The organism is Corallococcus carmarthensis (assembly GCF_003611695.1).
GTDB classification, from domain to species: domain Bacteria; phylum Myxococcota; class Myxococcia; order Myxococcales; family Myxococcaceae; genus Corallococcus; species Corallococcus carmarthensis.
Window position 1 is genome coordinate 1 of the sequence record NZ_RAWE01000064.1, and the last position, 44754, is coordinate 44754.

Annotated in this window: 30 protein-coding genes and 1 pseudogene; 10 read left to right on the forward strand and 21 right to left on the reverse strand. The window is 68.7% G+C overall.

What is annotated here, in order from left to right:
* Positions 1-131: 131 nt before the first annotated feature.
* Positions 132-539, reverse strand: a complete 408-nt coding sequence (locus tag D7X32_RS18880; RefSeq protein WP_120603956.1) for an arsenate-mycothiol transferase ArsC — start codon at positions 537-539, stop codon at positions 132-134.
* A gap of 232 nt (positions 540-771) precedes the next feature.
* Here D7X32_RS18880 and D7X32_RS18885 point away from each other — a divergent pair, with 232 nt between their 5' ends.
* The gene (locus D7X32_RS18885; protein ID WP_279635592.1) at positions 772-1548 is read left to right on the forward strand and encodes a TerC/Alx family metal homeostasis membrane protein; all 777 of its coding nucleotides are present in this window, start codon (positions 772-774) and stop codon (positions 1546-1548) included.
* A 3-nt stretch (positions 1549-1551) separates the two neighbouring features.
* On the opposite strand, the gene D7X32_RS18890 is transcribed toward D7X32_RS18885, so the two are convergent.
* Both D7X32_RS18890 and D7X32_RS18895 read right to left on the reverse strand, forming a co-directional pair.
* Positions 1552-2364, reverse strand: a complete 813-nt coding sequence (locus D7X32_RS18890) for a hypothetical protein (RefSeq protein WP_120603957.1) — start codon at positions 2362-2364, stop codon at positions 1552-1554.
* A gap of 106 nt (positions 2365-2470) precedes the next feature.
* Positions 2471-4735, reverse strand: a complete 2265-nt coding sequence (locus tag D7X32_RS18895) for a PAS domain-containing sensor histidine kinase (protein ID WP_120603980.1) — start codon at positions 4733-4735, stop codon at positions 2471-2473.
* 396 nt (positions 4736-5131) lie between these two features.
* On the opposite strand from D7X32_RS18895, the gene D7X32_RS45985 reads away from it, so the two are divergent.
* Entirely contained in the window at positions 5132-5839 is a 708-nt protein-coding gene (locus D7X32_RS45985) for a hypothetical protein (protein WP_167506488.1), read from the forward strand.
* 63 nt (positions 5840-5902) lie between these two features.
* Here the strand turns inward: D7X32_RS45985 and D7X32_RS18900 are convergent.
* The 3 genes and pseudogenes from D7X32_RS18900 to D7X32_RS18910 form a co-directional block, all read right to left on the reverse strand.
* Positions 5903-6343 (reverse strand): annotated as a pseudogene (locus D7X32_RS18900) (thermonuclease family protein); the annotation flags it as partial.
* Positions 6340-8052, reverse strand: coding sequence for a lamin tail domain-containing protein (locus tag D7X32_RS18905; protein ID WP_341868140.1), 1713 nt, complete (start codon positions 8050-8052; stop codon positions 6340-6342). The gene D7X32_RS18905 and the pseudogene D7X32_RS18900, both read right to left, overlap by 4 nt.
* Positions 8053-8094: 42 nt before the next feature.
* Positions 8095-10134 carry a hypothetical protein gene (locus D7X32_RS18910; RefSeq protein WP_120603959.1) on the reverse strand — a complete coding sequence of 680 codons (2040 nt, stop codon included), beginning with the start codon at positions 10132-10134 and terminating at the stop codon, positions 8095-8097.
* Between the two features lie 195 nt (positions 10135-10329).
* On the opposite strand from D7X32_RS18910, the gene D7X32_RS18915 reads away from it, so the two are divergent.
* Positions 10330-11103: an alpha/beta hydrolase gene (locus tag D7X32_RS18915; protein ID WP_120603960.1), complete on the forward strand. Its 774-nt coding sequence runs from the start codon at positions 10330-10332 to the stop codon at positions 11101-11103.
* Positions 11104-11113: 10 nt separating this feature from the next.
* On the forward strand, positions 11114-11692 hold the full coding sequence (locus D7X32_RS18920) for a DUF2378 family protein (RefSeq protein ID WP_167506489.1): 579 nt from the start codon (positions 11114-11116) through the stop codon (positions 11690-11692).
* A 6-nt stretch (positions 11693-11698) separates the two neighbouring features.
* Here the strand turns inward: D7X32_RS18920 and D7X32_RS18925 are convergent, their stop codons facing one another.
* Positions 11699-12859 (reverse strand): ATP-grasp domain-containing protein, encoded by a 1161-nt coding sequence (locus D7X32_RS18925; RefSeq protein WP_120603962.1) that lies wholly within the window; start codon positions 12857-12859, stop codon positions 11699-11701.
* A gap of 130 nt (positions 12860-12989) precedes the next feature.
* Between D7X32_RS18925 and D7X32_RS45480 the strand changes: the two genes are divergently transcribed.
* Complete coding sequence (locus D7X32_RS45480) at positions 12990-13136, forward strand: hypothetical protein (RefSeq protein ID WP_158625709.1); 147 nt, start codon at positions 12990-12992, stop codon at positions 13134-13136.
* A gap of 185 nt (positions 13137-13321) precedes the next feature.
* On the opposite strand, the gene D7X32_RS18930 is transcribed toward D7X32_RS45480, so the two are convergent.
* From D7X32_RS18930 to ettA, 7 genes are all read right to left on the reverse strand, one after another.
* Positions 13322-13540, reverse strand: a complete 219-nt coding sequence (locus tag D7X32_RS18930) for a DUF3349 domain-containing protein (protein WP_120603963.1) — start codon at positions 13538-13540, stop codon at positions 13322-13324.
* 73 nt (positions 13541-13613) lie between these two features.
* A complete protein-coding gene (locus D7X32_RS18935) occupies positions 13614-20645 on the reverse strand; it encodes an RHS repeat-associated core domain-containing protein (RefSeq protein ID WP_120603964.1) in 7032 nt (2343 codons plus the stop codon).
* 93 nt (positions 20646-20738) lie between these two features.
* A complete protein-coding gene (locus D7X32_RS18940) occupies positions 20739-22187 on the reverse strand; it encodes a putative metal-binding motif-containing protein (RefSeq protein ID WP_158625711.1) in 1449 nt (482 codons plus the stop codon).
* 675 nt (positions 22188-22862) lie between these two features.
* Complete coding sequence (locus D7X32_RS18945) at positions 22863-23159, reverse strand: hypothetical protein (protein WP_120603966.1); 297 nt, start codon at positions 23157-23159, stop codon at positions 22863-22865.
* An 88-nt stretch (positions 23160-23247) separates the two neighbouring features.
* Positions 23248-23493: a hypothetical protein gene (locus D7X32_RS45010; RefSeq protein WP_147450188.1), complete on the reverse strand. Its 246-nt coding sequence runs from the start codon at positions 23491-23493 to the stop codon at positions 23248-23250.
* A gap of 77 nt (positions 23494-23570) precedes the next feature.
* Positions 23571-23837 (reverse strand): hypothetical protein, encoded by a 267-nt coding sequence (locus D7X32_RS18950; RefSeq protein ID WP_120603967.1) that lies wholly within the window; start codon positions 23835-23837, stop codon positions 23571-23573.
* Between the two features lie 178 nt (positions 23838-24015).
* A complete protein-coding gene (gene ettA / locus D7X32_RS18955; RefSeq protein WP_120603968.1) occupies positions 24016-25695 on the reverse strand; it encodes an energy-dependent translational throttle protein EttA in 1680 nt (559 codons plus the stop codon).
* A 184-nt stretch (positions 25696-25879) separates the two neighbouring features.
* Between ettA and D7X32_RS18960 the strand changes: the two genes are divergently transcribed.
* The 3 genes from D7X32_RS18960 to D7X32_RS18970 all read left to right on the forward strand — a co-directional run bounded on the left by D7X32_RS18960 (position 25880) and on the right by D7X32_RS18970 (position 29365).
* On the forward strand, positions 25880-26821 hold the full coding sequence (locus tag D7X32_RS18960) for an ABC transporter ATP-binding protein (RefSeq protein WP_120603969.1): 942 nt from the start codon (positions 25880-25882) through the stop codon (positions 26819-26821).
* Between the two features lie 29 nt (positions 26822-26850).
* Positions 26851-27612, forward strand: coding sequence for an ABC transporter permease (locus D7X32_RS18965; RefSeq protein WP_120603970.1), 762 nt, complete (start codon positions 26851-26853; stop codon positions 27610-27612).
* A gap of 130 nt (positions 27613-27742) precedes the next feature.
* The gene (locus D7X32_RS18970) at positions 27743-29365 is read left to right on the forward strand and encodes a serine/threonine protein kinase (RefSeq protein WP_120603971.1); all 1623 of its coding nucleotides are present in this window, start codon (positions 27743-27745) and stop codon (positions 29363-29365) included.
* A gap of 168 nt (positions 29366-29533) precedes the next feature.
* On the opposite strand, the gene D7X32_RS18975 is transcribed toward D7X32_RS18970, so the two are convergent.
* The 4 genes from D7X32_RS18975 to treZ form a co-directional block, all read right to left on the reverse strand.
* Positions 29534-29953, reverse strand: a complete 420-nt coding sequence (locus D7X32_RS18975) for a VOC family protein (protein ID WP_120603972.1) — start codon at positions 29951-29953, stop codon at positions 29534-29536.
* A 67-nt stretch (positions 29954-30020) separates the two neighbouring features.
* Entirely contained in the window at positions 30021-31451 is a 1431-nt protein-coding gene (locus tag D7X32_RS18980) for a M20 family metallopeptidase (protein ID WP_120603973.1), read from the reverse strand.
* A 153-nt stretch (positions 31452-31604) separates the two neighbouring features.
* On the reverse strand, positions 31605-32882 hold the full coding sequence (locus D7X32_RS18985) for a discoidin domain-containing protein (RefSeq protein ID WP_120603974.1): 1278 nt from the start codon (positions 32880-32882) through the stop codon (positions 31605-31607).
* 227 nt (positions 32883-33109) lie between these two features.
* Positions 33110-34957 carry a malto-oligosyltrehalose trehalohydrolase gene (treZ, locus tag D7X32_RS18990; protein ID WP_120603975.1) on the reverse strand — a complete coding sequence of 616 codons (1848 nt, stop codon included), beginning with the start codon at positions 34955-34957 and terminating at the stop codon, positions 33110-33112.
* Between the two features lie 215 nt (positions 34958-35172).
* On the opposite strand from treZ, the gene D7X32_RS18995 reads away from it, so the two are divergent.
* Together D7X32_RS18995 and D7X32_RS19000 are read left to right on the forward strand one after the other, a co-directional pair.
* Positions 35173-36321: an AAA family ATPase gene (locus tag D7X32_RS18995; RefSeq protein ID WP_120603981.1), complete on the forward strand. Its 1149-nt coding sequence runs from the start codon at positions 35173-35175 to the stop codon at positions 36319-36321.
* Positions 36322-36452: 131 nt separating this feature from the next.
* Positions 36453-36830: a DUF5335 family protein gene (locus D7X32_RS19000; RefSeq protein WP_120603976.1), complete on the forward strand. Its 378-nt coding sequence runs from the start codon at positions 36453-36455 to the stop codon at positions 36828-36830.
* 90 nt (positions 36831-36920) lie between these two features.
* Here D7X32_RS19000 and D7X32_RS19005 read toward each other — a convergent pair whose 3' ends face one another.
* The 3 genes from D7X32_RS19005 to D7X32_RS19015 all read right to left on the reverse strand — a co-directional run bounded on the left by D7X32_RS19005 (position 36921) and on the right by D7X32_RS19015 (position 44743).
* Positions 36921-37736 carry a matrixin family metalloprotease gene (locus D7X32_RS19005; RefSeq protein ID WP_120603977.1) on the reverse strand — a complete coding sequence of 272 codons (816 nt, stop codon included), beginning with the start codon at positions 37734-37736 and terminating at the stop codon, positions 36921-36923.
* A gap of 317 nt (positions 37737-38053) precedes the next feature.
* Positions 38054-39448 (reverse strand): MBL fold metallo-hydrolase, encoded by a 1395-nt coding sequence (locus D7X32_RS19010; protein WP_120603978.1) that lies wholly within the window; start codon positions 39446-39448, stop codon positions 38054-38056.
* Between the two features lie 357 nt (positions 39449-39805).
* Entirely contained in the window at positions 39806-44743 is a 4938-nt protein-coding gene (locus tag D7X32_RS19015) for a DNA topoisomerase 3 (RefSeq protein WP_208752477.1), read from the reverse strand.
* Positions 44744-44754 lie beyond the last annotated feature (11 nt).

Below are 44754 nucleotides of genomic sequence, written 5' to 3' on the forward strand. Positions count from 1 at the left end.
GTCCGGGAGGCCCCCCCACCGCGACGCCAGGCATCGCGTTTCCCATCCCCTCCTCACGTGTCCGTCCGTCCGCCCTCGGGCCCGGAACACCCACGGTCACGCGTCAGAAGGGTGCTGCCTCCCGCACCCCACTACTGGGGGCGCTCCCAGCCATGACGGTTCACGAAGTCCGACACCATGGCGGCCGTCGTGTCGCGAATCTTCTCCACGTCCGCCGCGGACTTGCCCGCCGTGTCCTCCATGGGCCAGTCCTCGCGCTTCTGGTCCGCCACCGACGGCGCGTCCGGCAGCCCGCCCAGCGTCACCAGGATCTGCGCGCTCTTCGCCAGCTCCGGCGTCAGCCGCTGCGGCTTCGCGTCGCCCAGGTCCACGCCCATCTCCTTCATGGTCGCGAGCACCTCGGCATGCAGACGCTCGGCCGGCTGCGTCCCCGCGGAGACCGCGCGCGCCTTCGTCGGGTCCGCCAGCAGGTTGAAGAAGGCCGCCGCGATCTGCGAGCGACCCGCGTTCTGCGTACAAGCGAAGATGACCGTGTTCATCGCACCGCCTTTGGAGTGTTGAGAATCATGAGGTTCCTGGGCTTCCTGGGAAGTATCACATCCTGAGCGGGGAAGAGGACAACGCTCGCCCGCCGCCCATCCCATCCCCACGTCTCACGGCGTCGTGACGGCGGATATGGGTAGGATTTGACTCCGCGCGAACCGTTTCCTCGAGCGGACGCCGGGGAGATGGCTAGGTTGAAGGGGTCATGCAAAGCACCCCCTCCTGGGCCTGGGCTTCTGCGGCTTCGTGTGGGTGACGCTGGGCAGTCAGCGCGGCCACGAATACCTGGCGGCATGGCTCATCGAGAAGAGCCTCAGCCTGGACAACGTCTTCGTCTTCCTCGTCATCTTCCGCAGCCTGAACATCCCCCAGCGCTACCAGCACGAGGTGCTCTTCCTGGGCATCTTCGGCGCGCTGGTGTTCCGGGCCCTGTTCATCTTCGTGGGCGCGGCGGCGCTGCAGCGCTGGGGCTGGGTGTCCTACGTCTTCGGCGCCATCCTGCTCGTCACCGCGTGGCGCGTGTTCCGCGAGGATCCGTCGAAGCAGGAGGACAACCGCGTCGTGAGCTGGCTGTCGCACAAGCTGCCGGTGACGGATCAGGTGGAGGGGCCGCACTTCCTGGTGAAGCACCAGGGCCGCAGGCTCGCCACGCCGCTGCTGCTGGCGCTCGTGGGCCTGGAGGTGACGGACATCCTGTTCGCGGTGGACTCGGTGCCGGCGGCGTTCTCCGTCACCACCGACACGTTCATCCTCTACAGCTCCAACGCCTTCGCCATCCTGGGGCTGCGCGCGCTCTACCTGGTCATCGCCGGGGCCGTGGGGCAGCTGAAGTACCTGCACTACGGCCTGTCCGGGGTGCTGGCGTTCGCGGGCGTGAAGATGGTGGTGGAGGAGTGGGTGCACATCCCGCCGCTCCTGTCGGTGGCCATCATCCTCGGGGTGATTGGCGGAGCGGTGGGGGCAAGCCTCGTGCACCGGCGCTCCGAGCGTCAGGTGGAGGCCTGACGCTCAGGGCGTGGGCAGGCGCGCGGTGCCGGCTTCCAGGGACTTCGTCAGCAGCTCGTCGAACATGGGGTTCGCCACCTTCGCGACGCGCGCCGCGTGCTTCGTCAGGAGGGCGGCGTTGGCGTCCTTCACGTCCTTGCCCGAGGAGAGCTCCAGCTGGGTGATGTACTTGCGCAGCCCGGCGCGGCGCTGCTCCAGTTGCAGCCGCTCGGCCTCCGTGAGCTTCGGATCCTCCAGCCGCGGCGTCAGCGCGGCGAGCTGCGCCTCCAGCTGCGCGATGTTCGCCGGATCCGACGCCTGGGACACCGCCGCCACGCCCGCGTCCGGCGCCGCCGGGGGCGGCGGGTACACCACGGCGGTGAGGCGGTGGAACTCCAGGGGCGACATGCGCCGCGCCTCCAGGTTCTGGAGGAGGACGGCCTGGGCCTTGCCCACCATGCGCATGGAGGCGCTGGCGGCCTGGAGCAGCGCGCGCCGGCCGCCGCGGTCGAGCTCCTTGCCGTGCGTCTGGATGTACTCGAGCGATTCCTTCTCCAGCACCTGGTAGGCGGGCACGGTCGCCTCGCGCACCGCGAGGTAGGTCTCCAGCCGCGCCTCGTCCAGCTTCAGCACCTTGCCCGCGGCAGGCGGCTGGAAGGGGAAGCGGGTGTTGAGGTCGGCGGTCCGCTGGGCCCGGGCCTGGGTCTGCGCCAGCGCGTCCAGGCCGCCGCCGCCCATCTGGCGGTCCGCCCAGTAACCCGTCGCGACCAGGCCTCCGCCCACCAGGAGCAACCCGCCGACACCCAGCCCCAGCCCGACAATCCACTTCTTGTTCATGGCGCCGCTCCGCTCTCCTTCCGGAAGGCAGGGCCCGCCCGCCGCCGGAGCCCCTTTGCTACCTGGGCCGTTCCTCCAGGGCAAGCGCACCCCGGAAGGCGGCGCCTCAGTCCCGGACCGGCGGCTGACGCGGCAGTTGCACGAGGAAGGTCGTGCCGTCCTGCTGGGTGGAGCGCACGCGCAGCCGGCCGGCGTGCGCATCCACGATGTGCTTCACGATGAACAGCCCCAGCCCCAGCCCGTGGGCGGTGCGGTTGCCTTCGCGGGCCTCCGCGCGCTTGAGCGGTTCGAACAGGTGCGGCAGCAGGTCCTGCGGAATCGGGCGCCCCTGGTTCTTCACCGCGAGCGTCACCGTCCCCGGCTGGCCGCGCAGCCGCACGCGCACCGGGCAGAGGGCATCTCCGTAGGCGAGCGCGTTGTTCACCAGGTTGGTGATGACCTGCGCCAGCCGGTCCGGGTCGCACCGCAGCCGGGCATCTCCCCGCCCGTCCACCTCCAGGCGCCGGTCCGGGTGGGCCTGCTGCACCTCGTCCATCACCTGGCGCACCAGCTCCATGAGATCCACGTCGCGCAGGGCCATGGGGATGCCGCCGCCCAGCCGGGCCTGGGTGAAGTCCAGCACGTCGCGCAGCATGCGGTGCGCGCGCTCGGCGCTGGAGAGGATGCGGGCCACGGCCTTCTGTTCGCGCGGCTCCGCGTCCTCGCGCTTCGCCAGCGTGGTGGCGGCCATGGTGATGGCGGAGATGGGGTTGCGCAGGTCGTGGCCCACGATGCCGATGAGCAGCTGTTCGAACTCCGCGCGGCGCTTCGCCTCCGCCTCGGCCTCGTGCCGGCCGGTGACGTCCTGCATGGCGCCCACCATGCGCACCGGGCGGCCCTGGAGGTCCTTCACCACGCGGCCCCGGTCTTCGAGAAAGGCCCAGGTCCCGTCGCCCCGCTTGAGCCGGTACTCGGCCATCCAATGGCCTTCCCGGCTGTCGAGCGCCTCCTGCAGCCCCCGCAGCACCCGCTCGCGTTCGTCGGGGTGCAGGCTGGCCGTCCACCACGCCATGTCCATGACGGGCGGCCCCCGGGACGTGTCCAGCCGGAGGATGCGCGGCGCCAGGTCGCTCCAGTGGATTTCATCCGTCACCAGGTCCCAGTCCCAGATGATGTCGCGGGTGGCCTGGGTGGCCAGCCGGTAGCGCGTCTCCGACACACGCAGCTCCTGCTCCGCCCGGCGCCGCTCGGTGATGTCCAGCGACACGCCCGACACGCTCACCACCCGGCCGCCCGCGTCGAACACCGGCATGAAGCGGACCTCGAACCAGACGCCCATGAGGTACAGCTCCGTGGACATCCGCTCCCCGGCCAGCGCACGCAGGATGACCTCCAGCACGTCCCGCCGGTCCCGGAACACCTCGAAGACGGAGCGTCCGTGCATCGCCAGGGAGGGCACGGCCGTGGACGTCACGCCCTCGCCCTCGAAGAGGGTGAACACGCCCTGCGTGTCGAAGGCCCACAGCACGACGGGCAGCTGGGTGAGCACGCGGTGGAGCTGCTCGCGGGCCTCGTCGCGCTCCTGGCGCAGCGTGCGCGTGGTGGTGATGTCCGTGGACACGCCGCAGAGGGCCCAGGCCTCGCCGTTCCCAACGCTGGGCAGGGGGAACTTCATCGTGTGGTAGACGTGCATCCCGTCGGGCTGGAGCACCTCCTCGTCGAACACCAGCGGCGTCTTCGCCGCCATCACCCGGCGGTCGTTGGACTGGAAGCGCTCCGCCGTCTCCCGGGGGAACAGCTCCAGGTCCGAGCGCCCCAGCACCGCCGAGCGCTCGTGGCCGGAGATGGTCTCGAAGGGGTGGTTGATGAAGAGGTACCTCCCGGCGGCGTCCTTCGCGTAGATGGCGGCCGGGGCGTGGTCGAGGATCTCCTGCAGCCGCCGTTCCCGGGAGCGCAGCGACTGTTCGTGTTCGTGGACGAAGTGGGCCACGGCTTCCGTCAGGCTCCGGTCCAGTGCGCGCCACAGCGTGCGCAGCTCGTCCGTGCCGAGCGGCTGGTGGGAGGCATCCAGCACTTCCAGGATGGCCTCGCGCAGGAGGCTGTACTCCTCCACCAGCGTCTCCACGCGGGCGCCGGACAGGAAGTGCCGTACCCCCAGCTCCCGGGCATGGGCCCACACGGCCTCCGTGGCCCACGTCTCCACGCTCCCCTGGCGGAGGACGAGCACGAGTGCGTCCACCAGCTTGAGCATTCCCTGCAACCGGTCCTGGAACTCCACGGACATGTCCTGGGGACGTGTCTCCAGCCGGGCGCCCCAGCGCCGGATGATGTCCTCGCGCCGCCCCGCCACGAGATCCGCGAGTGAGTCCGCCGTGGACGCGACCGGGTTCATGCCGGCGCCCCGGAGACACGAGTCGAACAAGGCAGGCCGCCTGCTGTCGGAAGAGTGAGTGTCACCGTACCCCTGCTCCCTCAACGTGCCCGGAGTGGAGGGAAGATGCACATCGCGCCCCACGGCATGGACGGGACCTGCGGGAGGAGGTGGGGTGGGTTGCCCGCCTCCGCCATGCAACCCAGGGGGGAGGCAGGCGGCCGTGGGAGGCCCTCGCGAACCGCTGGGTCCCGTCCGTGACCTGGGGGAGACTGTCTTCCAAGCACACGGGAGGCAGCAGGCCATGGCATTCGCGGAACGCAGGACCAGCGGGCAGGGCGTGGACGCGCCGGAGACGGGGCAGGTGCCCTCTGGGACGTGTCCCCAGGTCCAAGTCCTGGCGATGGAGAGCCGGTCATGAGCACGTCCAAGCCGGTGGATCCGCTGGACTCGCTGGCCCGGGGCCACGTGCGCAGCGTCTGGGAGGTGCTGGAGGCGATGAGCATCCTCATGCGCCGCCGCAACGACGGCCTGCCGCTGAACCTGCCGCAGGTGACACTGTTCCTGCGCAGCGGGCGCGAGGTGACGGGGCTCATCCGGGAGTACGGCGAGTTCCGCCAGGGCCGCGGCGTGCTGCTCCTCACCTCCGGCGGCTACGGTTCGCGCGGGGAAGGGCTGGACGTGACGTTCGTGCCGGACGGGGTCATCGAGGCGCTCACGCTGCACGACGCCACGGTGCTGGACACGCCCGCGAAGTCGATGGCCGAGTCCTCGCCCATGCACCTGCGGCGGCACCTGCCCGCGATGGCCGACAAGCTGTCCAGCGTCTGGGGCACGAAGCTGACGGTGGAGTTCGGCACGGCCGCGGAGCTGGAGCGGGAAGGCAACAGCCAGCCCCTGGCGTGGCTCGTCGAACGCACCGGCGAGGTGCTGAGCAAGCTGGCCACGAAGCCCGACGTGGGGGACGTGCTCCGGGAGAACGTGCGCAAGGTGCGGCTGTTCGTGGGGGACGCCTTCGGGGCGAAGCTCACGGACGACACGCTGGACCTCACCACGTCGCGCCGCCCGGCGGCCTGGCCGCTGGACTCGGAGCTGGCCCAGGCGGTGACGGACACGCTGCCGTAGGGTGGATGCCGCCGGGCGCCGCCCCCTGGGACACGGCGCCGGGCAGCGGCCCCACAGGCCCCGGCGGGCGCGCCGGGCCTCCAGTTCCAGGGCCTCGAATTCGCCGCGCCGGGAGGATCCGGCCGGCGGGATGAACAGCGTGCACGCGTAGCCGCGTTGCACGAGCAGCGCGTTCACGTCCTGGCCGTCCACGGACACGTAGGCGAGCCGCCGTCCAAAGCGGTCCGTGCACGCCTCCGCGTCCCGAAGCCGCACCGTGCGGCCCTCCACGAGCGAGCGGTTGAACGCCGTGGCCTCCTCGCCAAAGCAGTCGTCGTGGCCCCGCGTCGTCTCCGGGGTGTCGGCCAGCAGGTAGCGGATCCGCTCGCCGTCCTGGAGCACCACGGTGTCCCCGTCGATGACCTTCGTCACCACGCCCGTCGCCGGTCCGCACTCCCCTTCCCCGCCGCCACAGGCGGACAGGACGGTGAGCAGCACCAGCCACCCCAGGCCCCGCGTCCTCATGGCGCGCACGTCCGGTTCTCCCGGCCCGGGGTGCCCCGGTCGCCCGCGCCGTAGCTCACGCCGGCCGGCGTGGGGCAGAAGGCACCGGCCGCGTCGTTGCCGGTGGCGTCCCGTACGCGCGAATCCAACTGCGATGACACGCCGGGGCTCGCGGCGCTCGTGAAGGCCACGGAGTCCAGGACGGTTCCCTGCGCGGACAGCTGGAGGACATGTGCCCCCGGGCCGTTGCCCAGGCCGAATGCGAACGTGCCGAGCACCGACGGCAACGCGCCATTGAGCGAAGCGTCGTCTCCGCGCGCGAGGACCGCGAAGCTCCCGGCCTTCATTGACAGACACAGCGGGGACTCCAGGACGGAGCTGCCCGCCTCGTTGGCGAGCGTCACCCCGTTGAGGTCCACCTCGCGCAGCGCGAGCACCTCCACCCATTCGCCCAGCGCATCCGGGACGACGGCGGGATCCGCCATGAACTCGGTGAGCACCAGCGAGCCCACGGCCGGAACGCGAAGCGCGCGGGACTGCCCCGTCGTCCGGTCGATGCATCCCGCCTGCGTGACTCCCGCGTCCGTCCCGGTGCACGTGCGGTTGGTCCGTCCCGGGGTGCCCCGGTTGCCCTTGTCTCCGTAGGCCTCCGTGGCCGCGCACCAGGACGCAGACACGTCGTTGCTCTTCGCATCCGCGGTGAGCGGTGCGGACACCTGGGTGGCCACGCCATCCTGGGCAAGGCCATACAGCGCACTGTCGATGAGCACGCTTCCCGCGCGCACGGCGACCACACCGCCCGCGTTGCGCAGGTCCACGGAGAACATGGCCAGTGGCTCCGGCAGGCCACCGTTCATCTCCGGTTCCCGCCTGCGGGTGAGCAGCGCGGACTCTCCAGCGGCGAGGGACAGACAGTGTTCGGATTCCAAACGTGTGCCGGAGGTGTCCGTTCCCACCGTCAGTCCATTGAGGTCCACGGGCGCGGTGGCGCGGACCTCCAGCCACTCGCCCACCGTGTCGTCGCCTCGCGGGTTGGCCATCACCTCGGTGATGATCAGCTCTCCCGGACGCGGGGACTGGACCTCCCTGGGAGAGACCGCGCCCGGCGGCAGGCACGTCGTGACACGGCCTCCGTCCCCGGAAGGCACTCCGCCGTCCGCCTGCGCGGGACACGGCGTGTTCGCGCTTCCAGGACTGCCCGGCGCATCGCACCAGCGCGACAGGTCGTCATTGTCCTCTGCATCGGGCACGAGCCGGCCGTCATAGGTCCGGGCCGCGCCTGACTTCGCTGGCGCGGTGAGCACCACCGTGTCGAGCACCCGCGTCCCGCACCGCAGGCCCAGCAGCCCCGCGCTGTTCCCCAGCGCGCCAAGCGCATCGCCATAGGTCTGATCCACGTGCTCGGGCAGTGCGCCTTCACGCACGTCGCCCAGCACGACGAAGGTCCCCGCATCCACCGGCAGGCCCGTGGTGAATGTATAGACCCGCTCCTGTGCCTCCTCGTCGCGCGCGGTGAAGAGCGTGACGCCCAGCAGGTCCACGGTCTCGCGGGTGGGGTTGTGGAGCTCCACGTACTCCTTCCCCGTGTCCGCGCCCGCGGGGTCGTTGAGGTACTCCGTGATGACCAGGTCCCCCGGCAACAGCGCTTCACAGGCCGCGGGGTCCTCCTCCCACATGGGCAGTCCACACGCTCCCATCCACCCCAGCACCCATCCCAATCCCAGCCTCACGCCCCATCCCCGCACTGCCCAAGCCGCCACACTCCGCTCCCTTCAGAACCGCGTCTCCACTTCCAGCGCGAACAAGTGCCGGGGCGCATCCGGCGGCGTCCGGGCACCTCGCGCGTCCTTCAAGTCGACGACCCACGCGTACCGGGCCCGTGTCGTCACGGCGTCCGCCGACGCCCAGCTCGCATCGAGCGTGGCCCGGAAGGACTGCTCCAGCCGGTTGCGTGTCGACAGGTCCTCGTCCTTCCACACGGCGCGGCCTCGCAGCCTCACGGCCTCGCAAGGCCGCACCTGCGCTTCCACCACAGCGTGCGCGTCCTCACGCACGCCCTGCTTCACCGGATCATCCACGCGCGCATGCGCGTACTGCGCGGCCACGGACACGGCGTCGTGAAGCTCTGCCTTCACCCGGGCCGTGATGCGCAGGAGCGACCCCGAACAGGGCTCCTCCCCCGAACCGTCGAAGCAGGCCCCCGCCACGCCGACGTCCTTGTCCCGGTACTCGCCCCACAACGACGGCTGGAAGAGCGCATGTGCCCGCCAGTCCACCCGGGCAGAAGCGCGCAGGTTCACCGTGCCGGCACTGCCCACCACCGCACCGTCCGAAGGCAGCGTCCACGCATCCACCTCACCGCGCAGACGCAAGGTGCGCTCCAGGCGATGCAGGTAGCGCACGCGTGCGCCTACTTCGTTCCGGGCCCGTGAACCCTCCAGTTCATCCGGACCTGACATCGCGCCTGTGTAGGGATTGGCGAAGCCGCGTCCGTAGGCACGCAACGACAGCTCCAGTTCCTTCGATGCGTCCGCCACCACCGTGCGCTGGAGCACGCCGTATCCGCCGCCTCCGCCCGGTGCCGCATCGAACGTGCGCGCCGCCTCCACGAAGAGGTCCACGGGGCCCAGGCCCCACGCACCATCGACGCCCACCGCGCCGAAAGCACCGCCCGCCGGGTAGCCCGCCGTGGAGCGGAAATCGAGCGCCGCGCCCTCCACGCTCCAGACCGGCCGCGCGCCCCAGGCGGTCATTCCCAGCTGCGCACGCGGGGTCCAGGCAATCGCCGCATGGCCGCCACCGGCCCATTCGTGGAACACGCCGGGCAGCGTGCGCGACACCACGCGTCCGGCGGGTGCTCCCGTCCCCGCGAGCCACACCGTTGGAGCCTTGCAGGCGGTGCCCTCGCACGAGGTCCGTTCCATCAGGGCATGCGAGAGCAGTGAACGGGCTTGGTACGAACCAAAGCCCGTCACGGACACCTCCGAGGAAGTGCCCACCGCGCCTCGCACCGTGCCCACCACGCCCCGGAAGCCCTCGTCCCACTGGAAGTCCGGCGTCACGTCCGCGGCGCGCTCCTCGGGCGTGCACGCGCCTTCTCCCAGGAAGCACCAGCGCTCCACGTCACCCGGCACGCGCACGGCGTCGTCAGGCAGGAAGCCGTCCGGCGTGGGCAGCCCGGTGGTGTCCAACGTCAGCCGCTGACCGAAGCCCAACCGGTAGGAGCCCACCAGCACCGAGCCCCGCTCGCCCGTCCACTGGCCGTGGAACTTGGGCGCGACCACCGACACACCCGGCGCCTCCGCCACCAGTGCCCGCCTGCTCGCGTCCCGGTGCACCGTGCCCAGCCGCCGCCGGGTCAGTGACGTGAGCAGCCCCACGCGCCATCCCTCCGGCCCTGCCACGCGCACCTGGAGCGCCAGAGGAGGCAGCACCGGATCCGACGCCGCGAACGCCGTCAGCAGCCGCGCATCCCCCGACACCCGCTCCGGCGTCGAGGACACGAGGAATGGCGCCAACCTCCGCCGCTCCTCCGGCGTCAGCCCTCCGGAAGCCGTAAAGCCATCCACGCGCGCGTACGTCAGTCCCGGCAGCGCATAGAGCCAGGCACGCGACGCATGCGCCGGATCCACGCCCGAGCGCCGCAGCACCAGCAGCGCGGACAGCGTCTCCGCCGTGATGGCGCCGTCCTCCCTCAGCGCGAACAGCGCCTGTTCCCCCGAATCCTCGGGGTCGACCTCGTAGGACGCGGCGAGCGCCAGGAAGGGCAGACCCAGCAGGTAGAGCCACACGCAGACGAGGACGGAACGCACGCGGCAGGGCCTCTGCACGAGCGGGACCACCCTTCCCTACAGAGAAGTCCTGACGCGCGGTCCATCCCGTCCCCGGACCCGGCGTCCAGGCAAGGGACGGCGGTCCAATCCCTTCCACGTGGGCGTGGGGCGGTGCGGCTATGCTGCGGCCACATCTTCGCGAGGGCCGGTCCCGTCCGGCCCCAAGAACAGCGCATGGGCCACGTCCACATCCTTCGCCACTTCCCCTCTCCCCAGGAGGGGTTCAACCGCACCGTCCGCATCTACACGCCGGACGACTACGACGCCCGGCAGGACCACCGCTTCCCGGTGCTCTACATGCACGACGGGCAGAACGTCTTCGCGCATCCGGAGTCCGCCGTCTTCGACACGTGGTGCGCCAACCGCGTCGCGGAAGAAGGCGTCCAGGCGGGACGGATGGAGCCGTGGATCATCGTCGCGGTGGACTCCGGCCCCGGCCGCTTCCAGGAGTACTCGCCGTGGGACGAACCTCGCAACGGCGTGTCCGCGCGCGGCGAGGCCTACGGGCGCTTCCTCGTGGAGGAGCTCAAGCCCTACATCGACCGGACGTACCGCACGCGCCAGGGCAGCGAGTGGACCGGCGCCATGGGTTCGTCCCTGGGCGGTCTCATCTCGCTGTACCTGGGGTGGAGGTTCCCGCAGGTGTTCGGCCGCATCGGTGCGCTGTCGCCCACGGTGATGTGGAGCCAGGGCCGCCTGTTCGACGCGTGGCGCGAGCACAGCCACCGCTGGACGCGCATCTACCTGGACGCGGGCGACACCGAGTACATCCACGCGGGCGGCATTCCCCTGGACTACGGCCAGGGCACGCGCGACTTCTTCCAGCACCTCAAGGGCCTGGGCTACGGCGACCACGAGGTGTCGCTGGTGCTGGAGCCCGGCGGCGAGCACCACGAGAAGGACTGGCAGCGCCGGCTGCCGGGCGCCATGCAGTGGCTGCTCGGCTGAGTCCCCACCCGTGCCCCATCGGCCCCGCTCGGTGCCGCCTGAGCAGCGGCAGGTCTATGTGCAGGTCGTGGAAGGCCTGCTCCAACACGGCCTGAAGGGCCAGATGTCCCCCCGCCTGCGTGAACGGCTGCGCCAGGCGGGCGTGGACCTGGACCGGCCATTGCTGCCGCTCTACCCCGTGCCGCTCTGGGAGCGGTGCATGGAGATCGTCGTCGAGGAGGTCTATCCGGGCGTGCCCCAGGTGGAGGGCTTCGCCCGGCTCGCCCGGGCGCACGTGGAGGGCTACGGGGCCACGCTGCTGGGGCGCGCGGTGATGGGCGTGATCCGCGTGCTGGGCCCCCGGCGCATGGTGCAGCGGCTGCCGGAGGTGCTGCGCGGCACGGACAACTACACGGAGGCGACGCTCATGGAGCGGGGCCCCGCGCACTTCGAGCTGTATCTCAACTCGAGCCTCGGCGCGCCGGGCTACGTGGAGGCGCTCTTCGAAGCCATGCTGGTCGCCGGCGGCGCGAAGGCGCCTCGCGTGACGAAGCTGCACGACGACGAGGTGAGCACCGTGTACGCGCTCACCTGGACGCCGGAATCCTGACCCGGCTCAGGTCGCCTGGATGAAGCGTACCGCGTCCTGCATCGCTTCGCGGTCCGCGTGGCGCGTGAGGTACATCTCCTCGCCCAGGAGCGAGTGGTAGATGGGCGGCAGCTCGCGGTGCACGAGCAGCGACTTGCCCAGCCGCTCGACGATCTGCGCGTGGGTGTGCTTGTAGCGTCGGCCGTGACGGCGGGCGCTGTGGCAGACGTGGTGGCGCGGCGTGTACTGGAAGTCCGCCACGGGGTCGCCCGTCACGACGCGGGCATAGAGCCGGTACACGTCGATGTCGCACGTGTAGTTCATCATGTCCGTCATGAAGCCGCCGGGCGGGCGCAGGTTGGCCTCCAGCACGACGAAGCGGCCATCCGGCAGGCGGAAGAACTCCAGGTGGAACCAGCGCTCGCGCAGGCCGAACGCGGCGACGACCTGGCGGCCCAGCACGTCCAGCGCGGCGGGGATGTGCTGGAGGCTCCAGAAGGAGATGTCGCGCCGTTCGGTGACGGTCTCCATGCCGCCGTCGCTGTATTCGTGGCTGAGGTTGAAGACGATGACGCCGTGGCGGTCCACGATGCCGTCGTAGGTGACGATGGTGCCGCGCACGAAGGGCTGCGCGACGTAGGACGTGGGCAGCGGGTGGGCGAGCGCGGCGTCCACCTCCGCGTCGCTGGCGACCTTGAACGTGTGGGCGGCGCCCACGCCCACGTCGGGCTTGAGCACCAGCGGGTAGCCCACGCGCGCGGCGAAGGTCTTCACCTGGTCCGCGTCGCGCACGCGCAGCAGGTCCGGGTGGGGGACGCCGGACGCGTGGAACACGTCCGCCATGCCGGACTTGGAGCGCAGCCTGAGGATGTCCGAGGGCTGGAGGCCGGGGACGTGGAAGTCCTCGCGCAGGCGGGCTTCGACTTCGAGCCAGGACTCGTTGAGGGACTCGATGCGGTCCATGCGGCCGTGGCGCCAGGTGAGGTAGCCGGTGGCGCGCAGGAGGGCGTCGTAGTCGGTGAGGCTGGGGACGAAGAAGTATTCGCGCAGGGACTCACGCAGTTCCGGGCGCAGGGACTCGTAGGGCGTGTCACCGATGCCCAGCACGGACACCCCGCGCTCGCGCAGCGCGGCGGCGAAGTGGAAGTACTGGGAGGGGAAGTGGGGGGAGATGAAGACGAAGTTCATGGCTCCTGGCGGGCGAGTCCTCCGCTGGGGATGGACCATAGCGGCACCGCCCCCGCCCTAGAAGCCCGGTGGGGAACAGTGTCCACCAGCGGGGCTCGCGCCGGGGGCCTGCCCCGGGAACACTCGCGCCATGGCGGAGGATTCCAAGGGGTTCGCACAGGCACGGGCGGAGATGGGAAGGCACACCATCCCGGAGCTCATCGACCTGCTGGAGAGCGACGACGTCCGCACACGCTTCCTGGCGGAGATGTGCCTGAGGGACGCGACGTCCACCTGACTCCACTTCCAGCCCGCGGGTCCGCGGGCCGAAAGGGAGGCGGCGGTGAAGGAGTGGCGCGACTGGTGGGCCGCGCACCGGGACACATTCAAGAAGCGCTGGGGTGAGCGGAGCGGGTAGGTACGGCTCAATGGGACGGTCCACTCATGATCGAACCGTCCCATTGAGCCGCGAAGGCATGGCCTTCAGCTCTCCGCCTTGTTCCATTCCTCAAGGCCTGCTGCGACAAGCCGGGCCCGCACAGCATCCACAGCAGCTGACGGCAGTTCCTTACGATTCACCCCAAAGATGTCATTCAGAACGAGCTCGTAATCCAGGCCCACAAAGTGGCTGACGACCCGAGCCAGAGCCCTATCGGACATATAGGGGTACAACGCAGCCAGAAGAGGCCAGTAATCATCCATCGTTACTCCTTCTGGGAAAGCCCTCTCAACCAGACGAGCAGTACTCTCAAGATTCGGCGGAATAGCCACTCAATCACCTCCCCGTCAACGAAACGGACTCATAAAGATACACATCAAACCTCACACCCTGCGCCCCAGAAGCACGAAGAAGCTTAGCATCAGAGCTAATCGTTGAGATTCCCAGATTGTCCGCCGTCCCAAATATCAATATATCATTCATTTCCATTTGACCAGTCGGCCTAAGCGCTCGCGCCCGAAGCGAAGGATTGTCTGGGATAACGGACACGCGCTCCAAAAATCTCAGATACCGCGCCCCCTCTTGAGGCCCAGCCCTAGGCAACATCCCCTGAAGTTCCTTGAGAGCAGTGTGCGTCATCACCATTTTCCTGCCATTAACAAACGCCTTAAGCTTGTGCCTCACAACAGAGCCCTGGGATATAAATGCCGATGCCGCAGAGGCATCAATATTCACAAAACCGCTCGACAGAACGGATCTCGCACGAGCAACACCGCCTGCAGCATTGGTCACCATCCCGTAGACAGCCGCACCTGCCAACAACGTACTAAATCCAGCCTTGGCTACTCCCGAACTGCACCGTCCAATACCGCCAGCGGAGCATGCAGACCCCGCCTTGTTGGCACTCTCTCCAGCCGAGATGAATGGAATATACTCATTAACGGCGTAGCTGACCGCAGCGAACTTGCTGATGGGCGCGTAGTGGTCGTAGGCCTGCGAGGCCTTGAGCATGGTGTCGACCTGCCCTCTGATACCGCCCATGCCAGAACAGGCAATGAACAGATTGCAGGCAAAGCTGTCCGACCCGGGGGGACTCAACGCCTTGGAAGCCGTCGTCAGTACGGACGTCACACTGGAGCGATAGGGCGCGGAGCTCTGGCCCTTGTCATTCGTGTAATGCCCGGTCGGAACCACCTTCGCGTCATCCAGGGCCGCCACGCTGGGCACCCGGAGGTCCACGCTGGGAAGGAAGAGCGTGGCCCCCGGAGAGGCCATGTAGCGCTCCACCAGGCTCATCATCGGGCTCTGCATTGGCGTGGAATCGCCCCCGCCCCCATCCCACCGGCTCACCAGCGTCCCACCATAGGGAATGAAGCCGCTGGGGTCGGTGTAGCGGGTCGGGTTGTTCAGGACGTAGGAGTACGCGTTGTACGCCTGGACCGAGCCGGGGTCCGCGACGACCGGATCCACGCTGAGGAACTTCATCAGCCGCGGGTCGTAGATGCGCCCACGCATGTTGATGAGCCCCAGTTCGTCGTCGTGCTCATGCCCCGTAAAGCCCTTCCGTGCGCCCGAGTGGAAGACGCTGGAAGCCTGCGCCAGATTGCTGACGTTGCGACGCGCGCCGAAAGGGTCGTACTTGATGCGCTCCACCACCGCGCCGGAAGCATCGGTGACCGTGTCCGGGCTTCCCTGACGGTCGTTGAGTAAATAGCGCACGTTTTCCGTGCTCGTCCCCTCGTCCCAGGACAGCTCTCCAATGACCCCCTCGGGGCTGTGGATGCTGAGGATGTGCGTCGTCGTCAGGCCCTGCGTGCGGCGCTGGTAGAGGTCCCCCACATAGAGCACTTCCTCCTGAGCGCTCTTCTTCCGAACGCGCGCTCCCGAGGCGTCGTAGCCGAAGGCCACCGTGCTGCCCGCGGTGGTGAGGGTCTTCGGCAGGTCGAACGAGGTGTAGTCGACCGTCCGGACGAGAGCACCCGTCACATCCCGAGACGCGACCTGGTTGCCCCGGTGGTCGTACTCATAGGTGAACGCGTCGCTTCCGAGCTGCGCCTGCTTGACCGCGTGAGGCCCGCCGCTCGTGCCCCCATTGTAGTTCAGCAGGGCGGACGGCTCCCAGCCCGTGACCGGCGAACGGCTGAGCAGGTTGCCAAGGCCGTCGTACTGGAACTGGGTCTCCAAGCGCTGGCAGTTCTGCAGCACCCGCCACCACTCCAGCCGGTCCAGCGCGTCGTAGGAGAACTTCTCCGTCACCCCCACCATCAGGTCATGTCGCGCGGCCAGGTTGTCATTGGCCGTGTACTCGTAGGCGAGCCGCTGGACATTCACGCCACTGCGCTTCGCCTCCAGGAAGCGCAGACGCCCCCGGCTGTCGTAGCGCGACTCCCGTTCGACGCCGTTCCCGTACCGCGTCTTCTTCAGACGTCCGACGCTGTCCCGCTCGAGCGCCGACCAGTAGGACATGAAGAAGGCGCCCGTCCGATAGATGCCCGAGAGCGCGCCGCGCGCATTGTAGGCATAGCTGAGGGACACCGGCTGCCCGTTGAGCGTGACGGGATAGGTGAGCCGGCTCAGTCGCCCGTAGTCATCGAACTGTCGGCTCACCGTCAGCGAGGTCCCCGCCGCGTCCTGCTGGGTGTCCGTCTCGCGACCGAATTCGTCGTAGAAGTGCTCCGTGGTGACGACCTCGGGCAGGCCGCCAAGGACGGTACGAGTCGCCTTCGTCAGGCGCCGCATCGCGCCCATCCCCTCGTCGTACTCGTACGCCAGTTCCTCCTGGTTGTTCTTCGCGCTCAGGACACGCCCTAGCCGGTCCCGCTTGTACGTGGTGATGAGCAGCCCCGACGTTCCGTCCAGGCCGTCCGCTTCACGCTTCACCTCACCGAAGGCGTTGTACCGGTAGGTGCGCGTCCCGGCCCCGGGATCCACCGACCGCTCAAGCCGTCCCTGCGCGTCGTAGATGTTCAGGCTGCGGTTGCCCTGAGGGTCGTCCGTGGTCTCCAACCGGCCAAAGGGGCCATAGCCGTACGCCAGGGACGCTGCCTTCGGCGTCCCAGCGGCCTCGGTCGCCGCCACCATCAAGCCCCGGTAGTCGAAGACCGTCTTCTTCACCAACCCCAGCGCATCCGACACGGACGTCTGGGTGGCATAGGCGGTCGGAACCGTGTACTCGAGGCTCTCGACGAGCGTCCCCGCTGGGGACATGCCATCCCCCACGCGGAGCGCGGTGACACGACTCAGGGAGTCGTACTCGTAGGATTCCCAGGTCGGGCTCTCGGTGCTGGTACGCGGAGCCTCCAGCTTCGCAACGCGCCCGAGCGCATCGTACGAGACGCTGGAGACCACCGTCTGGCCGTCAAACCGCGGCCCCTGGCTCGAGACCGGCCGGCCCATCACGTCGAACCGGGTGATGGTTTCAGTCACCGTCCCCGCACCGGTCGCCACCTGCGTGCGCTGCTGCAACAGGGCCCCGTCGCGCTCGTAGAACGTCCGGACGACGGACTGGTCACCTGGCGCGACAGAAGGCCCACGGTAGAGCGGGGTCACCACGCGCGGACGGCCGAAGCCGTCGTACTGGAAGCGCGTGTGCACATGGTTGGGGTCCTCGGTCTGCGCGAGCACGCCCAAACCCAGATGGAACAAGTACTTCCACGTCGCCCCTTCCGCATCAGTGGAGGAGACCACCTGCGTCTGGTCGACGTCGTCATACGTCACCCATTCCACGCGTTTGGTGCCGCCACCCTCGCGCTCGACGCTGTAGACCAGTCCCCGGGAATCCCGCAGGAAGGTCGTCTTGAGGTAGGTCTCGGAACTCTCTGGCGGCAGGCTGCCCTCGCCGCTGAGCGAAGGCTCCAGCTCCACGAGTTCAACCTGCCCCCGGCCGTCGAACTTGATCGTCTGCTTCCGCGTGTTGGCCGCGTCCGCCAGCCCCACGCAGCCAACTGCTGGCGCCCTGACGCAAGACATCCAGGAACGGGTCACGGACCAGGTTCCCTGGGGCATCCACATCCCCTGATCGAAGCCGAGAGCACCCACGGTGGTGATTTGCTCCACCTGTTCGGTCTTGTCGACGCCGTGGACAAGCTGGGTGCTCTTGACGGGTGTTCCGTACGCGTCGATTTCGGTGAGCGTCTCCGTTTCGGAGACCACAGTGACGGTGCTGCCCTTGATCTCCTTCACCGTGTCCATGACCCGGCTGGCGTACTGCCGGTAGGTCGGCGCATACGTTGACGGACTTCGGCTGTAGGTCCACTTCCGCTGCGTCTGCTGCTTCGCGCCTCCAGCCAGAGGCACCTCTACGGTTTCCTCGCGTGGAAGCTGTGCCAGGGGAGCCACCGCCTTGTTGGGGAGGGTGCCCGGGACCGACTGGTATTCGGCCGGCGCCTCCACGATGAGCCTATTGTCATAGACCGTCGTCGTCCGAGCCCCCGTCTGCTCATCCACGACGACCCGCTCTCCAAAGCCGAGCCATCCCAGTCCCCGCGTATCGGAGTATCCGTCCCGATAGAGATAGCGCCAGCTCCGCTGCGGCTGCTCATTGGCGTTGAGCGACATTCGAGAAACCACGCGCATTGACTCGGGAGCCCATCGCAGCCAGTGCCCCTCGGTGTCGTCCCCCCCGCTCCGCTCGTAGAACGGTTCGCTCGGCGTGACGTTGCCATGAGGATTCAATTGAGAGAGGGGAGCGTACTCGAACGAATAGTTCAGGCCCGAGTAGTCCTGATGGTTGGCGACCTGGGTGTTGCCATGCACCCGCTTGAGCACATCGGTGGCGCTGGCGCGCCGCGCGACCTTCAGCGAGTTCCCCTGGCGCCAGGTGAAGTCGAGCAACTCATCGTTGTTGGAGTCGATGACCTGGGCCCATTCCGCATTGTCACCGCTGGGCACCAACGACAGGGGCCGCAGGGTCCCGAAGTCTCCTTGAGTCCCCGCAAGAAGGAGCTGAACAGGCTGCCCCTCCTTGAAGATGGCGAAGTCCACCCGCCCATCTCCGTCGAAGTCTCCGTGCTCCATCTTGGCCGCGAACAGGCTGGTGACGGCGTTGCCAGGCAGGGGGAGTTCACGGGCCTCGGTGAACCCCGCCCCGGTGTTGAGCTGCACCGTGAGCCGAGGGGTTGTGTCGGAAGAACTCCTCATGCCCAGCATCACAGCATCCGAAAGCCCATCACCATTGACGTCGACGAAGTCAAAGGTCGACGCATAGAAGCTGGGCAGCAGCGGAGGAAGAGCCGGAGGCGCGCGAATCGTCGTCTTGAACGCGTCCATCACCGGAGCAATTCCGAAGGGGATACGCTCGGCACTCAGGTAGGTGAGCCTTTCGAGGAAGGTGTTCCCATTGGGGCCTACACCCAGCAGGCTCATCTTCCCGCTCCCATCCAGGTCCACTGCCCGCAGGCCGAACCGAGACGGCTGGAAGTAGCCGGTGGGGGACGCCTTGGGCCTCTTGCCGGACGCCGGCTCGGCGACCACGCGGCGCTTGGCCGGGATCATCGAATCGGAGTCCCCCGTCAGATCGATTTGGTGCTGTCCCATCCACACGCGATCGTTGCGGCCGTCACCGTCGACATCGAGCCAGTACTGAAAGTTCGGCTCGGAGCCGACGGCCAGGAATTCGTCCGCCCCCACGCGACCATGGCCATACATGGGAGCCAGATGGTCTTCACCATTTGGCACGTCCCAGTAACACGACAGCGTCGTGACCGTTGAGCGCCCCCCGCCATCCCAATCCGTCACCAATGGAAACAGGTTGCGCTGAGCGCGATTTCCGCAGAACCCTCCCGGGTCACTGCTTCCGAAGATGGCGGCCTTGATATCGTCGAACCAGTTCGTGTTCTTGATATTGAAATAGGGAAACCAGAGAGACCGGCCCGTGACGTTGGAAACCACCAGCGTGGGCGATGCGGCGTCTGGGAACTGCAGCAGGCGCATCGTGTCCTGCCAGATCTGCAACGTGTAGTCCGTCGTCATGCCGACCTCGTCCCCCCAATCGAGGTCTTTCTCAAACAGCTTCTCGGACTTCACGAAGTACGCGAGGCCCTGACGGCCCGCGCCCAGCCCGAAGGCATGCACGCCCACGCCCTGGGCCGCATCGCTGACGTCCTGGGCCTGCGGGTACTCGAATTCCCAGGAGCCTTGCTCCCAGTCGAAGCGCACCGGCGCCTTGCACACGTCCTTCCCGTCGCACTCCCGAAGCTCCGACAGAAGGCTCCGCTTGCTCGTCGCGCTCGGGTAGTAGGCCAGCTTGTAGGAGCGCAGCACCACGGTGGGCGGATCCTCCGAACCGGTGGCGATCCCGGGACCCTTCATGTCGATGCCCGTGAGACGGAAATCCCTGCCGACCTTCACGCCCGCCAGGTATCCCTTGAAAACGTCCGTCCTCGGCCCGTACTTGAATTCGACCTCACGCTTTCCAGGCTCAATGGCTCCGGAATCTTTTTGAAACTGCGTGTAGACAATTCGGGCAGGCCGATGCCAGGCCCCGGACTCGGCCCCCAGGGGAGCTTGGTCGTAGAACACATCCATCCGGTTGCCGAACCGGTCTTCCACGGCCGCGAGGGCCCAAGCGAGCTTGACCGCCTTGCTCTCCATTACCTGGATGGTTCCATCGGGTCCCTCGCCCAGCTTCTCGTAGAGGCCTTGGATGAGGGCGTCTTTACGTGAGTCCGACGAACCCATTGCGGTCTTCCCATAGGTCCGAATGAGTCCGTCACGCCCCCGGACCTCGAAGGTCGTCGGGTCCTTGGGGTCCACGTTCTTGGGGACGCGAATGGTGGAGTAGCTGTCATGCTCGGTCTTGAAGAAGCGCGCAGCGACTTCAACGTCGCCCTCAACCTCAACGAGCCGGGCGCCGTCCAAGCAGTACGCCCGGGTGTAGCTGTCCTTCTCGTTCAGCGTCGTGTCCGGGGAGAAGTCGATGGCGATGGTCTTCCCGTCTCGCGCGAAAGAGTTCGGGCACAGGCTGATCTGCGACAGCCCCGACAGGTTGAAGCCTGGGCCCAGGAGCCCATCGCTCCCCTGGCTGTCATAGACGATGGAAAGCGAAGGCTGGATACCCGCGCGCCCCGCCGGAACCCAGAGGGGTACGGTCACGGAGGCGGAGCCATTCTGCGTCACATCCGCCATGAACGGGGTAATGCCCGGCGCGTCCACACCGACGGTCCCCGTGTCGAGGATGGTGTCCAGGCCCAGTTCGAAGGGAATGCTTGTCGACTCGACTCGCGAGCGTGATCTGGACAGGCCGTCCGGGCCTTCCGCCGAGGTCGGCGCGGGAAGACAGCCTCCGAGGAGCTGGGCACCGTAGAAGAACAGCGTGAGTCTGGCCGCGAACCGCTTGCGGTGCTCAGAAGGACGTGAGGAGTGGCTCATAGGGAAATACCGGTGCTGCGATGGAGAACACCGCCCCAGTCACCTGGAGTCGTTCAAGGGGCGGAGAGATGGCTTTAATGGAATGAGGGACTGCTATTGGCAGACGGACTGCTCACAGACGCCGGACTCGTCCACATCACCAGAGCAGTTGTTGTCGAGGCCGTCACAGACCTCGACGGAGCCTGGGTTCATGTCGCGCCGGGTGTCGTCACAATCCCTGGCGTCCCTGGTGGTATTCGGCGGCTGTTGGCACGTCAGCACTGCTCCCCCGCTGGCGCCGAAGCCGTCACGGTCCTGGTCGGGATAGAAGAGGATCAGATCCGCCGGGTCGCTCGCGTCGTCCGTGTAGCCGTTGCAGTCATCGTCCAGGCCATTGGCGCACAGCTCCTTGGACGGGGTGCCTGGGGTGCACAGACCGTAGTTGCCCCATTCGCAGACCACCTTGGGCGGCTTGCCATCCTCGACCTCCACGGTTTCGCACAGCTCGCCGCAGGCCGGTGCCGTGCGCATGCAGACGCCCTGTCCACAGGTGATGGGCGGGACGTCATCCACCTTCCCATTGCAATCGTTGTCCTCGCGATCGCAGGTCTCCGGATGCGGAGGCTTGGGCGTGCAGGTCTGCTCCACGCCGTTGACGCAGGCCTGGATGCTGGCGGCACAGGCTCCTACACCGCACGTCTTCACTGCCCCGGGTTTCACCGCTGCATTCGAGTCGTTGCAGTCCTGGTTGTTGAGGGAATTTCCCGCGGGGACGCTGCATGCGCGGCCCATCGAAGTGCCCGCGCCATAGCCGTCGCCGTCGGTGTCCCGGTAGTAGGTCAACTGGACGTTCTCGTCGACCACGCCATTGCAGTTGTCGTCCATGTTGTTGCAGGTCTCGGCGCTCGGGGTGCCGGGAGTACAAGCGTTTCCGGCCCACTCACACACCTGCTTGGGCGGCTTTCCATCGTGGGTCTCCACCATCTCGCAGACGTTGGTGCAGGCCGGAACACTGCGGAAACAAGCGCCCGTGCCGCAAGTGATGGGCGGGAGGTCGTCCACCTGGCCGTTGCAATTGTTATCAATGCGGTCGCACACCTCCGGGCTGGGAGTGCCTGGGGTGCAGGTCTGCTCCACGCCGTTGACGCACGCCTGGACGGATGCGGCGCAAGCACCCACGCCGCATTGCTTGATGGCGCCCGGCCTGACTACAGCACTGTTGTCATTACAGTCGGTCGCGTTCGTCACGTAACCGGCGGGGCGCCCGCAGCTGTCGATCCAGTTGTTCGGGGCTCCGTAGCCATCCCCATCCGCGTCCCGGTAGAACCTGCCGCCCTGCCAGACGGATGCATTGGAGTCGTTGCAGTCGAGGTTGTTGGTCACCCAGCCAAAATCCGGACAGCCCTGCTTGCCAACTCCTGCGCCATAGCCGTCCCCGTCCCCGTCGCGGTAGACGGTGCGCAGAAGCCCCTCATCAATCTTTCCATCACAGTCGTTGTCGATGCCGTCGCAGATCTCAGGCTCACACTCGACCGGCTCGCAGTCCGGGCAGCCGCTGACCATCTCTGGAAGCGATATCTCGGGACTGCCAGCGAAGCCACGCGATGAGGCAAGGGCCGCCATGAGGAACATGCAGATGGACAGCAAGGCCCTGGACAGGCCAAGGCTCCGCCTATTCACGCGGATGCATGGTTTTCTTGTCATGATTTGCTTTCGCTCTCGAGCAGGTACGGAGGTCGCGAGGCGTGTGCCTGGGTCAGGCAGGGCTCAACTGGTTCGCAATCGGGATTGCTACGAGGAGCCCTCTCGGCGCCTCTAGGGACACGGAGGGTTGTCAGCAAGACATGGGCCAGTGCCTCCGTCGGCCGCGTCTCAAGCGCCGAGCAGGCCCCTTCGTCGAGATTCAGGATGCCCCATCCCGTTTCACGGACATCGTCGGCCCTGCCTCCGAAGGCCGAGCGGAGCCCTTCACCAATCTGCGGTCAGCCAGGGGGCGCAGGCTCGCAGGGGCATGCCGCCGCGGGCACGGTGAAGTCGGGCACGGAGCCCAGGGATGTGCGCTGTGCGTCCACTTGCGCATCACGGCGGAAGCGGTACACGGCGCGCGTCCTGCGGGCGTGGCGCGACTGGTGGGCCGCACACCGTGACACGTTCAAGAAGCGCTGGGGTGAGCGGAGCGGCGGCTCACACCGCTAGCGAACTTCGAAGACCGCGCCTTCCACGGGCACGCCTATCCATCTACGCCGGGTCGGGCCGCAGGTCGCCGACCCTGCCTGTCTGAACGATTTCCTGGATGGCGGACGCGATGCGCTCCCTCGTGACGGAAGCGACGACCACGAGATTCCGCTCGAGAAACACCCTGCCGCCCTTCAGCGCATCGTCGACATCCTGGGTCAAGCGAGCCGGGTCGTACACGGTGAGCGTGTACCGACGCCCCTCAATCACCGCGACGACTCCGGGGAGCCAGCCTTTGGCCTCGACCTCCCAAGCGTAGTCCTCGAAACCGGGAGGGAACTCCAGAACGATGTTGCTCATGGGGCGTTGAAGATTACCGGAACACCCACCGCACCAACGTGTCTCCAACTTTGGACCTGAGTGACGCCCCTCGGTCTGACACTCGCATCTAGCTGCCCGGCCCATCCAGTAGCACCCGAGGAAGCCAGCCAGGGAACTCGACTTCGAAGGCTCGAACATCCTTGTCGAGCTGCTGGACAGACGCGTCGCGCAGTTGCCCTTGGTATTGCAGGGTGTCTTCACACCGAAGAAGCAACCACTCGATATCTTCAACAGGGGCGTCTGGCCTTTTCAAAAGCCCGTGAAGAACTCCGGCCAGGTCGCGAGTCCATTTTTCCTTCTCACTGCCCGCCATTTCGCCCCCTGTCTGTGAGTATCCCCAACCATCCCTCAAGCGCGCCGGCGTCATTCTTGGGCACCAAGGTTGCACAGTTATTCGGCAACTCCCCGTCCCACCCAAGGCATCAAGAATTCATTGAACTCTTGGTCGCTCAGATTGCCCTTGCTGACCCTCCACCACAGCCCCGACTCCAGCAAGGTCCTCAGGGGAATGGATGGGAATGCCCGCTTGAAATAGAAAACAATCGCGGAATGCGAAACCCCACCTTCAAGCATGCCGCCCAGCAATTCCGCGAGTTCCACCGGGGTCAGCAGCTTTTCTTTCTCGCGAAGCGCGCTCAGGATCTCCTCGTCACTCATATTGAATCCGCACAATCTCCAGGATTCGAGCAGACGTGAAAGGCTCCAGGTCCAGGTCGAGTGAGCGGTACGCATTGAAGTCGAGAAACTGCACCGACTCGATCACGCGTGCACCCTCCTCCCGACGACACCTCCGCCCCGGAATCACTCACAGGGCGGAGCACAGCACCACCAAGTCTCAGCTCTTCGTCAGCGGGCGATACCGGATCCGGTGCGGCTCCAGCGCGTCCGGGCCCAGGCGCTTCTTCTTGTCCGCCTCGTAGTCCTCGAAGTTGCCCTCGAAGAAGAACGCCTTGCTGTCGCCCTCGAACGCCAGGATGTGCGTGACGATGCGGTCCAGGAACCAGCGGTCGTGGCTGATGACCACCGCGCAGCCCGCGAAGCTCAAGAGCGCGTCCTCCAGGCTCCGCAGCGTCTCCACGTCCAGGTCGTTCGTGGGCTCGTCCAGCAGCAGCAGGTTGCCGCCGGCCTTGAGCATCTTCGCCAGGTGCAGCCGGTTGCGCTCGCCGCCGGACAGGTCCTTCACCCGCTTCTGCTGATCCGTGCCCTTGAACGCGAAGCCCGACAGGTACGCGCGGCTGGGCACCGTGCCCGCCTTGCCCAGGTCGATGAGGTCCAACCCACCGCTCACCTCCTGGAACACCGTCTGCTCACCGTTCAGCGCGTCGCGGCTCTGGTCCACGTAGGCCATCACCACCGACTCGCCAATCCGCAGCTCGCCCGCGTCCGCCTTCTCCGTGCCCGTCATCATCCGGAACAGCGTCGTCTTGCCCGCGCCGTTCGGGCCAATCACACCCACGATGCCGCCCGGCGGCAGCTTGAAGTTCAGCTCGTCGATGAGCAGCCGGTCGCCGTACGCCTTGCGCAGCCCCTTCGCCTCCACCACCAACCCACCCAGCGGCGGACCCGGCGGAATCATCACCTCGCCCGTCGGCTCGCGCTTCTGCTGCGACTGGTTGAACAGCTCCTCGTACGCGGCGATGCGCGCCTTGCTCTTCGCCTGACGCGCCTTCGGAGACGCCCGCACCCACTCCAGCTCGCGCTTGAGCGTCTTCTGACGGTGGCTCTCCGACTTCTCCTCCAGCTCCAGCCGCTTCTGCTTCTGGTCCAGCCAGCTGGAGTAGTTCCCCTTCCAGGGCACCCCCTCGCCGCGGTCCAGCTCCAGGATCCACTCCGCCACGTTGTCCAGGAAGTACCGGTCGTGCGTGATGCACACGATGGTCCCCGTGTACGCCTTCAACGCCTGCTCCAGCCACGCGACGCTCTCCGCGTCCAGGTGGTTGGTGGGCTCGTCCAACAGCAGCAGGTCCGGCTTCTCCAGCAGGATGCGGCAGAGCGCCACGCGGCGCTTCTCACCGCCGGACAGCTTCGTCACGTCCGCGTCACCCGGGGGCAGCCGCAGGGCGTCCATCGCCATGTCCAGCGTGCGGTCCAGCTCCCAGCCGTTGTTCGCGTCGATGAAGTCTTGCAGCTTCGCCTGCTCGGCGAGCAGCTTCTCCATCTGCGCGTCGTCCATGGGCTCCGCGAACTTCGCGCTGACCTCGTTGAAGCGGTCCAACGCCTGGCGGATCTCCTTCAGGCCCAGCTCCACGTTCCCCTTCACGTCCAGGTTCGTGTCGAGCTGCGGCTCCTGCGCCAGGTAGCCCACCTTCACCGTGGGGTCCGGCTTCGCGATGCCGAAGAACTCCGTGTCCACCCCCGCCATGATGCGCAGGAGCGTGGACTTGCCGGAGCCGTTGGGGCCAATCACGCCAATCTTCGCGCCCGGGAAGAAGGACAGGTAGATGCCCTTGAGGATGTCCTTGCCGTTCTTGACCTTGCGCAGGTCCTGCATCGTGAAGATGAAATTCTGGGCCATGGCGGCCTCCTCGGGATTCGCTGAAACGTAAGCGGTGCCAGCGGATAGCAGGGAGCCCCATCCGGCTCAAGGCGCCTGCACCGGCCCCGTGTCCGGTTGGACGGGGCGCGTCACGCGGCCAGGAGCGAAAACGCCTGCTCGCTGGCCAGCGAACCCAATTCGAAGGTGTTAGAGGAAGCGCCCCATGTCCGAGCCCACGACCCCCGCCCTGGAGCTGAAGGGCCTCTCCAAGGCCTACGGAAAGTTCACTGCCCTCCACGCCGTGGACCTCACCATCCGCCCCGGTGAAATCTTCGCCCTCCTGGGCCCCAACGGCGCCGGAAAGACAACCCTCATCGGCAGTGTGTGCGGCCTGGTGAAGAAGTCCGCCGGCACCATGAAGGTCTTCGGCAAGGACCTGGACGTGGACCCCACCGGGCCCCGCTACCAGGTGGGCCTCGTCCCGCAGGAGATCAACTTCGACCCGTTCTTCTCCGTCGCGGAGTCCCTGCGCATCCAGCAGGGCTACTACGGCCAGCCCCGCGACGACGCGCGCATCGACGAAGTCCTCACCGCCCTCAACCTCCAGGCCAAGAAGGACTCGCTCACGCGCGCCCTGTCCGGCGGCATGAAGCGCCGGCTGCTCATCGCCAAGGCGCTGGTGCACAGGCCGAAGCTGGTGTTCCTGGACGAGCCCACCGCGGGCGTGGACGTGGAGCTGCGCCGCGACCTGTGGACGTACGTGAAGAAGATCGCCAGCGAGGGCACCACCATCGTCCTCACCACCCACTACCTGGAGGAGGCGGAGGAGCTGGCGGACCGCGTGGGCATCATCAACGAGGGCAAGCTCCTCATGACCGAGGACAAGGCCGCGCTGCTGCGCCGCTTCGGTGAGAAGCGCCTGGTCGTCACCTTCTCCGAACCGCAGGCCGCCATGCCCGCCGCGGGCGCGCGCTTCGCCGCGAGCCTGTCCGCCGACGGCCGCACGCTCACCTACGTGGAGCGCGACAACTGCGCCCCCTCCGGCGAGCTGCTCCGCTCGCTCTACGCCGACGGGCTGCCCATCTCCGAGGTGGAGACGCGGCGGTCGCGCCTGGAAGACGTGCTCATCGAAATCCTCCGCGGCCGCCCCTCGCAGGCCGCCTGAACCCCGCTCGCTCCTTCGAAAAACACCCCATGAACGTCCTCGGGATGCAGACGCTGTTCGCGAAGGAGGTCCGGCGCTTCATGCGCGTGCCGGGCCAGACCGTCCTGTCGCCTCTCATCAGCACCACGCTGTACTTCATCGTCTTCGGCTACTCGATTTCCGGCCGCGTCCACGAGGTGGAGGGCCACCCGTACCTGCACTTCATCGTGCCGGGCCTCGTGTTCCTGGGCATCGCCAACAACGCGTTCCTCAACAGCTCCTCGTCGCTGTTCATCACCAAGATCCAGGGCACGGTGGTGGACCTGCTGGTGGCGCCGCTGGGGCCCGGTGAATTGATGGTGGGCTTCATTGGCGGCGCCATGGTGCGCGGCCTGGTGGTGGGCCTGCTCACGTGGATTGTGGCGGCGGTGTTCTCCGGCTTCAGCCTGGAGCACCCGCTGGCGACGCTCTACTTCCTCATGCTGTCCAGCTACGTGTTCAGCGTGCTGGGCATGCTCGCCGCCGTGTGGGCGGAGAAGTTCGAGCAGATCAACTTCTTCCCCACCTTCGTGATGCTGCCGCTCACGTTCCTGGGCGGCGTCTTCTATTCGGTGCGCGAGCTGCCCTCACCGTGGAACCACATCAGCCTGTTCAACCCCATGGTCTACATGGTGGAGGGGCTGCGCTACGGCATGCTGGGCAGCAGCCTGTTCTCACCGCTCGTGGGCGGCGCCATCCTCGCGCTCACCGCCGCGGTCGCCACCGGCGTCACGTACGCGGTGCTGCGCTCCGGCTACAAGATGAAGGCCTAGGCGTCAGTAGCCCGCCTGCCTCCTTCACAGGTAGGAAGGCGGGCCCCTCCCTGCTGGACAGAACCCCGGTCTTTTTGGAGGTCGGCTGTTTCCCGCCCGGTGAGAAAGCGCGGTATCCTCCCGGACACCCATGGCGGTCGGTTTCGGGAAATACGAGCTGCTTCGAAAAATCGCGTCGGGCGGAATGGGACAGGTGTTCCTCGCCCGGGAGCACGGGACGGGCTTCGAGCGGCTGGTCGTCCTCAAGCTCATCTTGCCGCACCTCGCCGAGGACGAAGAGTTCCTGGAGATGTTCCTGGACGAGGCGCGGCTGGTGGCGCGGCTCTCCCACCCGAACCTCATCACCATCCTGGACCTCTCCGAGATTGAGGGCCGGCACTGCCTGGCCATGGAGTACGTGCAGGGCGAGGACGTGCGGCGCCTGGACCGCTTCGCACGCAAGCAGGAGCGCCCGCTGCCGGTGGGACTGGTGGTGCGCATCATCGCGGACGCGGCGGCGGGGTTGTCCTATGCGCACGGCGCGCGTGACGGGCACGGCCAGCCGCTGATGCTGGTGCACCGGGACGTGTCGCCGCAGAACGTGCTCGTCGGGTTCGACGGCGGCGTGAAGGTCATCGACTTCGGCGTGGCGAAGGCGGCCACCAGCGGGCAGCAGACGGCGACGGGCGTGCTCAAGGGCAAGTACCCGTACATGTCGCCGGAGCAGGCCAACGGGATGGCGGTGGACGGCCGGAGCGACCAGTTCGCGCTGGGCGTCGTGATGTGGGAGCTGCTCACGGGCAAGCGCCTCTTCAAGGGCGACACGGACCTGATGACGCTGCGGCTGGTGCGCGACTGCCAGGTGCCGCCGCCGTCGCAGCTCAACCCCAAGCTGCCGCCGGGCCTGGACGAGGTGGTGCTCAAGGCGCTCGCGCCCACGCCGGAGGGCCGCTATCCGGACTGCGCCGCGTTCCGGTTGGCGCTGGAGGACTGGGCGCTCAACCTGCGGCTGCCCTCCAGCAGCGCGCACCTGGCCGCGTACCTGCGGGAGCTGTACGCGGACCGCATCGCCACGGAAGCGGATCCGACGAAACTGGATCAGCTGGCGGAGGACGTGGACCTGGATTCGCAGTCCAACTCCTCGCGCGACGGGATGCCCACGTCGGGTGCGCGGGGGCAGGCCGGGTCGCGCGCGTCGAAGCTGGTGGGGCCCCCGTCCCGTCCGCCCACGCGCGTGGGGCCGGAGAAGACGCGGAACACCGCGGCGCTGGCGCCGGTACCTCCGAAGCGCCGTGCGTGGCTGCCCTTCGTGGTGGGTGGCGCGGCGCTGGTGATGGGCGGCGCGGCCGTGGTGCTGGTGCGCGGTGGCTCCGAGGCGGTGACGCCGCCCGTGGCCGTGGCCACGCGGCCCCCGGATGAGGTGCAGGGCCGCACGCCGGAGACGGCTTCGCGTCCCACTCCGACGGAGCCGCCCGCGCAGAACGCCGTGCCCCAGCCGGTGCGGCTGATGGTGACGAGCGAGCCGCCCGGCGCCACCGTGCAGGTGGCGGGCGAGGAGCGCGGCACCACGCCCGTGGCCGTGCCGCTGATGCCCGGGGAGCCGTCGGTGGCGGTGACGCTCGCGCTCAACGGCTATGAGCCGGTGACGCGGCAGGTGTCCGCGGCGGACGCGCCCGGGGTGGCCGTGGCGCTCCAGAAGCGGGCGGCACGGCCGGCGACCCCGCCGAAGAAGCCGCCGTCCGGGTCGTCGCTGGGCATCAAGACGGGGCGCTGAGGCGCCTCTCCGTGCCGCCGGTCCGGCGGACCGGTGGCGATGGGGTTGAGCAGGCCTGTGGACTTCGCCTGACGCGGTCCCGACCTGTCCGGCTGCCGGACAGGTTCGTGCGGTGCGCCGCTGACGGAGAGCCCCTCGGACGGGGCCTGTCCGCCCCCTGAAGCAACTTCAGGAGCGCCGCGCGCGCGACTCCGCCGACACCACGACGACGTAGCCGTCCGGGTCCTTCGCCCAGAACTCCCAGCGGCGCGAGTTCGGGTTCACGTGCGGCGCCTCCACGAACTCCACCTTCAGCGCCTGCGCCGCCTCCACGCACGCGTCGAAGTCCGTGGTCTCGAACCACAGCAGCACGCCATGGCCCCGCGGCGCCGAGTCCGGTCCCATCAGGTTCGGGTGCTCCTCCAGGTCCCACGCGTGGAGCTGGAGCACGAGCTCGCCGTTGTTCAACAGCATCTCGTACTCAGGCCCGCCGTGCCCGCTCTCGCAGCCGAGCACCGCCTGGTACCACCGGCTGCTCGCTTCGACGTCGCGCACCGCGATGAGGGGCTGCGCCCGGACGTGGCCTGTGCGGCGGGGCTTGCTCGGCATGGGACGCTCCGGGAGCCAGGCTCGGAGAAAGGCGGGGCCTCAGCGGCCCCGTCCTTTCGGTGAGGCACTACCGCTTGAAGTGATCCGCGACGACGCTCGCCACGGCGGCGGTGAGCTTCTTGCCCGTGGGGATGTGCAGGAACTCGTTGGGCCCGTGCGCGTTGCTGCCCGGCCCCAGCAGGCCGGTGATGAGGAACTGCGCCTCCGGGAAGCGCTCACCCAGCATGCCCATGAATGGGATGGTGCCACCCTCGCCCATCGCCATCGCGGGGTTGCCGAAGCAGGACTTGGACGCGGACTCCACCGCGCGCGACAGCCAGCCGGCCAGCGGCGGCGCGTCCCAGCCCACCGACGCCTTGTCCCCGTCGAACGTCACCTTCGCGCCGTACGGCGGATCCTTCTCCAGCGTCTCCTTCAACGCCTTCGCGGCCGCCTTGGGGTCCACGCGCGGCGGGATGCGCATGGACAGCTTCCACGTCGTGAAGGGGCGCAGCACGTTGCCCGCGCTCGCCAGCCCCGGCACGCCGTCCACGGCCGTCAACGCCAGCGCCGGACGCCAGGTGCGGTTGAGCACCAGCTCCGCGCCGTCCGTCGTCACCGGGTTCGCGCCCTCCACCCAGGGGAACTTCGTGTACAGCTCGTCGCCCAGCGTCTGGGCCGCGGCCTTCGCCTGCTCGCGCCGGCCCTCCGGAATCTCCGTGTGCAGCGCCTGGACCTTGATGTGGCCCGTGGCCTCATCCTCCACGCGCGACAGGAGCATCCGCATGATGCGCATGGAAGACGCCACCACGCCCGTCGCGTCGCCGGAGTGCACGCCCTCCGTGAGGATGTCCACGCGCAGGTTGCCGGCCACCATGCCGCGCAGGCTGGTGGTCATCCAGAGCTGGTCGTAGTTCGCGCAGCCCGAGTCCAGGCACACCACCAGCGACGGCTTGCCGATGCGCGGCGCCAGCGCCTCGATGTACGCGGGCAGGTCGTAGCTGCCGCTCTCCTCGCACGCCTCGATGATGATGGCGCACCGGGCGTGCGGCACGCCCTGCTCCTTGAGCAACCGCAGCGCGGACAGCGACGCGAACGCGGAGTAGCCGTCATCCGCGCCGCCGCGGCCGAAGAGCTTGTCGCCCTCGCGCACGGGGGTCCACGGCGTCAGGCCCTCGCGCCAGCCGGTCATCTCCGGCTGCTTGTCCAGGTGCCCGTACAAGAGCACGGTGTCCTCACCGCGCGTGCCCGGCACCTCCATGTAGATGACCGGCGTGCGCTCCTTGCCGTCCGCCGTCTTCAGCCGCACCACCTCCACCGTCAGCCCCGGCAGGTGCGCGGTCTGCGCGCGGCACCAGTCGGAGATGAGCTGCACGGCCTGCTCCATGTGGCCGGTCTTCACCCAGTCCGGATCGAACGCGGGCGACTTGTTGGGGATGCGGATGTAGCGCTCCAGCGCCGGGAGGATTTCCTGCTCCCAGATGCGCTCGGACGAGGCGAGGGCTTGGTCGACGTTCATGGCGGCGACATGCTGCCCAGCCCGGCGCCCTCTGTCGATGGAAAGCCCCACCTCCCGAGGGCCGGGACACCCCGTCCCGGGCCTCCCCGGCCGCCCGGCGCGCGGCCTGCCGTCCTGCGTCAGGCCGCGTGCGGGTCCGGTTTCACGCGGGGTTCAGGGCTGGATTTCGCGGACGCTCAGCCACTTGAAGTCCACGTCCGTCGCGTTGTCCCAGCGGAACACCGCGATGGGGCCGCCCCAGGTGATGGGCGCGGCCGGCACGGCGCCGCCGCAGTGCTGGGCGTCGCCGCCCCACTTGCCCGCGTCCGTGTAGTCGTAGGCCTTCTTCCACGTCACCTTGTCCGCGTTCTCGTTGACGTACAGCTCCAGCTTCACGGCCGTCTGGCCGCTGACGGTGACGTTGCGCATGACGGCCTTGAAGCCCACCCAGCGGCCCTTGAGCGCGGAGGTGGCCGTGACGTAGGGCGTCTGCTCGTAGGAGACGTGCCAGGTCTCCTTCTCCCAGCGCGCGCGGCCGTCGTAGTGCAGGCCGGCCTTGTAGCTGCTGCCCTCGCAGCCGGAGTGGTCGTCGTTGTGCTTCCCGCCGCGCGCGTACCAGGCGAAGTTGTCCTTCACGTCACCCACCGCGTTGACCTTCACGAAGCCGGTCATCTCGATGTTCTTCCAGTCGTTGGCCGCCTGCATGTAGCCGCGGCTCGCGAGCACGTCCCGGTCGTAGGTGGGAATCTTCCGGTCGTCGTAGCCCGTGGACGTGAAGACGCTCATCCGCACCGCCGAGTCCTTCATCTTCCAGGAGCCGTCGCTGTTGCGGGTGATGGGGTTCTGCGGGTCGAAGCGCGAGTCCGTCAGCGCGTTGTCCGCCAGCGTCCACGCCTCGCCCCCGGACTTCGAGGCGTAGAGCTGCGTCACGCCGAAGCGGTCCTTGCCCGCCGTCGGCGTGGCGGTGCCGGTGATGGCGGCCCACTCCGCGATGCTGGCCCAGGTGTTGACGGAGTTGCCGTTGACGGTGACGCGCACGTAGCGGGCGTTGCGCGCGGTGAAGCTGTAGCGCTCGAAGTTGGCCGTCGTACCGGACGACTTCGTGGAGACGGCGGTGGACCAGGTGGTGCCGTCCGTGGACGTGGCGAGCACGAACGTGTTCACGCGCGCGTTGCCCTGGTGCCAGGCGATGTCCACCGCGGACAGCGACTTCACGCTGCCCAGGTCGCCCCGCAGCCACTGCCCCACGCCGTCGCTGGACCAGCGCGTGGTGAGGTTGCCGTCGATGCTGGCGGACGGCAGGTTGCCGTCGTTCCCACTGGCGGTGACGGCGGTGAAGCCCGACGCGGCGAACGCCGGTGTTGCAACCCCGAGCAGCAGCAGCGCGCTCGTGGTGGTGACGTGACGCTTCCATCCCCCCCGGGACGACGGCGACGTATGGGATTGGGACAAGGTGCTTCCTCAGCGACAGGGCCGCGAGCCAGAGGAGATGACGGCTCACGGCACGTGGACCTGCTGGCGGCCGAGTACCGGCCCGCCCGCGAGGGCATTCCCTGTCGTTGCATGTTTCACGGACGGAGAAACGCGGCGGCCCGCCTCCCCTACTTCCGGGGTGACGGGCCGCGCGTGAAACAGTGTCTGCCTTTGCGTGCGAGATTGGGACTCGCCGTCTGGAATGACTACTCGCGCAGCTTCACCACCGCCGCGGAGGGGCCTTCCAGGCGCACGAGGTTGCCGGTGAGCGGGGACGCCTCCACGGTGCCGCCGTAGCGCGGGTTCTCACTCCACGCGACGATGCCCGCGCTCGCGTGCGAGGGCAGCGCGTGCACCAGCGTGCCCCGGAGGTTCACGATGACGAGCAGCGTGTCCCCTTCCGCGCGGCGCTCCAGCACGAACGCGTCCGGCCCCAACGCACGCGCGTCGTGCGTGCCCTGCCGGCTGGTGAGTACGGGCTCCGTGGCGCGCAGGCGCAAGAGCTCCTTGTAGAGCGTGTGCACGCCCGCGTGCTGCGCGTTGTCCAGCGCGTCCCAGTCCAGCGTGGAGCGGGTGAAGGTGTCGCGGTCCTGCGGGTCGGGCACCTCCTCGCCCTTGAAGCGGGAGAAGCCAGAGAACTCCTTGCGGCGCCCCTCGGTGACGAGCTTGCCCAGCTCCGCGTTGTGGTCCGTGAAGTAGAGGAACGGCGTGCGCGCGTTCCACTCCTGGCCCATGAAGAGCAGCGGCGTGAAGGGCGACAGGAGCAGCAGCGTGCTCATGGCGCGGTAGGCGGCCGGGGACACGTCCTCCGACAGGCGGTTGCCGAAGGGCCGGTTGCCCACCTGGTCGTGGTTCTGGATGCAGTGGACGAAGTGCCACGGCCCCAGTCCCTTCGGGTCCGTGCCGCGCGCGTGGCCCAGGTTCTTGGACTTCTGGCCCGTGTAGAACCAGCCCTGACGCAGCGTCGTGGCCAGGTCCTCCGCGCTGCCGGTGTAGTCCTGGTAGTAGCCCTCGTGGTCGCCCGCGAAGGCGCGCCGCAGCTGGTGGTGCAGGTCATCCGCCCAGACGCCATCCAGGCCGTACCCGCCCTCGGAGGCAGGCGTGACCAGCTTGCGCTCGTTGCGCTCGTCCTCCGCGATGACGACGACGCGGCGGCCGGAAGCAGAAGCGTGGGCGCGCTCGACGATTTCGGCGAGCAGGTGCGGCTGGCCGTCATCCACGAGCGCGTGCGCGGCGTCCAGGCGCAGACCGTCCGCGTGGTAGTCGCGGATCCACATCTCCACGTTGGAGAGCACCAGCGAGCGCACGAAGCGGCTGCCCTCGCTGTCGTAGTTCACCGCGTCGCCCCAGGGCGTGTGGTGCTTGCCGGTGAAGTAGTGCGGCGAGTACGCGCGCAGGTAGTTCCCGTCCGGTCCGAAGTGGTTGTAGACGGCGTCGATGAGCACCGCGAGCCCGTGCGCGTGCGCCGCGTCGATGAGCTTGCGCAGCCCCCTGGGGCCGCCGTAGGTGGCCTGCGGCGCGAAGAGGTCCACGCCGTCGTAGCCCCAGTTGCGGGCGCCTGGGAAGCTGGCCACGGGCAACAGCTCCAGCGTGTTCACGCCCAGCTCGCGCAGGTGGGCGAGCTTCGGGATGAACGCCTCGAAGGTGCCCTCCGGCGTGGCGGTGCCCACGTGCACCTCGTAGATGACCATCGCCTGGGGATCCGGCCCCTTCCAGACCGAGTCCGTCCAGCCGTGGTCGGAGCTGACCACCTCCGACGGGCCGTGCACGCCCTTCGGCTGCGAGCGCGACCACGGGTCGGGGAATGGATCCGCGCCGTCCACGCTGAGCTTGTAGCGAGCGCCCTCGCCCAGGTCCGGCAGCGCGCCGCCGAAGCAGCCGTCCGCTTCCGGGGTGAGCGGCAGCTTGCGCAGGACGCGGTCCTCCGCGTCGTACAGGACCACGTCCACGCCCTCGTGGCCCGGCGCCCAGACGCGCCAGCGCACCGTGGAACCACCCTCCACCCACGCACCCAACCGGGGCGCCTGGGACCGTGCTTCAGTCGATTGAGCCATGTCGTGTCCCTGTTAATGCGCCAACGGGGACACGGGGAGCACCCCTTGCGACACCGGGGCACCGCTGTTCACGGGCCGACCTCTGGGGGCTCACGAGTGCGGACCGGCGGACGGAGGGCCGCAAGCCCTGGGGCCGCGAGGATGGCTTGTCGTGCCCGGGCACGTCCCGGATGATGGGGCGCCCCGCCGCGCCCGCCCTCCTGGAGCCCACCGCGATGTCTCCCCGTTCCGGCGTCGAACCCTCCGCCTTCCCCGAAGGCCCGCCCATCCAGGAGCGCGTGGCCGCGCTGGAGGTGCTGTCGCCGAAGGACATCGACGCGCGCCTGGGCGACCTGGGCTACCGGGGCCAGCCCGAGGCCCGCCGTGCCGCTTCCGTGCTCGCCTACCGCCACCTGCGCCGCATCCGCCGGCTGTACCTGGAAGGGCTGGAGCCGGAGCCCGGCACCCGCGAGAACGCCCTCTTCCTGGGCCCCACCGGCTCCGGCAAGACGTTCCTCGTGGAGCTGATGTTCCGCGAAATCCTGGGCGTGCCCACCGTGCTCGCGGACGCCACCCAGTTCTCCGAAACGGGCTACGTGGGTGACGACGTCAGCACCCTCTTGTCCCGCCTCTATGAAGCCGCGGAGCGCGACGCGGAGTGGGCCTCCTGCGGCGTCATCTGCATGGACGAGTTCGACAAGCTCGCCACCAGCCGCTCCGACAGCCGCTTCTCCGGCCAGCAGACCACCAAGGACGTGAGCGGCTTCGGCGTGCAGCGCAGCCTGCTGCACCTGCTGTCCGCGGCCCAGGCCACCTTCCCGCCGGACTTCGGCTTCACCAGCCGGATCCGCTCCGAATCCCTGGACATGGGCTGCGTCACCTTCATCGCCTGCGGCGCCTTCAGCGGCTTCCGGGGCACGGCGGAGACCATGTCCCACGTGGAGCGCGTGGGCTTTGGCCGCGAGCCCGGCAAGGGCGGCCAGAAGGACCTGGAGTCCATCGCCACGCGCATCACCGAGGAGCACCTGGAGAACACCACCGCGTTCTCCCGCTACGGCTTCATCCCGGAGCTCATTGGCCGCTTCAACCGGCTGGTGTCCTTCGCCCCGCTGGACGCGGCCACGCTGGGGGACATCCTCCAGGACAACGTGCTGCGCACCTGGGAGCGCGAGTTCGCCCACGAAGGACTCCAGCTCACCGTGGACCCCGCCGTGCGCGAGTGGATCGTCGCCCGGGCCATCAAGCGCGAGACGGGCGCCCGCGGCCTGCGCACCGCCCTGGCCCCCGTGCTGGAGCAGGCGGCCTACGAGCACTTCGGCCATGGGAAGGCCGCCACGGTGCGCCTGGTGCTGAAGGACGACGCCGTGCACGCCCTGCGCGACTGACGTGAGGGCAGCCGACGTGCCGGGGCCCGGTCCGCGGGGTCCCCGGAGCGTCGTTCAGCCGGGCCCGTCCTTCACCCGCGAGTCAGACGCCTTACGGTTGAGGCACACGACAGGCGCATGGAGGCGGCCCCATGGCACACATCACCGATCAAATCCCACGCGAGCAGTGGAAGAGTTACCTCGCGGGCATCACCAAGCAGGACGTCACCCAGTGGGTGCGCGTGGAATCCATCGACGCGGACTCGGGCGACCAACCCCTCGCGGACCGCCTGCCCCTGGTGGACATCACCCTGGAGACCAAGGGCAGCGACTCCGGCGCGGTGCAGATCATCGTGGGTCGCGACGACGAGCGCATCACCCACCGCATCCTCGAACCGGACCACCTCTACGCGGAGCGGGACGGACAGACGGGCGCGCTGGAGTGCCTGGAGATTGGCGAGCGCGGCGGCAAGACGCTCATCTTCTTCGAGCGCCCCAGCGAGGGCGAGGAGGTCTCCGCCCGCTTCTAGCGTCCGCGAGCCTTCTGGAAACGGCACGGGGCCAGCGGGAGCGTGAAGACGCTCCCACCAGCCCCTGCCCCCTCAAGGTTGACGCTCAGCTCACGGGTACAGCGCGCGGGCGCCCTGCTTGTCCAGGGTGGTCAGCACGAGGTCGCCGGTCTGGGTGCCGTTGCACTGCGGGTAGTGCATGACGGACGAGCGGTCGTAGGTGGTGGTCAGCGCGCGCCACTGGCTGTCCTCGTAGCAGCCGCTCGCGGTGGAGCGGGTGTGCTCGTGACGGAAGCCCAGCGTGTGGCCCAGCTCGTGGCGCAGCACGCCCGTGAGCGTCCAGGCGCCGAGGCTGCCGAAGGCGCTGCTGTCCACCAGCACGTTGCGGCCGGAGCGGGCGGAGTTCGGGAAGAACGCGCGCGCCACGTAGGACTGGCCGCTCACCGGGCGGATGTCGAACAGCACGCCCGTCTGGGACGCGGTGCAGGACGCGTCGTACTGGGACAGGTAGGTGAAGTTGACGCTCGCGGTGGCCTCCCAGGCCGCCGTCGCGCTCGCCATCGCGTTCACCATCTTCGTCTTGTTCGTGCCGAAGTTGTTGCTGATGCAGTAGGTCAGGTTCAGCTTCTGCGTGGCGCTCCACTTGATGTCGCCGCCGATGTAGTACACGGCCAGGCCGTCCTGCGACTTGCCCAGCTGGGACTCGACGACGTTGTGGAAGTAGGCCGCCAGCTCCTCTTCGGACTCCAGCGCCTCGTCACCGTTGACGATGATCTTCCCGCCCTCCCACGGCTCACGGTAGGCCTGGGCCTTGAACTCCTCCCACGTGGGCTTCACCTCGGACTCCGGGGCGGACTCGGGACCACCGCACGCGGAACCGAGCAGCGAAAGACCGGCCAGCATCGCAACAGAGCGGAACTTGAGCATCGGGGGACTCTTCCTGTGTTCTTCGAGGGATGCGCGGCCACCGCCTGGCCTTCCCGCCAGTCGCTGTCAGCCGCGCGCCGGGCCATTCAGCAACTGCCGGGCCAACGGCGCTCCCCAGGAGAAAAACAGGAAACGCGAGGATAGCTGGAGCGCTCCCGCACCAGCCCTCCCCGCGTCAACCGTCACTTCACGTGACACGGCCCCAGGTAAATACCTGGAAATGCAAAGGTTTCACCTGGGGCCTCTCCATGTCTGAGAAAGAGACAGCAAGGTGTCCTGATTCCGGTCAGGTCCTCGCCGGATTTTCCACGGAATTCCTAGAGGATGGCGCGGCGCATCTTCCAATAGGTCTCCTTGGCCATGCGGAAGGCGTTGGAGTTGGGGGGCAGCAGGGTGCGCAGCAGCTCCGCGGACTGAATCTGGAGGGGGCGCACGCAGTGGGCATCCAGCTGGTGGCGCAGGTAGCCCACCATGTCGCGGCTCTTGTACTCGTTGAAGTAGTTGCGCAGCTGCGCCTCCGTGCGGGCATGGCCGTTGTCCGCGTACTTGGCCACGTAGGGGCTGAAGTCCGGGTAGAGGCTGCCCTTGCCGAAGCCACCGTGCACGGTGGTCTTCATGAAGTTGCCGATGAGCAGGTCGTCGAACACCTGGTACTTCACGGCGGTCATCAGCGAGTTGCGGGGCGCCTCGAAGGTGATGCCCTTGTGGAAGCGGCGCTTGTTGAACTCGATGACGTGTTCCTGGCCGCCCACGCGGAAGCGCAGGAAGTCCATCACCGTGCCCAGGTGCTCGACGGCGCGGAAGTACTGCTCCAGCTGCTTCACCTCGTCCGCCTCCAGGCGCTCGCTCCAGTCGTCCCCGTACTCCTTGGGGTCCACCGGCTTGAGGAGGCGCTCCCTGGGGTTGATGGAGACGGAGGAGTCGTTGGTGAAGTCGTGGCGCAGGAAGGCCGGGAGCATCTCGCAGGAGTTGGAGGCGAAGCCCCGCGCGTAGTCCGGCAGCGTGGTGGTGTACTCGGAGCACCAGACGCTGTCGGCGCGCTGGTACTTGTGCATGGAGCTGAAGGGGACGAAGTAGCGGACGCCGTACGTCTCCGCCATGCGCGCGATGGTCTGTCCCACGGGCGTCTTCGCCGCCGCGTACGGGAGGATGCGGTTCCCGTCCTCGGTGAAGAAGTTCATCATGTCCGCGTCGCCGTAGCCGGACAGGGCCAGCAGGTACGTCTCGCTGTACTCCTTGATGACCCGGCGCACGAAGCGGCCCTGGCCGCGGTCACCGGCGTCGTTGAGGTTGACGATGAGCCGGCCGCCCACCTCCACCAGCAGCACCGCGTCCTGGTTCACGTCCGGCAGGCACAGCACGCGGATGCGCGGTGACAGCCGCGTCCACTCGCGGTCCGCCAGCACCTGGACGCGGAAGCCCGCCTCGCGCAGGTCGTCGCGCATGCGGTGGCCCACGTGGTTGGGGATGAGCAGGGTGCGCGTGCGCAGCTTCTCCAGCGACGCCATGCTCAGGTGGTCCGGGTGGCCGTGCGACAGCCACACGTAGGGGCAGTCCAGGATGGCCTGGCGTTGCGCGTCCGGAATCTCGTGGGACAGCGTCCAGCTGCCGAAGTACGCGTCTCCGTCCGTCCACGGATCCGTCACCAGCACTGGCCCGTTGTCGTGGCAGATGAGTGTGGCGTTGCCAATCGTTTCGAATCCCAGCTCCATCTTGCGCGCCCCCTTGAACCCCCACGCCGCTCCGATTGCGCGTGTGGTTGAGAAGGTGGCACCCGGACTTCTGCCTACAAGCTTGGGAAACAAGCTTCACGCCCGGCCGCCCGCCCTCCGCGCCTGCGGCCCAGGAAAGGGATTTCCCTTGTCAGGCGGTTCGCGGCGGGCGGCACGTCCCACGCCGGGGCCTTGCAGAGGAAGGAGATGCCCACGCCGGGCCGGCCATGGGGGTGCACGGCGCGGCGAGGAGCCACGCTGACACCGGGCGTCGCAGCCAGGAGCACGGAGCGCCCCTCTGGACCTTGATCCACCGGTCCCTGCCCGCCGTGAGACACGCGGCCAGGGAGGCCGCTGTCAGCGTCGGCGGGACACGAGCGAGAGGATCTGCGGGCCGTAGCGCTCCGTGAGCGCGGGGCCCACGCCGTGGATGGACATCAATTCCGCGCCGCTGGAGGGCCGCGCGCTGGCGATGGCATCCAGCACGCGGTCGGTGAGGATGCGGAAGGCGGGCACCTTGCGCTTGCGGGCCTCGGTGAGGCGCCACTCCTTGAGGGTCTCCACCAGGGCGGGCGACGCCGGTGGCGCCGAGAAGCCCGGCTCCGGCGGTGCGTTGCGGGACGCGTTCCAGGAGGCCCGGGGGGCCGGCGACGACTCCGGCGTGGCGCGCGCCCTCCAGCCGCTCCGGCCCGCGGGGGGCGCGTCCGTGGGGAAGGCCCGTGGGTTGGAGTCCGCGTCGTCGGAGGCGCCGCGCGGGGCCCAGGACTCAGTGGCGCCCCGGCGGGCCTTGCCGCGGCCCCGGGGCGAGGCCTCCGCGCTGGCCGCGCGCTTGCGGGTCGTGCGCTTCGTGCCGCCGGCGGCCGTGCGGCCCTTGCGCTTCTTGGAGGGCACCTCGCGCGCCTGCGGCAGCACCACCTGTCCGGGGGCGATGACGCGCGCGCGGCGGCCCGTGTCCGTCAGGGACAGCCGCTGGAAGAGGATGACCTGGCCATCCTTGTCGAAGGAGTCCGAGTCCAGGCGCAACAGCCCCGCGCGCACCAATCCGCCCACGAGCCGTTCGAAGTCGCGGCGGTGGAGCTGTTCTCCGAAGAGCTCCCGGTGGAGCCGTCCGGTGGCCTGGCCATCGCGGGCATGCAGCGCTTCCAGGATGCGGCCCAGCGCGTGCGCCTCCATGGCGGAGGGCTCCTCGAAGCGGACGACCTCGCACGATTCGGGCGCGCACACGTCGCACAGGCCGCAGGCGGCGCCGGAGTCCTGCACGTCGCCGAAGTGCGCGACCAGGTGCCGCATGCGGCAGTCGTGCGCTTCCGCGTACCGGCCCATCTGTTCCAGGTGGAGCTGCTTGCGCTCGCGCTGCGCGATGTACGCCACGGCCCAGCCCGCGCGTCCGCGCCGCACGTCCTCGTCGGGCGTCATCTCCACGCCGCCGTGGATCCACAGCTGTTCCAGGGCCTTGTCGAAGATTTCCGGGTCGCCGCGCACGCGGGCCTGGATGGAGGCCTTGGGCTCCATTTCGTTGGAGGTGGCCTGGTAGATGCGTTCCAGGACGGAGGGGTCCGGGTAGTCGCGGCGGTGGAAGAACTCGTGGGTGCGCCGGTCCACGAAGGCGTGGAGCAGCACCGCGCGCGAGTCCTTGCCGTCGCGCCCCGCGCGCCCCAGCTCCTGGTAGTAGCCCTCCAGGCTGGCCGGCAGCGCCGCGTGGATGACGGTGCGCACGTCCGGCTTGTCGATGCCCATGCCGAACGCCGTCGTGGCGACGATGACCTCCAGGTGGCCCTTGAGGAACGCGGCCTGGATGCGGTCGCGCTCCGACGGCTGGAGGCCCGCGTGGTACGGCGCGGAGTGGAAGTCGTGCGCGAGCAGGTCCGCGTACTGCTCCGCGTGCTTGCGCGTGGACGCGTAGACGATGGCGGGCCGGTGCTCCGGGTTCTTGAGCAGCGACAGGATGGCGTCGCCGCGAGCGCCCGGGTTCAGCTCGCGCACTTCAATGGCGATGTTGGTGCGGCGGAAGCCGTGGATGAAGGTATGCGCGGCGCCGCCCCGGGAGCCGCGCAGGCCCAGCTGTTGGACGATGTCCTTCTGCACGTCCGGCGTGGCGGTGGCGGTGAGGGCCACCACGGGCGCGGGACGCAACAGCGGCATGCGCGAACCCAGCAGCCGGTAGTCGGGACGGAAGTCGTGGCCCCACTGCGAGATGCAGTGCGCTTCATCAATGGCGATGAGCGAGGGCGTGCGGCGGGCCAGCAGCTCCACGAAGCCGGGGACGCCCAGGCGTTCGGGCGCGATGAAGAGGAAGTCCAGGCGGCCTTCCAGGTATTCGGCGCAGACCTGCCGGGAGGTGGCCCGGTCGCGGCCGGAGTGGATGCGGTCCGCGGCGAAGCCCAACGACTGGAGCCGCAGCACCTGGTCCTCCATCAGCGCGATGAGCGGGCTGACGACGACGGTGGTGCCCGCGCGAGCGAGCCCCGGGAGCTGGTAGCAGAGCGACTTGCCCGCGCCCGTGGGCATCACCAGCAGCAGGTCCTCACCGGACGTGGCCGCGCGGCAGACCTCTTCCTGATACGGGCGGAAGTCAGGGAAGCCGAAGGCCTCCTTGAGGAGCCCCCGCAGCTTGTCCGGGGGCGTGGGCGCGCGATGCACGCGCTCCGGCCGGCCACTGCCCATGTCCACGCCCTGGGGCTGGCGTTTGGCCCGGCCGAAGCCCTCGGAGGAGGCCTGCACGAAGGCGGTGCGCACCTCCGCGGAGGGAATCGTGGGAGGCAGGTCCTGGACGCGGAGCGGCGCGGCCCGGGCGGTGCGCCCTGCGGCCGTACCCATCCCGCCGCCCACGGCACCGAGGGGGCCGTGAGCCGGAGCGCCTGACGCGAACCGAGCGGCGCCTGCGTGGCCGTCGGAGCCACTGTAGGAACCGTGGGTGGAAGCCCCCGCGTGCCGTGCATCACCCAGGGGGACAGCGCTCCCCCCGTAGGCACCGCTGGCAGGGGCGCCTGTTGCCTGGCGTGCGCCGCCTGCCGCGCCGTGGCCGAACGCGCCTCCCGCGCGGGAGCCTTCTCCCCCCTGCGCCATGCTCGCGGAGGCACCGACCTCGTTGCGCGTGGCGTTGGCGCGGACCGCGCTCTGGACGGTGGCGGTCGCGGCCTCACGGGTCCGGAAGAGCTCCTCGGCGGGTCCCTGCGCGGGATGGGGCCGCGTGGCTTCAAAGCGCGCGGGCGCGGAGCCGTTCCGGCTCCCCGGTCCAGCCTGTGCCGGCGTGGGTGGCAACGACGTGGGCGCCTGGCCCACGACCTCCCGCACATACGCCTCGATGCCACTCATGAACGCATTCAGCGCCCCCTGGCCGCGCTCGATGCGCTGGAGCCACGCTTCCCACTGCCCGGTCATCACGGGGGACTTCACGTCCGGGTGCACCACCCCGATGAGATGGATGCCCTTCTCCGTGGCCACCAGGCGCTTGCCTTCGCGGGTGAGATACTCGCGCTCTAGCAGCAGCTCGATGGTCGCGGCGCGCGTGGCGGGCGTGCCCAACCCCGTGTCGCGCATGGCGTCCACCAGCTCCTTCTCATCCAGGGTGCGCCCGGCCGACTCCATCGCCGTCAGGAGCGTCGCCTCCGTGAAGCGCGGCGGCGGACGCGTGCGCTTCTTCACCGCCTCCACGTCCTCCACCGTCTGCACCTGTCCCCGCGCGAGCCCCGGCGGCAGGTCCTGCGGCTCGTCGTCCGGTTCGTCCTCCTTGTCCTTGTCCGCCCCCTTCTTGCCCTCGGCCTTGAGGCGCGGCGCCTTCTGCCCGCCTCCCACGTCCAGGACCTTCCACCCGACCTTCTCCACCTGCGTGCCCGCGCTGTGGAAGCGGTCCACCACCGGCCCCGCGGCCCCCTTCGACGTCACCGCGGTGATGACCGTGGTCACCTTCCAGACGTGGTCCTCGTGCCACGCCTGGAGCAGGCGCCGGCACACCAGGTCGTAGAGGCGCTGCTCGTCCGGCGACAGCCGCACGCCGGACGCCGGCATGGGCGTGGGGATGATGGCGTGGTGGTCCGTCACCTTCGCGTCGTCCACGTAGCGCTTGCCCAGGGGACGCTCGCCCGTGCCCGGCGCCAGGTCCTCCTGGTACGGCGCCTGGATGGCGCGCACCACCTCCGGCAGCGTGTCCGCCACCGTCTCCGACAGGTGCCGGCTCGCCGTGCGCGGGTAGCTCAGGAGCTTGTGCTTCTCATAGAGCGCCTGCGCCACCTCCAGCGTGCGCTGTGCGCTGAAGCCGAACAGCCGGTTCGCGTGGCGCTGCAGCTCCGTGAGGTCGTAGAGCAGCGGCGGCGGCATCCGCTTCGTCTCCGCGTCCAGCGACTCCACCACCGCGCTGCCGCTGCGCACGCGGTCGATGACACGGCCCGCCTCCACGCCGTCCGCGTCCAGCCGGCGCGCCTCGCGCACGGAGTCGTAGCCCGGCGGAATCACCGGCTTGCCGTCCGGCCCCGAGCGGAACCACGTGCCCTGATACCGCGCCCCCGCGGGCACGCCCTTGCCCCGCGGCGCGAAGGTGGCCACGACCTCCAGGTAGTCCCGGGGCACGAAGTCGCGGATGGCCAGCTCGCGCTCCACCACCATGGCCAGCGTGGGCGTCTGCACGCGCCCCACGGACAGCATGCTGCCGTAGGTCCCGCTCGCCAGCGTGTAGAGGCGCGACAGGTTCATGCCCACGAGCCAGTCCGCGCGGCTGCGCCCCATGGCGGCGTCCGCCAGCGGCGCGTAGGCCTTGCCGTCCTTGAGGTGCTGGAAGCCGTCGCGGATGGCGCGCTCCGTGAGCGACGACACCCACAGCCGCCGCACCGGCTTGCGGCACCCGGCGGCGTCGTAGATGTACCGGAAGATGAGCTCGCCCTCGCGGCCCGCGTCCGTGGCGCACACCACCGAGGACACCTCCGGCGCGTTCATGACCCGGCGGACGACCTCGAACTGGGCCTTCGTCGAGTCCGACACCACCAGCGGCCAGTCCGCCGGAAGCATGGGCAGGTGCGAGCGGTGCCACTTCTTCCATTCGGGCCGGATCTCATGCGGCTGGGCCAGGCCCACCAGGTGCCCGATGGCCCACGTCACGACGTAGCCGTTGCCGCGCAGGCAGCCCTCGCCGCGCTCGGTGGCGCCCAGCACCCGGGCGATGTCGCGCGCCACGGCGGGCTTCTCCGCCACCACGGCCACGACAGAGCCCCGCCCACCGCGAGCCGGCCCACCGTCCACGCTCCCGTCCCGCGACACCGACCTGTCCCATCCGGGCGACTCGCCCATCTCATCCCACCTCATGGCCTGTCCCC

What these genes read in the sequence shown, in the direction of transcription:
- D7X32_RS18940 (WP_158625711.1), bottom strand. Translation starts at nt 22,187, where the DNA reads ATGGTCAGCGGCTGCCCGGACTGCGAGCCGGTCGAGTGTGAGCCTGAG.
- D7X32_RS45985 (WP_167506488.1), top strand. Translation starts at nt 5,132, where the DNA reads ATGAGCACGTCCAAGCCGGTGGATCCGCTGGACTCGCTGGCCCGGGGC.
- D7X32_RS18890 (WP_120603957.1), bottom strand. Translation starts at nt 2,364, where the DNA reads ATGAACAAGAAGTGGATTGTCGGGCTGGGGCTGGGTGTCGGCGGGTTG.
- D7X32_RS18965 (WP_120603970.1), top strand. Translation starts at nt 26,851, where the DNA reads ATGAACGTCCTCGGGATGCAGACGCTGTTCGCGAAGGAGGTCCGGCGC.
- D7X32_RS18970 (WP_120603971.1), top strand. Translation starts at nt 27,743, where the DNA reads ATGGCGGTCGGTTTCGGGAAATACGAGCTGCTTCGAAAAATCGCGTCG.
- D7X32_RS18930 (WP_120603963.1), bottom strand. Translation starts at nt 13,540, where the DNA reads ATGGATGATTACTGGCCTCTTCTGGCTGCGTTGTACCCCTATATGTCC.
- D7X32_RS19010 (WP_120603978.1), bottom strand. Translation starts at nt 39,448, where the DNA reads ATGGAGCTGGGATTCGAAACGATTGGCAACGCCACACTCATCTGCCAC.
- D7X32_RS18880 (WP_120603956.1), bottom strand. Translation starts at nt 539, where the DNA reads ATGAACACGGTCATCTTCGCTTGTACGCAGAACGCGGGTCGCTCGCAG.
- D7X32_RS45480 (WP_158625709.1), top strand. Translation starts at nt 12,990, where the DNA reads ATGGCGGAGGATTCCAAGGGGTTCGCACAGGCACGGGCGGAGATGGGA.
- treZ (WP_120603975.1), bottom strand. Translation starts at nt 34,957, where the DNA reads ATGGCTCAATCGACTGAAGCACGGTCCCAGGCGCCCCGGTTGGGTGCG.
- D7X32_RS45010 (WP_147450188.1), bottom strand. Translation starts at nt 23,493, where the DNA reads ATGGCGGGCAGTGAGAAGGAAAAATGGACTCGCGACCTGGCCGGAGTT.
- D7X32_RS18980 (WP_120603973.1), bottom strand. Translation starts at nt 31,451, where the DNA reads ATGAACGTCGACCAAGCCCTCGCCTCGTCCGAGCGCATCTGGGAGCAG.
- D7X32_RS18960 (WP_120603969.1), top strand. Translation starts at nt 25,880, where the DNA reads ATGTCCGAGCCCACGACCCCCGCCCTGGAGCTGAAGGGCCTCTCCAAG.
- D7X32_RS18945 (WP_120603966.1), bottom strand. Translation starts at nt 23,159, where the DNA reads ATGAGCAACATCGTTCTGGAGTTCCCTCCCGGTTTCGAGGACTACGCT.
- D7X32_RS18950 (WP_120603967.1), bottom strand. Translation starts at nt 23,837, where the DNA reads ATGAGTGACGAGGAGATCCTGAGCGCGCTTCGCGAGAAAGAAAAGCTG.
- ettA (WP_120603968.1), bottom strand. Translation starts at nt 25,695, where the DNA reads ATGGCCCAGAATTTCATCTTCACGATGCAGGACCTGCGCAAGGTCAAG.
- D7X32_RS19005 (WP_120603977.1), bottom strand. Translation starts at nt 37,736, where the DNA reads ATGCTCAAGTTCCGCTCTGTTGCGATGCTGGCCGGTCTTTCGCTGCTC.
- D7X32_RS18995 (WP_120603981.1), top strand. Translation starts at nt 35,173, where the DNA reads ATGTCTCCCCGTTCCGGCGTCGAACCCTCCGCCTTCCCCGAAGGCCCG.
- D7X32_RS18925 (WP_120603962.1), bottom strand. Translation starts at nt 12,859, where the DNA reads ATGAACTTCGTCTTCATCTCCCCCCACTTCCCCTCCCAGTACTTCCAC.
- D7X32_RS19000 (WP_120603976.1), top strand. Translation starts at nt 36,453, where the DNA reads ATGGCACACATCACCGATCAAATCCCACGCGAGCAGTGGAAGAGTTAC.
- D7X32_RS19015 (WP_208752477.1), bottom strand. Translation starts at nt 44,743, where the DNA reads ATGAGGTGGGATGAGATGGGCGAGTCGCCCGGATGGGACAGGTCGGTG.
- D7X32_RS18895 (WP_120603980.1), bottom strand. Translation starts at nt 4,735, where the DNA reads ATGAACCCGGTCGCGTCCACGGCGGACTCACTCGCGGATCTCGTGGCG.
- D7X32_RS18935 (WP_120603964.1), bottom strand. Translation starts at nt 20,645, where the DNA reads ATGAGCCACTCCTCACGTCCTTCTGAGCACCGCAAGCGGTTCGCGGCC.
- D7X32_RS18975 (WP_120603972.1), bottom strand. Translation starts at nt 29,953, where the DNA reads ATGCCGAGCAAGCCCCGCCGCACAGGCCACGTCCGGGCGCAGCCCCTC.
- D7X32_RS18915 (WP_120603960.1), top strand. Translation starts at nt 10,330, where the DNA reads ATGGGCCACGTCCACATCCTTCGCCACTTCCCCTCTCCCCAGGAGGGG.